At 76.9% G+C, this 57,101-nt stretch carries 45 protein-coding genes, 1 tRNA gene and 1 other RNA gene (2 of these 47 running past the window's edge); 20 read left to right on the forward strand and 27 right to left on the reverse strand.

The window, feature by feature from the left end; genetic code table 11:
• A protein-coding gene (locus D7294_RS05225; RefSeq protein WP_120675954.1) for an alpha/beta fold hydrolase crosses the window boundary here: on the reverse strand, window positions 1-504 show its 5' portion. 285 nt of this gene lie to the left of the window's left edge; only the first 504 of its 789 coding nucleotides appear in the window; the start codon lies at window positions 502-504; the stop codon falls past the left edge of the window.
• Between the two features lie 143 nt (window positions 505-647).
• Here D7294_RS05225 and D7294_RS05230 point away from each other — a divergent pair, with 143 nt between their 5' ends.
• A complete protein-coding gene (locus D7294_RS05230) occupies window positions 648-1,163 on the forward strand; it encodes a GNAT family N-acetyltransferase (RefSeq protein WP_206619463.1) in 516 nt (171 codons plus the stop codon).
• Window positions 1,164-1,225: 62 nt separating this feature from the next.
• On the opposite strand, the gene D7294_RS05235 is transcribed toward D7294_RS05230, so the two are convergent.
• Both D7294_RS05235 and D7294_RS05240 read right to left on the reverse strand, forming a co-directional pair.
• Window positions 1,226-1,885 carry an HAD-IA family hydrolase gene (locus D7294_RS05235; protein WP_120675955.1) on the reverse strand — a complete coding sequence of 220 codons (660 nt, stop codon included), beginning with the start codon at window positions 1,883-1,885 and terminating at the stop codon, window positions 1,226-1,228.
• A gap of 235 nt (window positions 1,886-2,120) precedes the next feature.
• Complete coding sequence (locus D7294_RS05240; RefSeq protein WP_422070656.1) at window positions 2,121-4,250, reverse strand: MDR family MFS transporter; 2,130 nt, start codon at window positions 4,248-4,250, stop codon at window positions 2,121-2,123.
• 128 nt (window positions 4,251-4,378) lie between these two features.
• Between D7294_RS05240 and D7294_RS05245 the strand changes: the two genes are divergently transcribed.
• Window positions 4,379-5,257, forward strand: a complete 879-nt coding sequence (locus tag D7294_RS05245) for a peptidoglycan-binding domain-containing protein (protein ID WP_147450775.1) — start codon at window positions 4,379-4,381, stop codon at window positions 5,255-5,257.
• Window positions 5,258-5,324: 67 nt separating this feature from the next.
• Here D7294_RS05245 and D7294_RS05250 read toward each other — a convergent pair whose 3' ends face one another.
• The 6 genes from D7294_RS05250 to D7294_RS05275 form a co-directional block, all read right to left on the reverse strand.
• Complete coding sequence (locus D7294_RS05250; RefSeq protein ID WP_120676256.1) at window positions 5,325-6,143, reverse strand: ECF transporter S component; 819 nt, start codon at window positions 6,141-6,143, stop codon at window positions 5,325-5,327.
• 137 nt (window positions 6,144-6,280) lie between these two features.
• Window positions 6,281-7,912, reverse strand: coding sequence for an ABC transporter ATP-binding protein (locus D7294_RS05255; protein ID WP_120675962.1), 1,632 nt, complete (start codon window positions 7,910-7,912; stop codon window positions 6,281-6,283).
• The gene (locus D7294_RS05260; RefSeq protein WP_120675964.1) at window positions 7,909-9,171 is read right to left on the reverse strand and encodes an energy-coupling factor transporter transmembrane component T; all 1,263 of its coding nucleotides are present in this window, start codon (window positions 9,169-9,171) and stop codon (window positions 7,909-7,911) included. Before D7294_RS05260 ends, D7294_RS05255 begins: the two co-directional genes overlap by 4 nt.
• A 17-nt stretch (window positions 9,172-9,188) precedes the next feature.
• Window positions 9,189-9,953: an SCO2322 family protein gene (locus D7294_RS05265; protein ID WP_120675966.1), complete on the reverse strand. Its 765-nt coding sequence runs from the start codon at window positions 9,951-9,953 to the stop codon at window positions 9,189-9,191.
• Window positions 9,954-11,534 (reverse strand): prenyltransferase/squalene oxidase repeat-containing protein, encoded by a 1,581-nt coding sequence (locus tag D7294_RS05270; RefSeq protein WP_120675968.1) that lies wholly within the window; start codon window positions 11,532-11,534, stop codon window positions 9,954-9,956.
• Between the two features lie 256 nt (window positions 11,535-11,790).
• Window positions 11,791-12,426: a TetR family transcriptional regulator gene (locus D7294_RS05275; RefSeq protein WP_120675970.1), complete on the reverse strand. Its 636-nt coding sequence runs from the start codon at window positions 12,424-12,426 to the stop codon at window positions 11,791-11,793.
• Window positions 12,427-12,918: 492 nt separating this feature from the next.
• Between D7294_RS05275 and D7294_RS05280 the strand changes: the two genes are divergently transcribed.
• The 3 genes from D7294_RS05280 to D7294_RS05290 all read left to right on the forward strand — a co-directional run bounded on the left by D7294_RS05280 (window position 12,919) and on the right by D7294_RS05290 (window position 16,130).
• Window positions 12,919-14,208, forward strand: a complete 1,290-nt coding sequence (locus D7294_RS05280) for a glycosyltransferase family 4 protein (protein ID WP_120675973.1) — start codon at window positions 12,919-12,921, stop codon at window positions 14,206-14,208.
• Between the two features lie 132 nt (window positions 14,209-14,340).
• Window positions 14,341-15,063: a class I SAM-dependent methyltransferase gene (locus D7294_RS05285; RefSeq protein ID WP_120675975.1), complete on the forward strand. Its 723-nt coding sequence runs from the start codon at window positions 14,341-14,343 to the stop codon at window positions 15,061-15,063.
• Window positions 15,060-16,130 (forward strand): prenyltransferase/squalene oxidase repeat-containing protein, encoded by a 1,071-nt coding sequence (locus D7294_RS05290; RefSeq protein WP_174248269.1) that lies wholly within the window; start codon window positions 15,060-15,062, stop codon window positions 16,128-16,130. The genes D7294_RS05285 and D7294_RS05290 overlap by 4 nt, the downstream gene beginning before the upstream one ends.
• Window positions 16,131-16,293: 163 nt before the next feature.
• Here D7294_RS05290 and D7294_RS05295 read toward each other — a convergent pair whose 3' ends face one another.
• The 3 genes from D7294_RS05295 to D7294_RS32430 form a co-directional block, all read right to left on the reverse strand.
• A complete protein-coding gene (locus D7294_RS05295) occupies window positions 16,294-17,073 on the reverse strand; it encodes a DUF5336 domain-containing protein (protein WP_120675977.1) in 780 nt (259 codons plus the stop codon).
• A 165-nt stretch (window positions 17,074-17,238) separates the two neighbouring features.
• The gene (locus tag D7294_RS05300) at window positions 17,239-17,904 is read right to left on the reverse strand and encodes a class I SAM-dependent methyltransferase (protein ID WP_241562144.1); all 666 of its coding nucleotides are present in this window, start codon (window positions 17,902-17,904) and stop codon (window positions 17,239-17,241) included.
• A gap of 294 nt (window positions 17,905-18,198) precedes the next feature.
• Complete coding sequence (locus D7294_RS32430) at window positions 18,199-20,253, reverse strand: hypothetical protein (protein ID WP_194117729.1); 2,055 nt, start codon at window positions 20,251-20,253, stop codon at window positions 18,199-18,201.
• A gap of 189 nt (window positions 20,254-20,442) precedes the next feature.
• On the opposite strand from D7294_RS32430, the gene D7294_RS05310 reads away from it, so the two are divergent.
• Genes D7294_RS05310 through D7294_RS05315 form a run of 3 tightly spaced genes read left to right on the forward strand, consistent with a single transcriptional unit; the run spans window position 20,443 to window position 23,397 of the window.
• Entirely contained in the window at window positions 20,443-21,342 is a 900-nt protein-coding gene (locus D7294_RS05310) for a Nif3-like dinuclear metal center hexameric protein (RefSeq protein ID WP_174248270.1), read from the forward strand.
• A 46-nt stretch (window positions 21,343-21,388) separates the two neighbouring features.
• The gene (locus tag D7294_RS32435; protein ID WP_194117732.1) at window positions 21,389-22,132 is read left to right on the forward strand and encodes a zinc ribbon domain-containing protein; all 744 of its coding nucleotides are present in this window, start codon (window positions 21,389-21,391) and stop codon (window positions 22,130-22,132) included.
• Window positions 22,129-23,397: a bifunctional RNase H/acid phosphatase gene (locus D7294_RS05315; RefSeq protein WP_194117730.1), complete on the forward strand. Its 1,269-nt coding sequence runs from the start codon at window positions 22,129-22,131 to the stop codon at window positions 23,395-23,397. Before D7294_RS32435 ends, D7294_RS05315 begins: the two co-directional genes overlap by 4 nt.
• Here the strand turns inward: D7294_RS05315 and yaaA are convergent.
• Complete coding sequence (gene yaaA / locus D7294_RS05320) at window positions 23,384-24,163, reverse strand: peroxide stress protein YaaA (protein ID WP_120675982.1); 780 nt, start codon at window positions 24,161-24,163, stop codon at window positions 23,384-23,386. The two genes, D7294_RS05315 and yaaA, sit on opposite strands and share 14 nt — an antisense overlap.
• 25 nt (window positions 24,164-24,188) lie before the next feature.
• Here yaaA and D7294_RS05325 point away from each other — a divergent pair, with 25 nt between their 5' ends.
• Complete coding sequence (locus D7294_RS05325) at window positions 24,189-25,097, forward strand: helix-turn-helix transcriptional regulator (protein WP_120675984.1); 909 nt, start codon at window positions 24,189-24,191, stop codon at window positions 25,095-25,097.
• Window positions 25,098-25,101: 4 nt separating this feature from the next.
• Window positions 25,102-26,145, forward strand: a complete 1,044-nt coding sequence (locus tag D7294_RS05330) for a DMT family transporter (RefSeq protein ID WP_120675986.1) — start codon at window positions 25,102-25,104, stop codon at window positions 26,143-26,145.
• Window positions 26,146-26,281: 136 nt separating this feature from the next.
• Here the strand turns inward: D7294_RS05330 and D7294_RS05335 are convergent, their stop codons facing one another.
• A complete protein-coding gene (locus tag D7294_RS05335; protein ID WP_120675988.1) occupies window positions 26,282-27,628 on the reverse strand; it encodes an MFS transporter in 1,347 nt (448 codons plus the stop codon).
• Window positions 27,629-27,728: 100 nt separating this feature from the next.
• Between D7294_RS05335 and D7294_RS05340 the strand changes: the two genes are divergently transcribed.
• On the forward strand, window positions 27,729-28,814 hold the full coding sequence (locus tag D7294_RS05340; protein WP_120675990.1) for a DUF5937 family protein: 1,086 nt from the start codon (window positions 27,729-27,731) through the stop codon (window positions 28,812-28,814).
• A 97-nt stretch (window positions 28,815-28,911) separates the two neighbouring features.
• Here D7294_RS05340 and D7294_RS05345 read toward each other — a convergent pair whose 3' ends face one another.
• From D7294_RS05345 to D7294_RS05355, 3 genes are all read right to left on the reverse strand, one after another.
• Complete coding sequence (locus D7294_RS05345) at window positions 28,912-29,538, reverse strand: hypothetical protein (protein WP_206619464.1); 627 nt, start codon at window positions 29,536-29,538, stop codon at window positions 28,912-28,914.
• 392 nt (window positions 29,539-29,930) lie between these two features.
• Window positions 29,931-31,112 carry a helix-turn-helix domain-containing protein gene (locus D7294_RS05350; protein ID WP_120675994.1) on the reverse strand — a complete coding sequence of 394 codons (1,182 nt, stop codon included), beginning with the start codon at window positions 31,110-31,112 and terminating at the stop codon, window positions 29,931-29,933.
• Between the two features lie 44 nt (window positions 31,113-31,156).
• A complete protein-coding gene (locus D7294_RS05355) occupies window positions 31,157-31,828 on the reverse strand; it encodes an HAD family hydrolase (RefSeq protein ID WP_120675996.1) in 672 nt (223 codons plus the stop codon).
• An 84-nt stretch (window positions 31,829-31,912) separates the two neighbouring features.
• Here D7294_RS05355 and D7294_RS05360 point away from each other — a divergent pair, with 84 nt between their 5' ends.
• The 3 genes from D7294_RS05360 to D7294_RS05370 are packed head-to-tail and all read left to right on the forward strand — an operon-like array spanning window position 31,913 to window position 33,803.
• Window positions 31,913-33,112 (forward strand): helix-turn-helix domain-containing protein, encoded by a 1,200-nt coding sequence (locus D7294_RS05360; protein ID WP_158674567.1) that lies wholly within the window; start codon window positions 31,913-31,915, stop codon window positions 33,110-33,112.
• Window positions 33,113-33,165: 53 nt separating this feature from the next.
• Window positions 33,166-33,429 (forward strand): ribbon-helix-helix protein, encoded by a 264-nt coding sequence (locus D7294_RS05365; protein ID WP_120675999.1) that lies wholly within the window; start codon window positions 33,166-33,168, stop codon window positions 33,427-33,429.
• Window positions 33,426-33,803 (forward strand): PIN domain-containing protein, encoded by a 378-nt coding sequence (locus D7294_RS05370; protein ID WP_120676001.1) that lies wholly within the window; start codon window positions 33,426-33,428, stop codon window positions 33,801-33,803. The genes D7294_RS05365 and D7294_RS05370 overlap by 4 nt, the downstream gene beginning before the upstream one ends.
• 183 nt (window positions 33,804-33,986) lie before the next feature.
• Here the strand turns inward: D7294_RS05370 and D7294_RS05375 are convergent, their stop codons facing one another.
• Window positions 33,987-34,847, reverse strand: coding sequence for a helix-turn-helix transcriptional regulator (locus tag D7294_RS05375; RefSeq protein WP_120676262.1), 861 nt, complete (start codon window positions 34,845-34,847; stop codon window positions 33,987-33,989).
• A gap of 138 nt (window positions 34,848-34,985) precedes the next feature.
• Between D7294_RS05375 and D7294_RS05380 the strand changes: the two genes are divergently transcribed.
• The gene (locus D7294_RS05380; RefSeq protein ID WP_120676003.1) at window positions 34,986-35,981 is read left to right on the forward strand and encodes an aldo/keto reductase; all 996 of its coding nucleotides are present in this window, start codon (window positions 34,986-34,988) and stop codon (window positions 35,979-35,981) included.
• 122 nt (window positions 35,982-36,103) lie between these two features.
• On the opposite strand, the gene D7294_RS05385 is transcribed toward D7294_RS05380, so the two are convergent.
• The 4 genes from D7294_RS05385 to rnpB all read right to left on the reverse strand — a co-directional run bounded on the left by D7294_RS05385 (window position 36,104) and on the right by rnpB (window position 39,017).
• A complete protein-coding gene (locus D7294_RS05385; protein WP_120676264.1) occupies window positions 36,104-37,453 on the reverse strand; it encodes an MFS transporter in 1,350 nt (449 codons plus the stop codon).
• A gap of 64 nt (window positions 37,454-37,517) precedes the next feature.
• Window positions 37,518-37,964 carry a MarR family winged helix-turn-helix transcriptional regulator gene (locus D7294_RS05390; protein WP_120676005.1) on the reverse strand — a complete coding sequence of 149 codons (447 nt, stop codon included), beginning with the start codon at window positions 37,962-37,964 and terminating at the stop codon, window positions 37,518-37,520.
• 442 nt (window positions 37,965-38,406) lie between these two features.
• A tRNA-Glu gene (locus D7294_RS31810) sits at window positions 38,407-38,479 on the reverse strand.
• Between the two features lie 136 nt (window positions 38,480-38,615).
• Window positions 38,616-39,017, reverse strand: an RNA gene (gene rnpB / locus D7294_RS05395) — RNase P RNA component class A.
• 502 nt (window positions 39,018-39,519) lie between these two features.
• On the opposite strand from rnpB, the gene D7294_RS05400 reads away from it, so the two are divergent.
• Entirely contained in the window at window positions 39,520-40,503 is a 984-nt protein-coding gene (locus D7294_RS05400; RefSeq protein ID WP_241562111.1) for a beta-ketoacyl-ACP synthase 3, read from the forward strand.
• A gap of 77 nt (window positions 40,504-40,580) precedes the next feature.
• Here the strand turns inward: D7294_RS05400 and D7294_RS32590 are convergent, their stop codons facing one another.
• The 5 genes from D7294_RS32590 to D7294_RS05425 form a co-directional block, all read right to left on the reverse strand.
• The gene (locus D7294_RS32590) at window positions 40,581-41,285 is read right to left on the reverse strand and encodes an HNH endonuclease family protein (RefSeq protein WP_241562112.1); all 705 of its coding nucleotides are present in this window, start codon (window positions 41,283-41,285) and stop codon (window positions 40,581-40,583) included.
• A 370-nt stretch (window positions 41,286-41,655) separates the two neighbouring features.
• Complete coding sequence (locus D7294_RS05410; RefSeq protein ID WP_241562113.1) at window positions 41,656-42,819, reverse strand: ABC transporter substrate-binding protein; 1,164 nt, start codon at window positions 42,817-42,819, stop codon at window positions 41,656-41,658.
• A gap of 119 nt (window positions 42,820-42,938) precedes the next feature.
• Complete coding sequence (locus D7294_RS05415; RefSeq protein WP_120676011.1) at window positions 42,939-43,319, reverse strand: hypothetical protein; 381 nt, start codon at window positions 43,317-43,319, stop codon at window positions 42,939-42,941.
• A gap of 232 nt (window positions 43,320-43,551) precedes the next feature.
• Window positions 43,552-45,684, reverse strand: coding sequence for an MmgE/PrpD family protein (locus D7294_RS33620; protein WP_120676013.1), 2,133 nt, complete (start codon window positions 45,682-45,684; stop codon window positions 43,552-43,554).
• 96 nt (window positions 45,685-45,780) lie between these two features.
• The gene (locus tag D7294_RS05425) at window positions 45,781-47,364 is read right to left on the reverse strand and encodes an SLC13 family permease (protein ID WP_120676015.1); all 1,584 of its coding nucleotides are present in this window, start codon (window positions 47,362-47,364) and stop codon (window positions 45,781-45,783) included.
• A 283-nt stretch (window positions 47,365-47,647) separates the two neighbouring features.
• Here D7294_RS05425 and D7294_RS05430 point away from each other — a divergent pair, with 283 nt between their 5' ends.
• The 4 genes from D7294_RS05430 to D7294_RS33625 all read left to right on the forward strand — a co-directional run.
• Window positions 47,648-48,472 (forward strand): IclR family transcriptional regulator, encoded by an 825-nt coding sequence (locus D7294_RS05430; protein ID WP_158674568.1) that lies wholly within the window; start codon window positions 47,648-47,650, stop codon window positions 48,470-48,472.
• 333 nt (window positions 48,473-48,805) lie between these two features.
• Window positions 48,806-50,290, forward strand: coding sequence for a flavin monoamine oxidase family protein (locus D7294_RS05435; protein WP_120676019.1), 1,485 nt, complete (start codon window positions 48,806-48,808; stop codon window positions 50,288-50,290).
• Complete coding sequence (locus tag D7294_RS05440; RefSeq protein ID WP_120676021.1) at window positions 50,287-53,706, forward strand: ferritin-like domain-containing protein; 3,420 nt, start codon at window positions 50,287-50,289, stop codon at window positions 53,704-53,706. The genes D7294_RS05435 and D7294_RS05440 overlap by 4 nt, the downstream gene beginning before the upstream one ends.
• A gap of 360 nt (window positions 53,707-54,066) precedes the next feature.
• A protein-coding gene (locus D7294_RS33625; RefSeq protein ID WP_158674569.1) for a helix-turn-helix transcriptional regulator crosses the window boundary here: on the forward strand, window positions 54,067-57,101 show its 5' portion. 37 nt of this gene lie beyond the right edge of the window; 3,035 of the gene's 3,072 nt are visible here — the first part of the coding sequence; it begins with the start codon at window positions 54,067-54,069; the stop codon falls past the right edge of the window.

Consider the following 57,101-nt stretch of genomic DNA (forward strand, 5'->3'; position numbering starts at 1 on the left):
CGTCGCGTAGGGCCCCGGGTGCCGCGCCAGCCAGCCGGGCGTGTACATGAGGTCGAGCAGCAGGGCCCGGAAGGTCTCCTCGTCGGCGCGGGCGAGCGCGGCCCGCAGCTCCCGGTCCCGCGGCACGCTGTGCGGGCCGCCCGGGGTGGTGCAGCCGAGCACGAGGCGGCGGACGCGGCCGGGGCGCAGGGCCGCGAGCCACTGGGCGATGCGGCCGCCCATCGAGGTGCCGTAGACGTCGGCCTCGGCGATGCCGAGGTGGTCGAGCACGGCGATCACGTCCTCGGCGAAGCCGCGGGTGGTGTAGGGCAGGTCGGGCTTGCCGCTGTCGCCGGTGCCGCGGTAGTCGAGCGATATCGTGCGGCGGGCCGCGTCGAAGTCCGCGCGGACCGGGTCCCACCAGTGGTGGTTGTTGGCCTGCCCGGCCAGCAGCACGAGCGGGAAGCCCGCGCCCTGGACCTGGTAGGCGATGCGGGTTCCGTCGGGCGCGGTGGCGTACGGCATGCCGCGAGCCTAGACGAGCCCGCCGCGCGCCCGGAACGCCGCCGCGGGCGCGGTCCGGGCGCCGGGGGCGTGCCGGGCGCACCGTGCCGGGAGGGGCGGGGCCCCGGGGGGGGCCGGGGGCGCCGATCGGCGAGAATGCCCCGGTGAACGACTTCGCCGCACCGCCCGCCGTCCGCCGCGCCGGTCCCGGGGACGCGCGGGCGCTGGTGCGCCTGCGCGTCCTGATGCTGGAGGCCATGGGCACGCCCGTCGGCCCCGAGGACGCCCCGTGGCGGGCCGCCGCGCTCGACTGGTTCACGCGGCGGCTCGGCGACACGGAGGAGTTCGCCGCGTTCGTCGTGGCGGAACCTGCGCTCGGCCTGGTCAGCGCCGCGGTGGGCTCCCTGGACCACCACGCCCCGGGCCCGGCCAACCCCAGCGGTCTCTACGGCTACATATCGAACGTGAGCACCGACCCGCGCTGCCGGCGGCGGGGGTACGCGCGGGCCTGCCTCAAGGCGCTGCTCGGCTGGTTCGAGGCGGAGACGCCGGCGCCGGTGCTCAACCTCAACGCCACCGCGCACGGCCGCTCCCTCTACACCGGGCTCGGCTTCGCCCCGCCCCACTTCCCGGCCCTGCAGGCGCACCTCCCGCTGAGCCCGCCGCCCGTGGCGGGCTGAGCCGGGGCGGCGCCGCGGCCGGTCAGGAGGCGGCGCCGACGGTCAGGGGGCGTTGCGGCCGGTCAGGAGGCGGCGCGGAGGCGGAGGGTGCCGTCGGGCCCGGCGGTGACCTCCAGGGATTCGAGGGTGGCCACGTGGAGGGCGGGGGAGGAGGCGGCGGCGCGGGCGCCGATGCCGACCACCCGCATGCCCGCCGCGTGGCCCGCGGCGATGCCGGCGGCCGAGTCCTCGAAGACGACGCAGTCCGCCGGGTCGACGCCCAGTTCGGCCGCGCCCTTGAGGAAGCCCTCGGGGTCGGGCTTGCTCGCGCTGACCGACTCCGCCGTGATCCGCACCCGCGGCATCGGCAGGCCGGCCGCCGCCATCCTGGCCTCGGCCAGGGCCAGGTCGGCCGAGGTGACCAGGGCGTGCGGGAACCGCTCGATCGCGGCGAGGAACGCCGGGGCGCCGGGGATGGGCACGATGCCCGCCATGTCCGCGGTCTCCTCGGCGAGCAGGCGGCGGCCGTCGGCCCGGTTGAGCTCCATGGGCCGGCCGGGCAGCAGCTCGGCCATCGTCGCGTACGCCTGCCGGCCGTGCATGATCGCGTAGACCCGGTTCACGTCCACGCCCAGGCGGTCGGCCCAGCGGCGCCACACCCGCCTGACCACCGCCTCGGAGTCGACCAGCGTGCCGTCCATGTCGAGCAGCAGGGCGCGGGCGGTCAGTTCGGTGCGAGGCATGGCGGGGGCGCTCCTGGGGCGGGGAACCGGCGGCGGAGGAGGGGACAGTGGCCCCGCCCGTTCTGGTCGGGGAAGCGGGCGGAACCACTTTGTTTGGACACGGTACAAAATGAGCTCCGGGTTGCGCCAGCCCCCTTCGCCCTCTTCTCCCTGACTTCTCCTCGCCGTCCACCCGCCGTCCCCTGCCGTCCACCCGCCGGTCCGCGGCGCCCGACGTCCCCGCGGGCGCGCCCGCTCAGCCGCGTTCGGCGTGGCCGCGGGGGCCCTCCCCGGGCGCGCCCCCCGGCCAGTCGGCGTTCGAGCCGCCGAGTTCCGCGCTCAGTTCCGCCACCACCTCGGAGAGCTCCCGCGGCCGCTGCGGCCCCCACCAGTCGCCCAGCAGCGCCGCCAGCTCCCGCTCCCTCGCGTGGGCCAGCCGCGCCGCCACCTCCCGGCCCCGCGCGGTGGCCACCAGGCGCGGCCCGTCCCGCAACGCGAGGCGGCGGCCCTCCAGTTGGCCGGCGGCCTGGCGCACCTTCTCCTGCGGCACCGAAAGCCGCCGCGCCAGGTCCAGGGGCTCGGCCTGGCCCGTCTGCCGCATCCGCAACAGCAGCCAGCAGGAGGCCGGCAGCAGCTCGACCCCGGCCGAGGCCGCGATCCTGCGGTACATGTCGCGCCGCCCGGCCCTGGTGCCCAGCAGCGACAGGGCCCGGACGCACTCGTCCCGCGAGGTCCGCTGCACGGGGTTGGGCGGCACGGTCTGTCCCGCGTCGGGGGCCCGCACGCTGCCGCGCAGCCGGTCCTCGTGCAGCATCCAGGTCAGTCCGTGCGCCACCAGCATCAGCGGGGCCGCCCACAGGAAGACCTCGGTGATGGAGTCGGAGTACGCGCCGAGCACCCGGCCGCGCAGCGCCGCGGGCAGCGCGCCGACGCCCCGCGGGTCGTGCAGCAGCGTGTCGACGCTGACGCCACCGGGCAGCGGCACGCCGCGCAGCGCGTCGGTCAGCCGGCTCTCCAGGCGGTTGCTGAAGATCGTGCCGAAGACGGCCACGCCGAAGGAGGCGCCGATGGAGCGGGCGAAGGTCACGCCCGAGGTGGCCACGCCGAGGTTCTCGTAGCGGACGGCGTTCTGGACCGCGAGCACCATCACCTGGAGCACGAGCCCGATGCCCAGCCCGAAGACCAGGAAGTAGCAGCTCATCAGCAGGTTGCCGCTGTTCGCGTCGAGCAGGCTCAGCAGCACCAGGCCGCCGGTGGCGACGGCGGTGCCGAGCACGGGGAACGCCTTCCACCTGCCCGTTCTGCTGATCAGCTGGCCGGAGAGGGTGGAGCTGAGCAGCAGCCCGAGCACCATCGGCAGCAGGTGCACGCCCGAGAGGGTGGGCGAGACGCCGTGCACGACCTGGAGGAAGGTCGGCAGGTAGGTGAAGACGCCGAACATGGTGAAGCCGGTGACGAAGGCGATCGCCGAGCACAGCGTGAAGGTCCGCACCCGGAACAGCGCGGGCGGCAGCACCGGCTCCGCGGCGCGCCGCTCGACGGCGAGGAACGCGGCCAGGCACAGCAGCCCGAGCCCGGCGAGCGCGGGCACCCGCCACGAGCCCCAGGGCCAGGTGGTGCCGCCGAGCGAGGTGACGACGACCAGGCAGGAGGCCACCGAGGCGATGAGGAAGGTGCCCAGGTAGTCGATGGTGTGGCGCTGCCCGCGCACCGGGATGTGCAGCACGGTGGCGATCACGATCAGCGCGACGGCGCCGATCGGGAGGTTGATGTAGAAGACCCAGCGCCAGTTGAGCGTGTCCACGAAGAAGCCGCCGAGCAGCGGCCCCAGCACGCTGGTCGCGCCGAAGACGGCGCCGAACAGGCCCTGGTACCTGCCGCGTTCGCGCGGCGGCACCAGGTCGCCGACGATCGCCATCGACAGCACGATCAGCCCGCCGCCGCCGAGGCCCTGGGCGAACCTGAAGCCGATCAGCTCCCCGATGTTCTGCGCCTGCCCGCACAGCGCCGAGCCGGCGAGGAAGATCACGATGGCGATCTGGAAGAGCTTCTTCCTGCCGAACTGGTCGCCGAGCTTGCCCCACAGCGGGGTGCCGGCCGTGGAGGCGAGCAGGTAGGCGGTGACGACCCAGGAGAGGTGGTTGACCCCGCCGAGTTCGCTGACGATGGTCGGCAGCGCGGTGGCCACGATGGTCTGGTCGAGGGCGGCGAGGAACAGGCCGAGCAGCAGGGCGCCGAGCGAGAGCCACAGGGCGCCGGGCGGGTAGGAGCCCGGCTGGGGCGCGGGCTCCGCGGGCCGGGAGGGCCGCTCCGGCATGAGCGCCTCCTCCCTGGGGGTGGCCGGGCCGTTCGCTCGTGCCTGCGCGATCGGATCACTTCTCGACATTTTGACCGTTTTCTGGGTATTTCTCGACCGAGCTGGGCGGCCCCGGCCTTTGTCAGTGACGGGGCCACGTCACTCAGCGGAGTGGGGCATAATCGCTGCCAGTCGAGGGGAGGGGGAGGGGAGGCGCAGTGACCGACCAGCCCGCCGACTGCCTGATATGCGGCCGTCCCGCTCTGCCGTCGGGAGAGCCCGGCTGCGACTGCCTGACCCATTCGCTGTCCAGACCGGTGCACCCGGCGCACTGGGAGCCCGACCCGGCCGACGTGGCGCTCTTCCCGCTGCCCGAGGAGGGCGATCTGGCGGCCGAGCCGATCGAGCCCGGCGGCTGCACCACGTTCCGCCGCCACCCCTCGCACCGCAAGCCCCGCCAGCGCACCCGCATCGCCGCCGCGGCGGGCGGCGCCGTGGCCGCCGTGGTCAGCTGCACGGCGCTGGCCGCCTCACTGCTCGGGCAGGGGGGCCGTTCGGGCGACGCGGTGGACGACGGCAGCGGCGGTCCCAGCCTCGCCGCCCCGGACGGCGGCGCCACCACCGACCCGGCCCAGCCGCCCCCGGACGGCACGCGGCGCACCCACGAGGAGCGGCCCACGCACACCCCCTCGGGCTCCGCCGCCACCTCGCCGGCCGCCACCGGCTCGCGGGAGCCGGAGACCGGGGCGACCACGCGGCCCCCCGCGCAGGACACGCCCACGGCGGGCACGAGCAGCAGTTCCCCGCCGCCGGCTGAGGAGTCACCCAGCTCCTCGCCGCCGGAACAGACGCCCACCACCCCGCAGGGACCGCCGCAGCTCAGTGCGGGCGACGAGGGGCCCGAGGTGCGGGAGCTCCAGGAACGGCTGCTGCAACTCGGCTGGGTCTACGCCGGGGAGGCCACCGGCGTCTACGACGAGGAGACCACGGCGGCCGTCGAGCGCTTCCAGATCGCCTACGGCGTGGAGGGCGACCCGCCGGGCGTGTACGGGGAGCACACCCGCGAGGCCCTGGAGGAGCACACCACCACGCCGTGAGCGCGGGCGGACGCGCCCGCGCGTCCGGGCGGGCGGACGCCCCTTCCGCGCCCGCGCGCCCGGGAGTTCACGCCTGCCAGGGGCCGCCCTCGCCCGGCTCGAAGCGGGCCTCGGCCTCGAAGGCGGCCCGCCGGGTGGCCCGCCGCAGCGCCCGCAGCACCGCCCCGCCGCACAGCAGGATCAGCCCGCCGTTCAGCAGCGCCCGCGGCAGGTCGAAGCCGAGCGAGGTGGTCAGCACGTAGGCGAGGAAACGCCCCAGGTTCTCCGGCAGCGGATCGCCGGGCACGAAGGACACGTCGCTGCTCAGGCCCGCGAGGTAGGGCCAGCCCTGGAGGTCGAGCACCAGGCCGTAGCCGACCGCGGACACCGCCCCGTAGCCCGCGAGCAGCGCGAGTTCGCCCCGGCCGCGCAGCCGGCGCGCCCCCGGCAGCAGCCCGGCGCCCATCGACACCCAGCCCAGGCCCAGCATCTGGAACGGCAGCCACGGGCCGACGCCGCCGGTCAGCAGGGCCGAGGCGAACATCGAGACCGAGCCGAGCACGAAGCCGAAGCCCGGGCCGAGCACCCGGCCGGCGAGCACCATCAGGAAGAACATCGGCTCCAGGCCGGCCGTGCCCGCGCCCAGCGGCCGCAGCGCCGCCCCCGCCGCGGCCAGCACCCCCAGCATCGCCACCGCCTTCGCGTCGAGGCCCGCGTCCGCGATCGTGGCCGCCACCACCGCGAGCAGCAGCGGCAGCAGCAGCGCGAACAGCCAGGGCGCGTCGGCCGAATGCGCAAGGCCCGAGCGGGAGTCGGCGAGCAGCGGCCAGCCGAAACCCGCCACGCCCACGGCCGAGACGAGCAGCAGCGCGAGCGCCGACCGCGGGCCGAGCCGCACCGCGGACACCCGGCCGCCGTCCCCGCGGGCCGCCCCCGCGCCGTATCCGCCGTCGGCGCGGTACCCGCCGTCGGTGCCCTCGGCCCCGCCGGGGCTCCGGCTCTCCCCGGCCTCCCCGGCGGGCCCCTGGGCGGCCCCGCGCCCGCTCACGCCTCCTCCAGGGCGGCCGCCACCTGCGGCACCGTCAGCCAGGGACCCGCGCCGAGCACCTTGGCCACCTGCGGCGCGAACGCGGGGGAGGCGACCACCACCTCGGCCGTCGGCCCGTCGGCGACCACCTCGCCCTCGGCGAGCACCACCACCCGTCCTGCCGCCTCGGCCGCGAGCTCCACGTCGTGGGTGGCGAGCAGCACGCCGTGCCCGCGCCCCGCCAGCTCCCGCAGCACCCCGACCAGCCGCGCCTTGGCCGCGTAGTCCAGGCCGCGGGTCGGCTCGTCGAGCAGCAGCAGCGGCGGGGCCGAGGTCAGCACCACGGCCAGCGCGAGCGCCAGCCGCTGCCCCTCGGACAGGTCCCGCGGGTGCGCCCCCGGCGGCACCTCGGGCAGCAGCCGGGCCACCAGCGCCAGGCAGCCGCCGGGGGCCACCGGGACGCCGGCCGCCGCCGCGTCCGCGTCGGCCGCCGCGCACTCGGCCGCCACCGTCTCGGCGAACAGCAGGTCCCTGGGGTCCTGCGGCACCAGGCCCACGTGCCGCACCAGGCGCGCGGGGGGCGTGCGGTGTGGCACCACGCCCCCGGCGAGCTCCACGCTCCCGGCCGTGGGCCGATGCGCCCCGGCCAGGGCCCGCAGCAGCGTCGACTTGCCCGCGCCGTTGCGGCCCATCAGCGCCACCGTCTCGCCCGGGCCCACCCGCAGCTCCACGCCGCGCAGCACCTCGCTCCCGCCCCGGCGCACCGTCAGCCGCCTGGCCAGGGCGAGCGGCGCCGCCCCTGGCGCCGGGCCCGGCGGGGGAGCCGGCCGCCGCCCGGCGAGGCGCTCGCGCAGCGCGCCCGCCCGCCGCCTGGCCTCCCGGACGGACAGCGGCAACGGCCGCCAGCCGGCGAGTGCGCCCAGCTCCGCCACCGGGGGCCGGACCGGGGAGCGGGAGAGCACCTCGGCCGGGTCGCCCACCACGGGCGGCGCGCCCGGCGCGGGCAGCAGCAGCACCCGGTCCGCGTACTGCACCACGCGCTCCAGCCGGTGCTCGGCCAGCAGCACCGTCGTGCCCAGGTCGTGCACCAGCCGCTGGAGCACCGCGAGCACCTCCTCCGCGGCCCCCGGGTCCAGCGCCGAGGTCGGCTCGTCGAGCACCAGCACCCTGGGGTGCAGGGTGAGCACCGAGCCGAGCGCCACCCGCTGCTGCTGCCCGCCGGAGAGGGTGGCGAGCGGCCGGTCGCGCAGCTCGTGCAGCCCCAGCAGGTCAAGCGTCTCCTCCACCCGCCGCCGCATGGTGTCCCGGGGCAGGCCGAGGGACTCCATCCCGTAGGCGAGTTCGTCCTCGACGGTGTCGGTGACGAAGTGGCCCAACGGGTCCTGGCCCACGGTCCCCACCACGTCCGCCATCTCGCGCGGCCGGTGGGTGCGGGTGTCGCGGCCCGCGACGGTGACCCGGCCGCGCAGCGTGCCGCCGCTGAAGTGGGGCACGAGCCCGCAGACGGCGCCGAGCAGCGTGGACTTGCCCACCCCCGAAGGCCCGACCACCAGCCACAGTTCGCCCTCGGGCACCTCGAAGTCCGCCCCGGCGAGCGCGGGCAGGGCCGCCTCGGGATAGGTGACGGACACCCCGGAGAAACGGATCACGGGCGGGCCTCCTTGCAGTCCTGGGCCGCGGCTTCGGGGGCGGGCGCGCTTTCGGGGGCGGGCGCGGCCGTGCGGGCGGCGCGTCCGCCGGGGGTGCGCGCCCCGGGCGCGTCCGCCGGAACGGGCGCCACCACCGCGGGCAGCAGCCCGAGCAGCACCGCCGCGGCCGGCCACAGCGGGAAGGCGGGGGCGGACAGCGGGACGGCGGGCGGGTGCAGGGCCTCGGGCGCCGCGCCGTTCGCCCAGCCGACCGCGACGGCCACCGCCGCGCCCGCGCCCGAGACCAGCCAGGCCCGCGGCCCCCAGGGATCGGGCCGGTACCGGGTGCGCGGGCTGCGGCGCCCGCCGAGCCACAGCCCGGCGAGGGCGGCCGCCAGCCCCGCCGCGAGCAGCGGCAGGCCGAAGCCCGCGCCCGCGGCTGCGAGCAGCCCGTACGCCCCCACGCAGACCCCGAGCAGGCCGCCGAGCGTCAGCGCGGCCGTCAGCCGCCGCACGGCGGGCGGCACCGCCGCCGTCCGCCCGTACCCGCGGGCGTCCATCGCGGCGGCCAGCGCCACCGAACGCTCCAGCGCGCCCTCCAGCACCGGGCGCGCCACCTGCAGCAGCGCGCGCGCCCCGCGCACCGAGCGGCCGCGCAGGCGGCGCGCGGCGCGCATCCGCACCAGGTCCGCGACCAGCTGGGGCGCGAAGGACATGGCCACCACGACCGCCACGCCCACCTCGTACAGCGCGCCCGGCAGCGACTTCAGCAGCCGGGCCGGGTTGGCCAGGGCGTTGGCCGCGCCCAGGCAGATCAGCAGGGTGGCGAGCCGCAGCCCGTCGTACCCGGCGAAGACCAGGGACTCGGCGGTGACCCGGCCGCCGAGCCTGACGCCCGCGGCCCAGTCGGGCAGCGGCACCTCGGGCAGGGTCACCAGCACCCGGGTGCCGCCGATCGGCGAGCCGAGCGCCAGCGCGAACACCACCCGGAGCGCCACCACGAACGCGCCGAGCGCCAGGTAGTAGCCGAACGCCCGCGCCCAGGGCGCGTTCGTGCGGCGCGCCGCCACCACATAGCCCGCCACCGCGATCACCAGGCCGAGCAGCAGCGGGTTGGAGGTGCGGGAGGCGGCGGTGGCAAGGCCCAGGGCCCACAGCCACCAGGCCCCGGCGTGCAGGGCGTTGCTCCGCGTCGCCACCGGGGCGCGCAGCCGCGCCGCCGCGCCGGGGCGGGGCGGGCGGTCGCGCGGCACGCGCGGGCGGGGAAGGCGTATCGGCATGGCGCACGTTCCCCGCGTCAGCGGCGCCGCCGCCGGGCCCGCACCAGGGCCGCGGCGGCGAGCAGCAGCACCGCGGCGAGCCCGCCGGCGATCCCGGCCAGGCTCCCGCCGCCCCCGCCGTCTTCCTCGGCTTCGTCGGCTTCGTGGGCTTCGTCGGCTTCCGGGTTCCTGCCGCCCGCCTCCGGGGCGGCCTCCCCGGACTCCCCGGCCTCTCCCGCCCCTCCCGCTGCGTCCGTGGCGCCCTCCCCGGCGGAGACCGGGTCGCCGCAGCCCTCGGCCGGGTAGCCGGCGATCGCGCACAGCAGCGCGCCCGCGTCGTACCGCAGCGGCGCGGCGACCTCGGCCAGCGCCTCCGCCGCGCTCGCGCCCCCGTCGAGCGGGGCGCAGGCGGTGCGCTCCCGCGGCGGCGTCTCGCCCGCGGGCGCGTCCGCGGCGGTGCCGAAGTCGAGGACGAAGGCGACCCGTTCGCCGCCGTCGGAGGCCCCGCAGATCTCCCCGAAGGAGGCGGAGCCGCGCGGCGGCTCGGTGCCCGCCGACTCGGCGCTGATGCCGAACCTGAAGCCGAGCAGGTCGCCGTCCCCGGGCCGCAGCGAGCCGGGGCCCAGGCTCGCGTACTCCCAGCTTCCCGCCGCCTCGTCCCAGGTCCAGAACGACCAGTAGCGGTACGCCGTCTCCGCGGCGCCCGCCGGGGCCGCGCCGAGGGCGGCCGGCGCGCCGGCCAGCAGGGCCGCCAGGCACAGCGGCGCCACGGCCCGGCCCCGGCGCGCCGTCCGCCGCCGCACTCAGCTCGCCTTCCGCTTGCGGCGGGTGCTCAGCAGGCCGCCGATGCCGATGCCGACCACCAGGCCGACGCCCACCACCCACAGCAGGATCGCGAGTCCCTCGCCGTCCCCCTCGCCGTCCCCGCCGGCCGCGTCCCCGTTCGCGGCGCCGCCGTCGGGGGCCGGGCCGAGCGCGTTCAGCTGCGCGAGGAGGTCGGTGCCGCCGAAGTCGCCCGGGGAGACGCCGGTGGCGTGCGCGGCCAGGACCAGCACGCCGACGGCGGACGGGTTGGCGGCGTAGTCGGCCCAGGAGGCGTGGTTCTCGATCAGCCACTGCAACGGGCCCTGCCAGGCTTCCTCGTTGCCGCCCGCGGCCAGCGCGATGACCGCCTTGGCGGTGCTGTTGAAGTCGGGCTGCTCCGCCGGCTCGCCGCCCGCCGTGCCCTCCCCGGCGCCCGGGAGCGCGCTGACCAGGTGCCCGCCGCCCTCCGCAAGCCGGTCCGCCAGCTGCGCCGCCCCGGCGGCCGCCGAGGTGACGTGGGCCGGCACCTGCTCCTCGCCGCCGGCCTGGTCCTCGGCCCCCGAGGCGCCGGCGACCCCTGCGTCCCCGGAGCCCCCGGCGTCCTCCGTCTCCTCGCCGGTGCCCGCGCCGGAGTCGCCCGGCGCGTCCGAGGAGGCGTCCCCGGTGCCGTTCGTGGCCTGGCCGTCCCCTCCCGTCCCGCAGTCGAGGCCGGTCGGCGGCACCGCGGAGGGGGCGGCGTCCGGGTCGACGAGCAGGCCGCTGCCGTAGGAGGCGAGGATCGCGTCCACCGTCGCCGCGTCGTTCGCGAACAGCGCGCCCGACTCCTCGTCCGGCTGCCAGGCGAACGCCCCGCGGTCCCCGTCGGCCGCGTCGCAGCCGAGCTGGAAGGAGGCCAGCGCGTCGTAGGGCGAGTGCTCCTCGCGCAGCACCTCGGCCGGGTCGCGGCCGGCCGAGACGAAGGCGCCGACGACGACCGCGGTCGAGTTGGCGTCCGAGGCGCCGCCCGGGTTGTAGCTCCAGCCGCCGTCCTCGTTCTGCACCCCGGCCAGCCAGGTGAGCGCCTCCCCGGCCGCGTCCTCGTGCCCGCCGAGCGCCACGAGCGCCTGCACCGCCATCGCCGTGGCGTTCGAGTCGGCGGCCGTGACGTCGGCGCAGGGCTGGGCGGTGTCGGCGCGGTAGGAGAGGAAGGAGCCGTCCGCGCACTGCTGGGCGAGCAGCCAGTCCACCGCCTCGGGTGCGGGCGTGAACCCGGCCGCGTGCTGGGCCAGCAGGGCGATCGACTGCCGGAAGACCCCGTCGAACTGCGGGTCGCCCCGGCCGAACAGCCCCTCGGGCAGCTCCGAGGCGGCCGGGCCTGGGGACGCCTCAGCGGCCCGGGCACCGGCCGGCGACTGGGCGGGGGCGGCGGCCTGGGCCGCGGGGGCCGCGAAGGACCCGGTGAGCAGGGCCAGGCCGCCCGCCAGCGCGCCCAGCGCGGCGCGACTGCCGGGGGCCGTCCTGCCGGAACGGGTCCGGCCGGGCCTCGGGCGCCCTGGGAGCGGGGGAAGCGGCCGGCCGGACCGGCGCGGGAGAGGGGACATCGAAAGCCTTTCGCTGTGCTGGTCCGCCGGCACGGCTGACCACCACGGCGCGGCAACACGCTGCGGGGCACCGGGCTCAGCGCCGTATTCCTCGACGGTGCCGGCCACCGGGGCGCCGGTGGCCGAAAGCCAGTGCGTTCCGCGGGCGGGCATTCCGGCTCTCGGGGTGCGGCCGCGGCCGCGGCACCCGATCACGGTTGCGGGTCAGCGCCGGATTCGCACCGGCTTTCCCCACACGCGGAGGTGACTGCGCGGGTCACTCTATCGGCTCTTCCTGCGGCCGGGCGGGCGGGCGGCGGCCCCCGGCCAGCAGCCGGCAGGCCGTCTCCACGTCGGCGTGCGCGTTCTCCAGGGACACCGTTCCCGCCAGCCAGAAGACCAGCGTCGACTGCCAGGTGTGCTGGATGACCCGCACCGCGCTCAACTCCTCCTCGCTCCAGGGAGGTTCGAGCCCGGCGGCGTCCAGCAGCAGGGCCGAGGTCAGCCGGGAGACCGCGGTCACCTCCTCCCGCGCCGAGCCGTCGGCGAACAGCAGGGCCCGCATCATCGCCGCGGTCAGGCGCGGCTCGCGCTGGTGTGCGCGAAAGGCGCGCCTGAGGGTGTGCGCGACCCGAGCCGCCGGGTCGCGCTCCGGCAGCGGGCGCTCGCGCAGCGTGGCGTGCAGAAGTTCCAGCTGGTCGTGCAGCACGGCGACGAGCAGGTGGATCTTGGAGGGGAAGTAGCGGTAGAGGGTGCCGAGCGCGACCTGCGCGGACTCGGCCACCTCCCGCATCTGCACCGCGTCGAAGCCGCCGGCCGCGGCCAGCCGCGTGGTGCTGTCCAGGATGCGGCGGCGCCTGGCCCGCTGCCGCTCGGTGCGGGCCCGGGCCGCCGGCTGGCGCTGTGTGCTCATGGGGTCCTCACCGGGCGCTGCGCGGGGCGGTACCGACGGGGTCCTGGGACGTCTCCCGGGCCCCTCCCGGCCGCTCCCCACGCGTGCGCGGGCCGGGGCGTGGGCAGTACCTGACCGTACCCGGCGAGGCTTCGGCGGCGCGCAACAGCCTTCGGCGGCGCGCGGCAGGGGAGGGGCGGGAGACATCCGCAGCGCGGCCGGGCGAACGCGGCAGGAGCAGCCGAAGCGGCAGCAGGAGGCGGGGGAGGAGGCGCGGGGAGGAGGCGCGGAACGAGGTGGGGCAGGCGCGGGAGGGAACGGCCCGCGGCGGGCGGGGGACCGGCGGCCGGGACCGGGGCATCCTTGCCCACGTACAGTGGGGGCGGCGCTCGGCGTGCGTGGCGCGAATCACCAGTACCGGCTGGATCGGGGCGAGTTCGGGGAGGCTATCTTGATACCCGCGAGTAGCGTCGCGAACGGGAACTTGGCCGAGACCTCCAGGAGTGCCGGGGCGTGACCACGCAGTCAGGCGAGGACCGCCCCCTCCGCATCGCACTGCTCACCTACAAGGGGAACCCCTTCTGCGGCGGCCAGGGCGTCTACGTGCGCCACCTCTCGCGGGAGCTGGCCGCGCTCGGCCACCGCGTCGAGGTGATCGGCGCCCAGCCGTACCCGGTCCTGGACGAGGGCGTCACCCTCACCCGGCTGCCCAGCCTCGACCTCTACCGCCAGCCCGACCCCTTCCGCACCCCGCGCCGCGAGGAGTTCAGGGACTGGATCGACGCCCTGGAAGTGGCCACGATGTGGACCGGCGGCTTCCCCGAGCCGCTGACCTTCTCGCTCCGCGCCCGCCGCCTGCTGGCCGCAAGGCGCCGCGAGTTCGACGTGGTGCACGACAACCAGACGCTCGGCTACGGCCTGCTGGGCGCCGGGCGGCTCGGGCTGCCGCTCGTCACCACGATCCACCACCCCATCACCGTCGACCGCCGCCTCGACCTGGCCGCCGCGCCGAGCCGGGGCCGCCGCCTCGCCCTGCGCCGCTGGTACGGCTTCACGCGGATGCAGGGCCGCGTCGCCCGCCGCCTGCCGCGGGTGCTGACCGTCTCCGGCTCCTCGCGCCGCGAGATCGTCGAGGACTTCCGGGTCCCGCCAGGCCGGGTGCACGTGGTGCCGATCGGCGCCGACACCCGCGTCTTCCACCCCGACCCCGCGGTGCCCGAGGTCCCCGGGCGGATCATCACCACCTCCAGCGCCGACGCCCCGCTCAAGGGCCTGGTCCACCTCGTCGAGGCGCTCGCCAAGCTGCGCACCGAGCACCCCGCCGCCCACCTGGTGGTGGTCGGCAACCGGCCGAAGCGCGGCCCGGTGGCCGAGGCGCTCGACCGCTTCGGCCTCGGCGGCGCGGTCGAGTTCGTCAAGGGCATCAGCGACGGCGAACTCGCCGACCTGGTGCGCGGCGCCCAGATCGCCTGCGTGCCCTCCCTGTACGAGGGCTTCTGCCTGCCGGCCGCCGAGGCCATGGCGGCCGGGACGGCCCTGGTGGCCACCACGGGCGGCGCCATCCCGGAGGTGGCCGGGCCCGACGGCGTCTCCTGCCTGGCCGTGCCGCCGGGGGACGCGGGCGCGCTGGCCGCCGCCCTCGGCAGGCTGCTCGGCGACGAGGCGCTGCGCGGCCGGATCGCCGCGGCCGGACGGGACCGGGTGCTGCGCCGCTTCACCTGGCGCGAGGCCGCGCGGGCCACCGTGAGGCACTACCGCGCCGCGCTCGCCGAGGCCGCGGCGGGCGCCGGGGGAGTCCCCTGACCGACGGCCCAGCCCCTCCTGATTTCCGCCGTGTTCGTGCCCCGCGTTTCCCTGCGTTCGAAGGAGTGATCGTGTGCTAGCGCGCCCGACAGCGCGGCCCCGCCCCCGACCGGGGGCCGTTGGGGGGCCGGCTTGCTGACCGTCGACTTCTCCCGGTTTCCGCTCGCCGCGGGCGACCGCGTGCTCGATCTCGGCTGCGGCGCCGGGCGGCACGCCTTCGAGTGCTACCGGCGCGGCGCCCAGGTCGTCGCCCTCGACCGCGACGGCGCCGAGGTGCGCCAGGTCGCCGGCTGGCTGGCCGCGATGCGGGAGGCGGGCGAGGCCCCGCGCGGCGCCGCCGCCCTCGCCCTCCAGGGCGACGCCCTGGCCCTGCCCTTCCCCGACGCCAGCTTCGACGCCCTCATCGTCTCCGAGATCATGGAGCACGTCCCCGACGACAAGGGCCTGCTCGCCGAGGCCGTCCGCGTGCTGCGCCCCGGCGGCCGGATCGCCGTCACCGTCCCCCGCTACGGCCCGGAACGCGTCTGCTGGGCGCTGTCCGACGCCTACCACGAGGTCGAGGGCGGGCACATCCGCATCTACCGCGCCACGCAGCTCCTCGCCCGGCTCCGCGAGGCGGGCCTGCGGCCCTACGGCACCCACCACGCCCACGCCCTCCACTCGCCCTACTGGTGGCTGAAGTGCGCCCTCGGCGTGGACAACGAGCGCGCCCTGCCCGTGCGCGCCTACCACCGGATGCTGGTCTGGGACATCGAGAAGCGCCCGCTGGCCACCCGCGCCGCGGAACGCGCCCTCAACCCGCTGCTCGGCAAGAGCTTCGTGGCCTACGCCACCAAGCCCAGGGGGCCGGCGTGACCAGTCAGGAGCGCACCGAGAAGCTCGCCCTCCCCGGCGTGCTCACCGCCGCCGAGGCCGCCGCCACCACCGCGGGCATCCTGGCGCTGCAGCGCGAGGACGGGGCCATCCCCTGGTTCCGCGGCCACCACCTCGACCCCTGGGACCACGTCGAGGCCGCGATGGCCCTCGACAGCGCGGGCGAGCACGAGCGGGCCGCCGCGGCCTACGAGTGGCTCGCCCGCCACCAGAACCCCGACGGCTCCTGGTACGCCGCCTACGCCGACGGGGACGCCGAACGCCCCACCGACCCGGGCAAGGAGACCAACTTCTGCGCCTACGTGGCCGTCGGCGTGCTCCACCACTACCTGGCCACCGGGGACGAGACCTTCCGGCAGCGGATGTGGCCCGCCGTCTTCGCCGCCGTGGAGTTCGTCCTCGGCCTCCAGCAGGAGGGCGGCGAGATCGGCTGGCGCCGCGAGGCCGACGGAACCCCGGTGCCCGACGCGCTGCTCACCGGCTGCTCCTCGATCTACCAGGCGCTGCGCTGCGCGCTCGCCCTCGCCGAACTGGCCAGGAACCCGCAGCCCGACTGGGAGCTGGCCGCCGGGCGCCTCGGCCACGCGATACGCCACCACCCCGAGCGCTTTCTCGACAAGTCGGCGTACTCGATGGACTGGTACTACCCGGTGCTGGGGGGCGCGCTGCGCGGCCAGGAGGCGCGGGAGCGGCTCGCCGCCCGCTGGGACGAGTTCGTGGTGCCCGGCCTCGGGGTGCGCTGCGTGCTGCCCAGGCCCTGGGTCACCGGCGGCGAGAGCGCCGAACTCGCCCTCGCCCTCTGGGCGGTGGGCCAGGCCCCGCGGGCGGTGGAGGTGCTGCGCTGGATCGGCCACCTGCGCGCGGACAACGGGCTGTACTGGACCGGCTATGTGACGGCCGACGAGGCGTTCTGGCCCGTGGAGCTGACGAGTTGGACGGCGGGCTCGGTGCTGCTCGCGGTGGCCGCCCTCACCGGCGACGGGCCGACCCGGGCCGTCTTCGGCGGGGACTCGCTGCCCAGGGGCCTGGAGACCGACTGCTGCGGCTGAGCCGCCGCCGCGCCCGGCGGGGCGGCGGGCCGCGGGCCCGCGCCCGCGGGCGGCGGGCCAGGTGCGAGCGGGCCGCGGGTGCCTCGAAAACGGGAACGGCGGTGGCCGATGGCCACCGCCGCTCCGTGCGGGGGGCGGGCGCCTGCCGCGCCCGGGCGCGGGCTCAGCCGCGCTGGATGCCCGAGGTGTCCTGGAGCACGCCGCGCCGCCCGTCCTGGGTCTGCGCCACCAGGGCCTGGCCGCGCTGCTCGACCGCCAGGTACCAGGTGCCCGGAGCCAGCTCCGCCACCGGGGTCGGCGAGCCGTCCTCGCCGTACAGCGGCCTGGCCGCGGGCACCGCGAACCAGAAGGGCTGGAAGTTCGGGTCGGCGCCCGCGGTCGCCGCGGGGGCCGCCTGCGTCGGGGCGTAGCCCTGCTGCCCGCCCGCGGTCGGCGCGCTCGGGTAGCCGTAGCCGGGCTGCGCGCCGTAGGCGGCCTGGTTGAAGGCCGGGGGCTTGTTGCCGCCGCCCGCGGACAGCGGGGTCTTCAGCGCCGGAACCAGCGGCGTGGCCACGGCCGCGCCGGCCAGCACCAGGGTGGCCAGGAAGCCGAGGATCAGGCCGATGCCGACGTCGGCGCCACCGCCGCCGCCGAGCGACCACAGCGCCGCCCACGCGGAGGTGACGGAGAGGCCGATGCCCCACTGGTCCAGCCGGAGGCCGCCGAACTCCCGTCCCTGCGCGGTGAAACGCGAGAGGGCGATCGCCGCCGCGCCCAGCACGCCGGCCAGGAAGACGGAGGGCAGCACCGGGAAGATGTCCGACTTCCAGGCGTTGATCCCTTCCTTGCCGCCTCCCATCGAGCTGTAGTCGACGGTGTAGGCATCCAGGAACGAGGCGATGAAGAGCAGGACCGCTGCTCCGATCACTACTGCGTCGCCTCGCGAGAGCGAGCGGTTGTTCACGTCAGATCCTTCGTCGGTCTTGTCGGTTCTGGTCTGTCGGACGGGGCGGGCCCCATCGTACGTATGAAGGTCGGCCCGGTTCTCCGGGGTGGGAAGGACTGTTTCTCAGGCGACACTCTTGTGATGCCGCCGTGACCTTCGCCACGTCCCCCGGGCCGGGGCAGGTCAGAGCCCCCGGCCGGTCCGTCTCAGCACGCGCAGCGACCGGCAGCCGCCGCCCTCGGCGAAGGCGCCGCTGTCGAGCGCCCGTCGCCAGATCCGGTACGGAGCCTGGCCGCCCTCGGCCGGGTCCTCGAACACGTCGTGGATCACCAGCAGCCCGCCCAGGGCGAGTTGCGGCACCCAGCTCTCGTAGTCGGCCGTGGCGTGGGCGTCGGTGTGGCCCCCGTCGACGAAGACGAGTCCGAACCGTCCGCCGCCGCCCCCGCCGAGCGCCGCCGCGGCCTGCGGGGATCTCCCCACCACGGCGATCACATGTTCTTCGAGCCCGGCTGTGAACACCGTACGACGAAAGAAGGGGAGGGTGTCCAGGCGCCCGCCCGCCCCGGGGGCCGCCGGGCCCGCCGCGGCGTCCGGGCCGGTCACCGGGACCACGCCGTCAAGGGCGTGGTCCACCAGCTCGCGGTCGTGGTACTCCTGCCCCGGCTGCTGCTCCTCGCTCCCGCGGTGGTGGTCCACGGTCACCACGACCGTGCCGGCCCGGCGGGCGGCCTCGGCCAGCAGGAGCGTGGACCTGCCGCAGTAGCTGCCGATCTCCAGCAGCGGCAGTCGCAGCCGCGCCGCCGCCTCGACGGCCGCCTCGTGCAGCGCGCGGCCCTCGTCGGGCGGCATGAAGCCCTTTGCCGCCTCGAAGGCGGCGAAGACCCGGGTGAAAACGTCCCGGGCGTCGGGTCCGGTCACTCGTCCCCCTGTGGTACCGGTGTCTGCGCACATGCTGCCCTACCGTCCCCGGCGCCCCACAGCCGGGGCCCCGCGTCCCCCCGGCCGGGCCGCCGGGGCCCGGGCGATCTCGGGGGGAGATCCGGGGAGATCCAGGGAGATCCAGGGAGATGGGGAGATGGGGTGGCGTTTTCGTGTGCGCGCCGCCCGCGGGCCCGGCGGCGGCCCGCGGGCGGCGCGGGCGGCTCAGGCGGTGCGGGCCAGCGGCGCCTGCTGGAGCGGCACCGGCTTGGCCACCGCCCGCTCCTCCGGCCGCGGCGGTGCCCCGCCCGCGGCGCCCGCGGAACGTTCCTGCCCGCCGGAGGCCGCGGAACGTTCCTGCCCGCCGGTGCCCGCCTCGGGGCCCGGCGGCGGCTCCGGGTGCTGCCGGGCCACCGCGGGCTCGGGAGCGGGGGAGCCGGCGGGCCCGGCGGGCACGGCGGGCCCGGCCTGGCCCGGGCCGGGGGGCACCCCGGGCTCCGGCAGGCCCGGCTCCGGCATCCCCGGCTCCGGCGGGGCGGGCGCGGGCGGCGCCGCGGCGGGGTCCTGGTCGGCGTACGGCTCGGGGGAGGGAACCGGCTCCCGAGAGGCGCCGGGCTCCGCGGCGGGAACGGGTCCCGTGGTGGCGCCGGGCTCCGCGGCGGGAACGGGTCCCGTGGCGGCGAAGGACTCCGCGGCGGGCACGGCGTCCGGCGCGGGATCCGGGCCCTGGGCGGGGTACGCCCCGGGGATGGCCGAGTCCGTGGGGATGGCCGAGTCCGCGGGCACGGGCGGGTCCGCGGGGACGGCCGGGTCCGCGGGGCTGGCCGGGTCCGTGGAGGCCGGCGCGTCCTGAGGGGGCAGCTGGCCCGGGGAGGGAAGCGGTTCCCCGGCGGGCGCCGCTTCCGCCACGGGGAACGCCCCTTGGGGGGCCACCGGACCGCCGGGGGCGAGCGACTCGGGGGAAGGCGGCGGCTCGGGGGAGGGCGGCGCGGAAGAGGGCTCCCCGGCGTCGGCCGGCACGAACCCGGGCGTCGCCCGCCTTGGCCCGGCCGGCGAGGAGAGGGGCGGCGGTGCCACCTCGCCGAGCGGTGCCACCTCGCCGAGCGGTGCCGCCTCGCTGGGCGAAGACGGTGCCACCTCGCCGGGCGGCGGGAGGACGGCGTGGCCCGGGGCCTGCCCCGGCGCCGAGCCGGGGGCGCCCGGCGCCGACTCCGCCCGGCCGGTCTGGGGCCGCGGCGCCCGCGGCTCCGGCAGCCGTCCCGGGTCCGCCGCCGGCACCGGGTTCCGGGAGATCCCGCAGGGCACCTGCGGGGTGGCGAAGGGCAGCAGCAGATCGCCGTCCGCGGTCCACCGGCCGGTGCCGGGCAGCCAGCCCGGGGGCGCGGCCAGGTGCCGCAACTCCCGTTCCTGCGGCCGCCACACCGCGACCCAGTCGGCCTCGGCCGTGGTCATCCGCAGCGCCACCGCGCACGCCTCGGGCAGCAGCGCCTGCCCCGGCTGCACCGCGAACGGCGTCACCAGCACCCCCTCGGGACGCAGCGCCTCGGGGAAGCGCACCGGCCGGTGACTGCCGAGCACCCCCCAGCCGATCCGGTCGGACCCGGGCGCGTCCGAGCACACCAGCAGCAACCCGCTGTCCGGATCGGCCAGCAGCAGCCGGTCGTTGCTCTCCTCCGCGATCCGCAGCAGCTCCGCGGGCTCCCCGCCGTGCTCCACGTCGACGGTGACGGTGCGGGTGCGGCCCGCCGCGTCCGTGCGGTCCAGGGCGAGCAGCCTGCCGGGCCGGTCCAGCCAGGCGCCGCCCGCGCACTGCCCGGCCAGCACCGTCACCAGCTCGGGACCGAACGCGCCCCCGCACACCAGCCACAGCGCCGTGGCGTCCTCCCGCGCGGCAAGCGCGTAGACCCGGGCCCCGTCGGGCGCCGGGGGCAGCAGCGTCACCCGGTCCGACTCCACGGCGCCGAGGGGGAGTTCACCCGTCTCCGGCCCCGAGGGGTACAGCAGCGAGAAATGATGGCCGCCGTCCGCGCGGCGGCCGATCAGCACCCGCCCGTCGGCCAGCGGCACCACCTGGCTGTCCGGCTCCTCCGGCTGGCCGCCCGGCAGCCGGACCGCGTACGGCTCGGGGCCGTCCAGCGTCCAGCGCTCGGGGCACCAGCCCTCGGCGCCGTCCGCCGCGACCAGCCTGGCCGCGTACGACCCGTCTGCCGCGATCGTCAGCGGCCGCGGCGGCGCCAAGGCCCCGCCTGGCACCTGGCCTTCGGGCGTTGGGCTCGTCATGTCTCACGCACCTCCGACGAGGACGCTAGGTTTCGCGCCTCCTGCCGACCAACGGCGGCTTGAGCGGTTTCACACATAAGGGTGATCGGTGTCCGGTTCCGCCCTCCGGCGTCGCCTCGCTGTGCGTGCGCGCCCGGCCGTTCGCCGGCGGCGCGGCCGAGGACTGCCCGGACGGGTAGCCTGGGGCCCGTGCCCACTCTCTCCGACGTGATCACCACGCTCGACACCCTATGGCCTCGCGAACGGGCCGAGGACTGGGACGCGGTGGGGCCGGTCTGCGGCGATCCCGCCGCGGAGGTCGACCGCGTGCTGTTCGCCGTCGACCCGGTCCAGGAGATCGCGGACGAGGCGGTCGCGCTCGGCGCGCAGCTGCTGGTCACCCACCACCCGCTCTACCTGCGCGGCACCACCTCGGTGGCGGCCGACACCTTCAAGGGCCGCGTGGTGCACACCCTGATCCGCGGCGGCGTCGCCCTCTACGTCGCCCACACCAACGCCGACCGGGCCGACCCCGGCGTCTCCGACGCCCTGGCCGGTGCCCTCGGCCTGCGGGTGACGGGCCCCCTGGTGCCCGACGCCGGCGACCCCGCCGGGCGGCGGGGCCTGGGCCGGATCTGCGCGCTTGACGCGCCCCTCACCCTGGCCGAGTTCGCCGAACTCGCCGCGGCCAGGCTGCCCGCCGCCGCCCAGGGCGTGCGGGCCGCGGGCGACCCGGAGCAGCCCGTGCGCACCGTCGCCGTCTGCGGCGGCGCGGGCGACAGCCTCTTCGAGCGGGTCAGGGCGGCGGGCGTGGACGCCTACCTGACCGCCGACCTGCGCCACCACCCCGCCTCCGAGGCCCGCGAGCACGCCCGGCACACCCCGGGCCCCCGCGCGGCGAGCCCCGTGGCCGGGCTCGCGCTGCTCGACGCCGCGCACTGGGCCACCGAGTGGCCCTGGTGCCAGCAGGCCGCCGCGCAGCTCGACGAGCTCGCCGAACGCCACGGCTGGGCCCTGCGCACCCACGTCTCCCGCCGGGTCACCGACCCCTGGACCCTCCAGCGCCCGCCCACCGGCGTGGCCGCACGGCCCGGCCAGGCCGCACAATGAGCACATCCGCGGAATCCCACGTCCCGCCCAGTCGAGGAGCCCCCAACTGAACGCCGCGCCCGCCGACCAGATCCGTCTGCTGGACCTCCAGGCCCTGGACGTCCGGCTGACCCAGCTCAGCCACCGGCGCGAGAACCTGCCGGAGCACGCCGAGATCCGCACGCTTGAGGGCGAACTCGCCCAGCAGCGCGACCTGCTGGTGGCCGCCCAGACCGAGGAGAGCGACACCGCCAGGGAACAGGCCAAGGCCGAGCAGGACGTCGACCAGGTGCGCCAGCGCGCCGCCCGCGACCGGCAGCGCCTCGACTCCGGCCTGGTCACCAGCCCCAAGGACCTGGAGAGCCTGCAGAGCGAACTCGCCTCCCTGGCCAAGCGGCAGGACGACCTGGAGACCGTCGTCCTCGACATCATGGAGCGGCAGGAGGCAGCCCAGGCCCGCGCCAAGGAACTGGCCGCGCGCGTCGCCGAGTTGCAGGAGCAGACCGCCGAGGCCGCCCGCCGCCGCGACGCCGCCACCCAGGAGATCGACGCCGAGGCCACCGCCGTCCGCGCGGAGCGCGCCGAAGTCGCGGCCAGCGTCCCCGCCGACCTGCTGAAGCTGTACGACAAGCTCCGCGAGCAGCAGGGCGGCATCGGCGCGGCCCGGCTCTCCCAGCGCCGTTGCGAGGGCTGCCGCCTGGAGCTCAACATCACCGAGCTGAACGAGGTGCGGGCCGCGGCGCCCGACGCGGTGGTCCGCTGCGAGAACTGCCGCCGCATCCTCGTCCGCACGCCCGAGTCCGGGTTGTGAGCGGCGGGCGGCGGCTGCTGGTCGAGGCCGACGGCGGCTCGCGAGGCAACCCGGGACCCGCCGGGTACGGGGCGGTGGTCCGCGACGCGGCCGACGGGCAGGTCCTGGCCGAGACCGCCGAGTACCTCGGCACGGCGACCAACAACGTGGCCGAGTACCGCGGGCTGATCGCCGGCCTGCGCGCGGCCCACGCCCTCGACCCCGAGGCGACGGTGCGGGTCAGGATGGACTCCAAGCTGGTCGTCGAGCAGATGTCGGGGCGCTGGAAGATCAAGCACCCGGCGATGCGCCCGCTCGCCGAGGAGGCCGCCGCCGTCTTCCCGCCGGGGGCCGTGACCTACGAATGGGTGCCGCGCGAGCGCAACAAGCACGCCGACCGGCTCGCCAACGAGGCGATGGACGCCGGGCGGCGCGGGGAGAGCTGGTCGCCTGGCGACGGCCCGGCGCGGCTGCTGTCCCGCGCCGGACAGGCCAAGACCCAGGCCGCGGAACCCGCCCCGCCCGCCCGCGGGGCCGCGGCCGCCGCGCGCCCCGAGGCCGCCGGCGGGCCGCGGCCCGAGTCGGGGCACGACGAGCCCCCGGCCACCGGCTGGTCCAGGCCCGCCGGGCCGGCCACCACCTTCCTGCTGCTGCGGCACGGGGAGACCGGCCTCACCCCGGCCAAGCGGTTCTCCGGCAGCGGCGGCGCCGACCCGGAGCTTTCCGCGGCGGGCAGGCGGCAGGCCGAGGCCGCCGCCCGCGCCCTCGCGGCGGCCCCCGGGCGCATCGAGGCGGTCGTCAGCTCCCCGCTGCTGCGCTGCCGCCAGACCGCGCAGGCCGTGGCCTCCGCCCTGGGACTCGACGTCCGCCACGAGGAGGACCTGCGCGAGACCGACTTCGGTGCCTGGGAGGGCCTGACCTTCGCCGAGATCCAGCGGCGCCACCCCGCGGACCTCGCCGCCTGGCTCGCCTCGGCGGAGGCCAGGCCCACCGGGGGCGGCGAGAGCTTCGCCGAGGTCGCCCGCCGGGTCGCCGTGGCCCGCGACAAGACGATCGCCCGCTTCGCCGGCCGCACCGTCCTCCTCGTCACCCACGTCACGCCCGTGAAGTCGCTGCTGACGCTGGCCCTCGGCGCCCCCTTCTCCGCGATGTTCCGGATGGAGCTGTCCGCCGCCGCCCTGAGCGAGGTCGCCTACTACCCCGACGGCAACGCCACGGTCCGCCGCTTCAACGACACCGCCCACCTGCGGGACGCGGCAGGACCCGGCACGTTCACAACTCCCTGACGACCACGTCGAGCCGGGTGGGCGCCGGGGTCTCCACGGTGTAGCCGAGCGCGCGCAGGGCGCCGGGGAGCGCGGCCGCCGTGCGCGGCAACGGGCCTGCCGTCAGCAGGTCCCGCAGCAGGCGGCCCTTCGTCGCCTTGTTGAAGTGGCTGACCACCGAGCGGCGTTCCACCCCGTCCACCACCGTCGCGTGCAGCACCCGCACGGCCACCGTCCGCCGCGCCGCCTCGCCCGCCGGCTTCCCCATCGCCGCGTACGCCGCCGACCGCAGGTCGAGCACGGGCCCCGTGCCCGCCGCCTCGGCCAGCGCCCCGGACAGCGGCCCGCGCCAGAACGCCGCCAGCGGCCCCAGGCCAGGCAGCTTCACGCCGCCCGACAGGCGGTAGGCGGGAATCCGGTCGGTGATCCGCACCGCCCCCCACAGCCCCGAGAAGATCAGCAGGGACCGTGCGGCCCGCCGCCTGGCGGCCGGGTCGAGCGAGCCGAGGCCGAGCGCGTCGTACAGCACGCCGGTGTACAACTCGCCCGCCGGCCTGGCGGGCGCCGACTCAAGCGCCGCGTTCCGCGCCACCTCCCCGGCCTGGCCCGCGCTGAGCCCGAGCACGCCGCGCGCCTTCTCGGCGTCGGCGGCGCACAGCTCGACGAGTTCGGCGAGGACGGCCTCGCGGGCCGGGCGCAGCGCGGGCAGCGACAGCCTGCCCAGGTCCACCGGGGCACCCCTGGTCCCCGCGGTCTTCCCCTCGGAAGGCGGCAGCAGAACGAGCATCGCCCCAGGGTACGAGACTGGCCCCATGACCACAGACCGGCCTCACCCCCAGGGCGCGGTGCCCGGGCCCGCCCCCGCCCGCCGGGCCCGCGGCACCGAGCGCGCCGAGTGGACGCGAATCGCGCTCGACCCCGCCGCCTGCCCGCTCGACCTGATGACCGCCCGCTTCGACCGGCTGCGCTACGCCCCGCACACGCACGAGGAGTTCGCCGTCGGGGTGACCACCCACGGCCTGGAGTCCATCCGCTACCGCGGGGCCTCCCACGTGTCGGGCCCCGGCGACATCGTCGTCCTGGAGCCGGGCGAGCCGCACACCGGGGAGCCCGCGGCCGAGGAGGGCTTCGGCTACCGCGTCTTCTACCCGTGGCCGGAACTGCTGGCAGAACAGGTCTGCGGGCGCCCCTACTTCCGCGACCCGGTCATCCACGACCCGGAGCTGGCCGCGGCCCTGCTGCGCGCCCACCGCGCCGCCGCGGCCCCGGGCGCCGACCCGCTGCGCGCCGAGTCGGAACTCCCCACGCTGCTCGGCGCCCTCGCCCTTCGGCACGCCGGCCCCGGCAGCGCCAGGCCCCGCACCGGGCTGCCGTGCGGCACCGGCACGGCCCGCGCGGTCATGGACCGGCTCGCCGCCGCGCCGGCCACGCCCCCCACCCTCGCCGAGATCGCCACCGGCCTGGGCCTGTCCCGCTACCAGGTGGTGCGGGCCTTCCGCGAGGCCGTCGGCATGCCGCCCTACGCCTGGCTCGCCCAGCACCGCGTCGCCAGGGCCCGCGCGCTGCTCGACGCGGGCCACCGGCCGGCGGAGGCCGCCGCCCGCGTCGGCTTCGCCGACCAGGCGCACCTCACCCGCTGGTTCCGGCGGGTGCTCGGCGTCACACCGGGCGCGTACCGCAACAGCGTTCAAGACCCCAGGACGCGCCCCGGCCGAGACTGACCGCATGTCTCCACGCGGCTGGCTGCTCTTCGCCTCGATGTGCCTCATCTGGGGCGTGCCCTACCTCATGATCAAGGTGGCGCTCGACGGGGTCTCGGTGCCCATGGTCGTCTTCGGCCGCACCGCGATCGGCGCCCTCCTGCTCCTCCCGCTCGCGGCCAGGGAACTGCCCGCGCTGCGCCGGCACGCGGTGCCGATCGTGCTGTTCGCGGCCTGCGAGATCATCGGCCCCTGGCTGCTGCTCTCGGACGCGGAACGCCACCTGTCGAGTTCGATGAGCGGCCTGCTGCTCGCTGCCGTTCCCGTCATCGCCCTCGTCGTCTCCCGGCTGACCGGGGGCGAGGAGCGGATAGGGCCCCGCCGCCTGGCCGGGCTCGGCGTCGGCCTGGCCGGCGTCGCCGTCCTCGCCGGGCCCCAACTCGGCGGCAGCGCCTGGGCGGTGACCGAGGTGCTGCTGGTCGCCCTCGGCTACGCCACCGCCCCGCTGATCGCCGCCCGCCGCCTGCGCGAGGTGCCGACGCTGCCGCTGACCGCGGCCTGCCTGAGCCTGGCGGCGCTCCTGTACGCGACCCCCGCGGCGCTGACCTGGCCCGCCGAGGTGCCCGAGGGCAAGGTCCTGGCCTCGCTCGCGGGACTCGGCGTCCTGTGCACCGCCCTCGGCTTCCTCTGCTTCTTCGAACTCATCCGGGAGGTGGGCAGTTCCCGCGCGGTGGTCATCACCTACGTGAACCCGGCCGTCGCCGTCGCCGCCGGCGTCCTCTTCCTCGACGAGCCGCTGGGCGTGGGCATGATCTGCGCCTTCGCCCTGATCCTCACCGGCAGCGTCCTGGCCACCGGCGGCCCCCGCCCCGCCGCGGCCCGGGCCGCCGCTCACTCCGCGGCCCCGGCCGCCGGGAACGCCTCCCAGGAGGCCCGGAACGCCTCCCAGGACGCGGCGGCCGTCGCCTCCGGCGGCCCGGCCGCGCCCGCCGCGCCCTCCGCCGGCCCCGCGTCCCCCGCCCCGCAGGCGGCCCCCCGCCACGGCACCCCGGAGGAGTGCGGCACCTGAACCGTCCCGGGCCCCGCGCGCCCCGGCCTGTACCCGGCCCCGCGCGCCCGGCCGTGCGCCCCGGCCGCGTTCCCTAGTCCGTGCGCCCCGAGCGCGTTCCCCGGCCCGTGCGCTCCCGCCCGCGCTCCCCGGCTGCTCAGCGGGCGACGGCGGCGGCGGACAGGAGCGTCGCGGCGGCGAGGCCGCCCCAGAGGGCGGCCGGGCCGTGCGGGGCGAGCGCGGTGATGAGCGCCGGGGAGACGGCGAGGCCGAAGCCCGTGGAGAGCTGGAAGCGGGCGAGGGCGCGTCCCAGGGCCTGCGCCGGTGCGAGGGCGGTGACGAGCGCGGTGGCGCTGCCCGCATAGAGGATCTCGCCGAGGGTGCACACCACGGACACCGCGGCGACGGCCGGGACGCCCCGGCCGTGCCCCAGGGAGGCGGCCGCGAGGAAGGCGAGGTAGGAGGCGGTGAGCACCAGGCCGGCGAACGCCAGCACGGACCGGCGGGGAAAACGGGACATCAGGACGGTGACCGGAACCTGCAGGGTGACCACCAGCACCGTGTTGGCCATGAAGACGGCCGCCGGCCACACCGGGGAGGCGTGCAGCTGCGTCACCAGGACCAGGGGGAGCGCGACCTCGGGGACGTTGAGGCAGAAGACGTAGATCACGTTGGCGGCCAGGAGCGCCCGCATCCGGCGCGCGGGCCCGCCGCCCCCGCCCCCGTCCTCGGCCAAGTCCCCGCGCCCGCCCCCGTCCTCGGCCAAGTCCCCGCGCCCGCCCCCGTCCTCGGCCAAGTCCCCGCGCCCGCGCCCGTTCCCGGCCCCTTGCCCGCCCCCGCCCCCGCCTCCGCCCCCGCCTCCGCCTCCGCCCCCGGCGTCCGTCTTCCCGGCAGTGACCGGTTGGGCGCGCACGTGGACCGACCAGGCCAGGGCCGCCGCGGCGAGGTAGGCGAGCCCGGTGACGGCCGCCGGCGCCCGCAACGCGGTGGTGCCGCCCGCCAGGCACGCGCCGGCCAGGAGGGCACCGGCGCCCAGGCCGGCGTTGCGCAGGGCGCGGCCCCCCGCGAGGGCGGCGTCACGTTCCCGGCCGTGGGCGACCGTGGCCACGAGGGCGGCGTGCGCGGCCGGCCACGCCTGGTTGCCGATGCCGAGGAAGAGCGCCGCCGCCGCGAACAGCCAGACCTGCCCCGCCGGGGCGGCCAGCAGCAGCGCCACGCCCAGCACCCGCACCAGCATCGACGCCGCCACGACCGTGCTGCGCGCGCCCCGGTCCAGCCATCGGCCCACCGCGGGCACGCACCCGAGCCCCGTCACGACGCCGGCCGTCATGGCGGTGCCGGCGACCGGCGCGGACAGCCCGAGCACCGTCACCCCGTAGAGCAGCAGAAAGGGCCGCAGCAGGCCGGTGCCGAGCGCGTCCACGGCCAGGGCGACGGCGTAACGCGGGCCCCCGGAGGCGCGGACGAGGGCGCGGGGCCGGATTCCTGCGGTGGTTGCTGCCATGGCGCCCACGGTCCCGCCGGGCCGCGCGGGGCGGCACGTCGATTGACCGACCTCGTCAACCGGCGCCGTCGCCGGCCGCCCCACCGGCGATGATGGGCGGATGACGCTGCGCATCGACATCGCCGGACTGCCGGCCGGGCGGCTGCGGTTCGCCGCCTCTCCGCTGGCCGAGCTGACCGCGATGCTGCACGTCCTGGCCGAACCCGGGCACCACCCGCGGCTGGCCGCCTGGGCCTCGGACGTCTGGGCCGGGCTGCCGCCGGAACTGGCCGAGCGGCTGCGGGAGGCGGAGTTCCTCTGGCGTTCCTCAAGAGCCGATTTCCTGGTCCCCGCCCGGCCCCGGCAGACCCTCGCCGAGGAACTGGACGAGGTCGACCGGATCGACGACGAGACCTATGCGACCGCCGCGCTCACCACCACCTGCGGCAGCAGCCGGGTCCACTTCGGCGCGCCCTCGCCGCTCGCCGACCCGACCGCGCGCGAGCGGGCCCTGGGCCTGGCCCAGGCCCGCGGCGCACTCCAGGAGGCATTCGCGGAGCGGCTGCTCGCGGACCCGGCCGCGGTGCGGGCACGGGTGCGCCACACCCTCGAACAGTGCGCCGAGGCGTTCTTCGCCGCGGCCTGGGCGGGCGTCACCGCCCAACTGGCCGCCGACCTGCGCCTGAAGAACGAGCTGCTGAGGCGCCAGGGCATCGGGGCGGCACTCGCCTCGGTCTCCGGCGCGGTCGCCCTGACCCCGGAAGGCGACTGCATCCTCGTGGACAAGCTGCAGGACAGCGCGACCGCCGCGCACGGCACCGGGGTCACCTTCATCCCCACCGTCTTCGGCCGCCCGCACCTGGTGGTGGTCCACGCGCCCGGGTGGCGTCCCGTGGTGCAGTACCCGGTGGCCGAGCCGGGCCCCTCGGAGCCGGTGTCCCTGGAAACGGTCACCCGCCGGCTGGAGGCACTCGCACATCCGGTACGACTGCGGCTGCTGCGCACCCTGGCCCGCGGCCCGCACACCACCGGCGAACTCGCCCATGCCTGGGGACTCTCACCCCCGGAGGTCTCCCGCCACCTCGCCGTCCTGCGCCGCGCCGGCCTGCTCACCGCCCGGCGGCAGGGGCGCTACGTGCACTACACCCTCAACCTGCCCGAGACGACGACCCTGGGCACGGACCTGCTGGCGGCCGTCCTGCGCTGAGCGCCCCCGCCCACCCCGCACCGCGGGCAGGCCCCTGCACCCCCCACCCTCCGGCACCCCAGTCCCCCCACCGCCCCCGGCCCATGGCCTCCGGTGGCTACGGCGCCGCCACCGGCGTGCAGCGGGTGAGTTCGAGGGCCACCTGGTTGGCGAGGAAGAAGGGCGCGGCCGGGTGCCCGTAGGGGAGGTAGCCGTCGGGGCCCGGAACGAGGCGGGCGTCGAACGCGCCCCCGAACACCCCCCACACCCGCGGCTTCCGCACCCGCACGTACACCGGGAGGTCCAGGTGCGGGCAGTGCCGGGCGGCGAGGCGGGCGCAGGGCACGCACACCGGCGGCTTGGTGCACAACAGCCCCTCGGGCCAGCCGGGAACGGCCTCCGCCGCCTCCGGTCGCCGCAGAGCGAAGAGCCACCCCTTCGTGTTCCGGTCGGCGGGCAGGCCGCACACCTGGCAAAGCCGCTCCCACATGGCGCGCCGCTGGCGGGCCGGGTGCATGGTGCGGAAGTCCGGCCGCCCGCTGCCCGGTTGCTCGCGGACCCGGGCCCACAGCACCCCGTGCCGATCCCGGTCCTCGGCGTTCTCGCCGCGGTAGCCGATGCCCCTCCCGTCCGGCCGCAGGCCCAGCGCCCCGTCCGTGGCGACGGCCTCACCGGTCCACCGCGTGACATACGGCACCGGCAGCCTCCCCTGGCCCCAGAACCGCAGCCGTCCAGCGGTGGGCACCCCGCTCGTTCCCCCGGTCACCGAACGGCCTTTGGAAACGGCCACATGCTGTGGCACGGATGGGTGCACGGATCGAATGCGATCCCGTTGTGCGGCTCGGGCGGACGTGCCTCGTACTGGTGGCAGTCCTCGCACCGGCGTCCGGCGCACTCGGGAGAGACGTAACGTCCCGCGGCAGAGGGGGGCACCGCCTGCGGTCGTTCAGGGGAAGAGTGCCCAGCGCTGCGGTTCCGCACCGTCTCTCCGAGGAGAGAAGCAGTGTGGTCGCCTGCTGCCTGGGCGGCGGTATACAGGAGTTCACTCATGGCCCGTTCCGTCTGCCGATTGATCAGGTAGGCAGATCCTGGCCTCCGCACACTGCCGTAAGTGACCCGCTGTGGGTCAGAGCGGCCTCAGACGGCTCCGCACCACTCGGCAAAGCTCGTCAAAGTTTCGGCAGGCGATCGGCGTAGGCGGCGCAGCGTACCGATGTCCTCCTTCACCCAGCGGTGTTCACGCACGTGTTGTGGCGCCATCTGGCGGGCGAGGCTGAGGCACTCGAAGGCATCCTGCGGCCGTCCGGCCCACAGTTGTGCGCGGGCCAATTCAATGTAGAAGCCGCTGCGGCGCTCCGAAGGCAGGCCACGGGGCGGCGCCCACGTTCTCGCAATGTCCAGCGCACGCTGAAGGTGCCCTTCGCCCAGTGAGACCGCCAGCGAGACTTCGTGCACCCGCACGGAGTCCGGACCGAATGCGGTCCCGTCATAGACTCCTTCCCGCACCTGGCTCGCCAGGTCGGCGGCCAGGGTCATGTGCTCAGCAGCAACATCGGCTTGTTGCGCCCTGCCAGCGATGACAGCGGCTCGCATGTGCAGGGAGCCGCGAGCGGCACTCGCCGCAATCCCGTTCGGTGGCGGAACGGTGTCGATCGCCCGCTCCAGTGCCCGGAGCCCGGCTTCGTGCGTGCGGCTGACGAAGTGAACCTCGGCCCGCACGTAGGCCACCGTGCTCGCCGTCATGGGGTCGTCGGCCTGCTGTCCGGCCCACCGCATGAGGCCGACCAGTCGTGCGGAGAGGTCCACCGCGCCGCTCTTGTATGCTGCGGCGTCCACTGCCCGGCATGCGGCCACAACCAGCCTTGCCACCTCCGCCCGGGCGTCGGCTGGGGCGATGGCGAGTGCCCGCAGCAGTTCCGTCAGCAGGTCGGGCCCCACACGCATGGTCCCCACGTACTGGGACTGGAGTCGCTGCGTCACCACGGCCGCGACGGCTTCTCGCAGTTCGGCGAGGGACCGGACCGGCCCGTCGTCCGGATCGTCGTAGCTGGCAAGCACCTTGTGGAGACCGGGCATTGCTGCGTGCACGTAATCGGCGATGCCCTTTCGGTCACGGAGAAGGCGCTCGACTTCCACCCCCAAAGCGTCGGCGATGCTCTCCAGCACGGAGTCACCGGCACCGCGGGCGCCCCGCTCGATCTTCTGCAGCGTGCCCGCACCCAACCCCGCCGCATTGGCCAGCTCGCACTGGGTCATGCGGGCAAGCCGCCGGTAGAAGGCGACGCGACGTCCTACTTCCAGCGCGGTGTGTGCCGCCATTTCGCCTCCGTTCGGTACCTGCACGCCGCACGGTACCCGGGCGATCACCGACGGGTACGGGTTTCCCGGGAGTTGGCCCGCGTCACGATGCCGGTCAGTTCGGCGAGTCCGGCGATGCTCCAGTCCGCCGCGGCGCGCACCCGTGGATCGTCGGCCCAGAAGTGGCCCCACGGCCCCCGGCGCAGGTGGGCGATCGACAGACCCGCCCGGCGCGCGGGGAACACGTCATTGGCCGGGTGGTCGCCGACGTACAGGATCTCTCCGGGCCGGGCTTCGCCGAGAGCCGCGACCCGCAGGAAGAACTCTGGGGAAGGCTTCGCCACGTCCCATTCGGCGGACACCGCGAGGGCGTCCACCGGCAGGTCGAGCGCCCGCAGCAACTCCCCGGCGCGGCGGGTCTGGTTGCCCGCCACGACGACGCGCACGCCCAGGGCGCGGAGGGCGGCCAGCGCGGGCCGCACATCCTCGTACAGGTCGCTCTCTTCGAGGAGTTCGCCGCGGCCCGCCGCCTCGCGTGCGGCGTACTCGGCCGCCACGTCGATGCCGGGCCGCAGCAGGCGGAGGGCGTCCGCGTTGTCGCGGCCCTGGGCGACGACGGCCCCGACCAGCGCGGACAGCGTGTGCCGGGGCACGTCAAGCCAGTCGGCCCACGCGGCCCAGTACCGGTCGTCCCTGGTCAGCGTCTCGCCGATGTCGAGGGCCACGCACCTGATCACGGGGACCAGCGTAGGGCGTGGTGCGGCCCGGGCGGTGTGGCGCGAACCGGACACGTAGCGCCCGCGATGGGGAACACTCTGTACATGAACCCCGCCACCGCACCGCCCGCGCCCGGCGCCGTGGGCGAGAACATCGCCCTCCAGCGCAAGGCCAAGGGCTGGTCGCAGCAGGCGCTGGCCCACCGGGCAAGCATCTCGAAGAGCCTTCTGTCGAAGATCGAGGTGGGAGACCGGGCCTGCCGTCCGGCGGTCGCCGCCGCGCTGGCCGGCGCCCTGGGCATTCCGCTGCCCGTCCTCTACGGCCAGCCGTACGCCGAGTCCCCGGCCCCCGACCTCATCGACGCCCTGCGCGCCGCCGTGCGCCGCCACCGGCATCCGCGGGTGAGCGAGGTGCGGCCCGACGCGTTGCCCGCCGACGTCGCCGCGGCCTCGAAGCTGCGCGCCGGCACCAACTACCGGCGGCTGCTGCCCGTGCTTCCCGACCTCATTGCCCGCGCCGTCGCCCATGCGCACGACTCCGGCGAGCCCGAGGCGTGGCAGATGCTCGTGGACGCCTACTCCTGCGCCTACACCCTCGCGCACCGGCTCGGGTACCCCGACCTCGCCGATGTGGTGGCGGCCCGGCAGGAGTGGGCCGCGCACCAGACCTGGACGCCGGTGGCCCAACTGGCCGCCGCCTGGACCGAGTCCGGCACCCACCAGTCCGCGGGCGACTACCTCGAAGGGCTCGCCGTCGTCGATCGCGCCCTCGCGGCGGCCGGTGCGGCGGGAGCGGGCAGCGTCGATGCCGTCGTGGCGACCGGATCGCTCCACCTGAGGGGGGTCACCCTGGCCGCCCGGGCGCGCGACGATGCCACCACGCAGCATCACCTGCGGCACGCCAGGCGACTTGCGGAGACGCTGCCGCCCGGCGACCACTATCGCCACAACCTCACCTTCGGGCCCGGGAACGTGGCGCTGCACGAGTTGGCCACGCACGTCGAACTCGAACGGCCGCGGCGGGCGGTCGCGATGGCACAGGGGCTCGCGGGCGCGGCACTGCCCGGGCTCGCGCCCACCCGCATCGGGCACCTCCACATCGACGCGGCACGCGCACACCTGGCGGCGGGGGACCGGGACGCGGCCCTGTACTCGCTGCTCCAGGCGCGGGAAGTGGCGCCCCAGATGGCACGCATCCACCCGATGGCGCGCGAGGTGCTGCGCGTTCTCGTCTCCCTGCACCGCCGTTCCAAGCCGGAGCTGTCGATACTGGCGAAGTGGGCCGGGCTGCACCAGGCGCCGTAGCGGGCCGCCCACCCGGCGGGCGCTCCGGGTTCTACCGGCGGTAGAATCCCCGCATGGGGAAGCCGACGAGCATCAAGACCACCGAAGAGGTGCGCGATCGTCTGCGGATTCTCGCGGCGGAGCGCGGCACCACCATCACCGAGCTGCTGGAGGAGCTGTCCTCGCGCGAGCTCACCGAGCCCGAGCGGGAGCAGCGGGCGTACGAGGCCGCGCGTGAGCTCGGGGTCGACTACAGCGAGCAGGCCCGGCGGGCCGGTGCGGAAGCCTGGGCGAAGGTCCGCGCGCACCAGGAGCGGCCGGGCGGCGCCGCCGCATGAGCCTGACCGCGGTTCTCGACCACACCGCCCTCGCCGCACTCTACGAGGCGGACCCGTTTTTCACCGGCCTGTACATCGAGGCGTCGCGCGGCACCGGCCGCGTGCTGGTTCCTGCGGTGTCCGTCCTGGCGGCCGAGCGGCAGGCGCCGGGCTCCGGCCGGCACGCGGCATCGCTGCGGTTCGCCGAGCAGGTTCCCCTCACCGCCGGGCACGCCGTGGAGGCCGCGAGCTGGCCGGGCGTCGCCTGGTCCTTCGGCCACCCGGCCGCGATCGCCTGGCAGGCACTCAAGGCGGGCGAGCCCGTCACGGTCCTGTCGCTGGAGCCGGAGTCCTACGCCGGAACCGGCATCACGCCGCTGAATCCCGGCGGCTGAGCCTGGGGTGGCGTCGCCTCGCCTGAGCGCCGGCGTTGCCCCGCGGGAGCCGGCCCACCCGGAGTGTCAGTCCTCTCACGTAGGGTCACAGGCGGTGAGGTGACCTGCTGTCCGGCTGAGGAGGAGGGGACATGCGCAGGGTTGCGGTGACCGGGGGCGGCGTCGGTCCTGGTGGGGAGGGGGTCAGCGGACGGGGGTGTCAGGGGCCTGGGCGGGGAACTCCTCGATGCCCAGGACGCGCAGGAGTTCCAGCCGTTCGCGGGCCTCGTCGTCGGCCGGGGTGAGCACGAGCAGTTGCTGACGCTGGTCGGGGGTGACGAGCGTTTCGCAGTCAAGGCGGATGCGGCCGACCCGCCGGTGCAGCAGGGTCTTGTGGTCGGCGCGCCGGACCGCGACCTCGTGTTCCGCCCAGAGCCGGCGGAACTCGGCGCTCGCGGCGTGCAGTTTCTCGACGAGCGCGGCGACCAGCGGGTCTCCCGAGCGGCGGCCGGCGGCCGCTCGGAGGTCGGCCACCAGCTGGCGGGACTGGTGCGCGCGGTCCGCGGGCGGGCAGACGGCGCGGGCGGCGGGCTCGGTGAACCAGCGGTAGGCCATGAAACGCCGGTCGCCGGTGAAGCGGGTGTGGTCGCCGGTCAGCAGGACGGACATCCGGTTCTGGGCGAGGACCTCGCCGAGGTCGGACATCACCAGCGCCGGGGTGTCGCCGAGCAGGTCGAGCATGCGGATCAGCCCCGCGCGGGCCAGCCTGGCCACCCCGTCGGCCGGCGGGGGCCGGTGGCCGGCCAGGTGGAACAGGTGGTCCCGCTCGTCCTCGGAGAGGCGCAGCGCCCGGGCCAGCGCGCCGAGCAGCTGGGGCGAGGGCTGACTGCTGCGGCCCTGTTCGAGGCGCACGACGTAGTCCACGGACATGCCGGCGAGCATGGCGACCTCCTCCCGGCGCAGGCCGGCGGTGCGGCGGCGGGGGCCGTCGGCGATGCCGACCTCCGCGGGGCGGATCGCCTCGCGGCGGCGGCGCAGGAAGTCGGCAAGCTCGTCACGCTGCATGTCCCCCATGGTCCCTCCCGCCGGCGGGCCGCAGCCAGGGAGCGGCGCTCCCACGATGAACGCTCCGCTCCCGCTCGCCGCCGCGCGGGCCCAGGGTGGGGGGCGAGATCGACGACGGAAGACCGCGAAGGAGAAGCGATGCGGACACGAACCCTGGGCAGCACGGGACCGGCCACCTCCGTGCTCGGCCTCGGCGCGATGGGCATGTCGGGGGCGTACGGCGAGGCCGACCGCGCCGAGAGCATCGCCACCGTGCACGCGGCGCTCGACGCCGGGGTCACGCTGATCGACACCGGCGACTTCTACGGCATGGGGCACAACGAGCTGCTGCTGGCCGAGGCGCTGCGCGGCCGGGACCGGGAGAGCTACCGGCTGAGCGTCAAGTTCGGCATGCTGCGCGGTCCCGGGCCCGGCTTCGGCGGGCACGACTGCCGCCCCGAGGCGGTGAAGAACTTCCTGGCCTACTCGCTGACCCGGCTGGGCACCGACCACGTGGACGTGTACCGGCCCGCCAGGCTGGACCCTGCGGTGCCGATCGAGGAGACGGTGGGCGCCGTCAAGGAGCTGATCGAGGCCGGGTACGTGCGGCACCTGGGCCTCTCGGAGGTCGGCGCGGACACGATCCGCCGGGCGCACGCCGTGCACCCGGTCGCCGACCTGCAGATCGAGTACTCGCTGCTGTCCCGCGCGGTGGAGGCGGAGGTCCTGCCCACGCTGCGGGAGCTCGGCATCGGCCTGACCGCGTACGGGGTCCTCGGCCGCGGCCTCATCTCCGGGCACTGGCGGCCGGGATACACGGCGGGGCCGGGCGACAGCCGCGGGTTCGGCCCGCGGTTCGCCGAAGGCAACGTGGAGCACAACCTCGCCCTGGTGGAGGCCCTGCGCCGGGTCGCCGAGGCGAAGGGCTGCACGGTCGCCCAGCTGGCGATCGCCTGGGTGGCCGCGCAGGGCGAGGACATCGTGCCGCTGGTCGGCGCGCGGACCCGGGAGCGGCTGGCCGAGGCGCTGCCCGCGGCCGATCTCGGCCTCACCGCGGCGGATCTCGCGGAGATCGAGAAGGCGGTGCCGGCGGGCGCGGCCCGCGGCGACCGGTACCCGCCCGCGTTCATGTCCGGCCTCGGCGTGGGCAACTGAGCCCCGCCCCGCCCACCGGCCGGAACCCGGCGGCGACCCCGCCACCCGCGGGCACCCGGCCGGCGGGCGGCCGTGGGCAGCGGGGGCCGCCGCCCGGGCGGCCGGGTCAACGGCCCCGCGGGTCACCCCTGGCGTGCCGCCGGGGCGTCCGGCGCCGGCGCGCGGCCGAGGGTGCGGTCGACGAGGGTGAGCAGGAGGTAGAGCACGCCGGCGACGAGCATGACCCAGGCGAGCTGGTGCATGCCGCCGGTGTCCGCGCGTTGCCCGAAGGAGGCGGCGGTCGCGGAGGAGGCGACCATCGAGCCGAGGTAGGCGAACGTGCGCAGCAGCCCGGCCGAGGAGGCGATGCGTTCCGGGTCGGCCTGGAAGTAGACGGAGTTCTGCAGGGCCAGGTTGTTCAGGCCCTGCGGGATGCCGAAGATCAGGGCGACGAGCAGCAGCATCCACAGCGGGCTCTGCCCGGCGAGGGTCAGCATCAGCAGGCAGGCCACGATCTGCCCGGCCGCGCCCACCAGCAGTTTCCCGCGCACGCCCCTGCGCCGCCCGGACACCAGCGAGACGCCGATCGCCGTCAGGAACATGGGGATCTGCGCCAGCCCGGCGTGGAAGGGGGTCAGCCCGTAGGCCTCCTCGGTCCACTGGCTGAAGCCGTAGAGGAAGGAGTAGGCCACGACGTAGGCGACGAGCGCGCGTCCGTAGGTGGCCAGCAGGGGCACGTTGCCGCCGAGCACCCGCAGGTCGATGAAGGGGGTGGCGGCCCGCACCTCCCGCACCGCGAACGCCCCGCCCGCGGCGGCGGCGAGCGCGGCCAGGTACCAGGTGCCCGGGCGCGGGTTCATCAGGAAGAGCAGCAGCGAGGTGAGCAGCACCGCGAACAGGCCCATGCCGGGCAGGTCGAGCCGGGCGAACGGCCGCCGCCGCGGGGAGGGGCCGGTGCGCTCCGGCTTCGGCAGGCGCAGCGCGCCCAGCAGCACGGCCGCGGCGGACAGCGGCACGTTCAGCGCGAAGGTGGCCCGCCAGCCGCCCGCCGCGATCAGCAGGCCGCCCAGCAGCGGGCCGACGACGGCGACGGTCTGGTTGGCGACCGCGAGGGCGGTCAGCACCCCGCCGGGGCTGTCCCTTCCGGTGCGCCTGGCCTCGCTGCGCAGCAGCGCCATCGCGGCCGGGTAGCCGGCGCAGGTGCCGAAGCCGAGCAGGACGCGCGCGGCGATCAGCACCCCCAGGTTCGGCGCCAGGGTGCCGGCCACGCCGGCGAGGCCGACGAGGCCGGTGCTGAGGAGGAACAGCCTGCGCGGCCCGAACAGGTCGATGAGCCGGCCCACGACCGGCTGCCCGAGCGAGGTGGCCAGGTAGAGGGCGGAGACCAGCCACGCGGTCTGCGAGGAGGGCGCACCCAGCGCCCTGCCTATGGGGACGAGCGCGACGGAGATGATCGTCGAGTTGATCGGGTTCAGGACCGAGCCCAGCAGCATCGGCGGCAGCAGCCGCCGGTCGAAGCCGGGCGCCGCCGCCCGCGCCGTGGAGTCCGCCCTCGCCTCAGTCACCGGTCAGCCGCTCCAGCACGGCCATGGCGGCGATCACGGTCCGGCGCTCCTCCTCCGTGCACCGCTCCTGGAGGCGGCCGGCGAGCCACTCGTTCCTGGCGTGCCGCCCCTCCTCCACCCGGCGCTGGCCCTCCGCGGTCAGCGCGATCAGCAGGCGCCGCCCGTCGTGCGGGTCGGGGGTCCGCGCCACGAGACCCCGCGCGGCCAGCGAGGCGACCGTCGCCGTCATCGACTGGTGCCGCACCCCTTCGGCCGCGGCCAGCTCGCTCGCCGTGACGCCCCCCCGGCCGGACAGGCGGGCCAGGACGGAGGCCTGGCTGAGGGTGATGTCCTCCGACTCGGAGGCGCTCAGGATGCGGCGCCGCAGGCGGCTGATGACCGCGCGGACCTCGCGCGACGCCTCGATCGCCGAGGGCGACAGGCTCCGGTTCTCGCTCATGCCCTCCACGCTAGCGTTCACAGGTTGCCCTGTACAGGGTTGCCTGTACAGGGCAACCTGTTCCCGGCGGGGGCCGGTCAGCCCTCCCAGGGCCAGGCCGCGTTCCGCCCGGCCTCAGGCGGCGGCACCATCCGGAACGCCGCGTCGCTCAGGCATCGCGTCCTCGCGGCCCCTGCCGGTTGAGCCACCGGCCGGGCGTGCGCCCGGCCGGGCGGGATGCGCACCCGCATCTCTCGGTTCCGGTATCCGTTGCCTTCGCGCCGGGCGCCCCCGATGCCTGTGCCTCCCGGGATCGGAATCGGCGGCCGCCGCATTCGCTCCGGAATACCCGGAAGAAGGAGCGGCGGCCCGCGCACCGGGAGGTGCACGTCGGAAGTTGTGGCGTCCGGAGAGCGAGGTCGGCGCGGGTGACAAGGTGCTCCGCCGTTGCGCTGCGGAGGCGTGCCCCCGGCGGGACTCGAACCCGCAACCACCCCATGAAAAGGGGAAGTAACCCGTGCCTGCACACCTGGAGCGATCATCAGATGAAAAGTCAATTGGCGTGCGGCTCAAGGCAATTAACGCCGCGGGCCGCCGGGGCCTGCGCGGGCATGCGGCGGCCGGCGTGGGCCAAAGAGCAGACGAGGGGCAGACGAAGGGCGGGCGAAGGGGCAGACGAGTCGAGCTGTACGCCGGATTCTGTCGCCGGCCGGCCTCGCGGCCGACCGGGAGACGGCCATCCATCTGGGACCGATGTCACCACCGGCCTCGTGCGGTCCACCCGCGGACTCGGGCGGGCAGCCCTCGAACGTCCGCGCAGGGCCGCCTGGCGGCGGCCCCTCTTGACCTTGCTCCGGGTGGGGTTTACCGAGCTGCCCAGGTCACCCTGGGCACTGGTGGTCTCTTACACCACCGTTTCACCCTTACCGGCGGCCTCGCGGCCCCCGGCGGTCTGCTTTCTGTGGCACTTTCCCGCGGGTCACCCCGGGTGGGCGTTACCCACCACCCTGCCCTGTGGAGTCCGGACGTTCCTCGGCGGGACCTGGGTCCCGTCGCGGCCGTCCACTCGGCTCGTCTGCCGCGCCCATGGTAGACGACCGGCCGCCGGCGGCGCCGGGGCACCCGCCCGCCGGCGGCCGGGGCGCCCGGCGACGCCCGCCGCGGGGGCGCGCGGGCTCCGGGTCGCAACCGGACATTGTTTCTCTTGCCGGGATTTCGCATGCCGATTCCCGGACCCGGGCCGGCGGAAAGGGGAAACCACGGCGAATCCTGGGCCGGGTGGGAATGCTTTCGCCTCGTGGCGCGATACTTCCCGGCGAGTCGCAAGAGCCCCGGGCACGCCGGGCAGTTCCCGAAGATCACACGTTCGAGGGGCTCGAATTCGTGGTGTAGTTGGCGGTGACGCCCGGTTGGTAGCGTGGTTCGGGCAGGACTTTCCGGCGCGGCGGCGTATCGGGCGTTCCGTCGCCGGAATCGGTGGACACCTGCACAGCAATTCGATTGTCCGGTGCGCTCGCGGCGTTGTGGTTGCCGAATCGGCGCGCACGGAGAACCTCGGCTCAGCATGCCGCACGGCATGACCGGACGTTTTGTGGAGGACACCGCCATGGGGTCGACTATCCGGGCCGCCGCTCACCACCTTCCGGCTCGCGTGCTCGCCAACGAGGAGCTCGCCGCCCGCCTTTCCACCTCCGACGCATGGATTCGCAGCCGCGTGGGCCCGGCCACCCGGCACCTCGCGGACCCCGACGAGACCGTCGCCGGCATGGCCTCCGCCGCCGCGGGAAAGGCCCTGGCCCATTCCGGACTCGCCCCCGAGGAGATCGACCTGGTCGTCGTCGCCACCAGCACCACCGCCGAGCGGATGCCGAGCACGGCGGCCAGGGTGGCGCAGGAGCTGCGGGTGCCGACGGCGGCGGCCTTCGACGTCAACGCCGCCTGCTCCGGCTTCTCGCACGCCCTCGCCATCGCGGACCACGCCCTGTCCGCGGGGGCCGCCAGGCACGCCCTGGTGGTGGGCGCCGACAAGATGAGCGACTTCCTCGACTGGGAGGACCGCACCAGCTGCGTCATCTTCGGGGACGGCGCGGGAGCCGTCGTGGTCTCCGCCGCCGCGGCCCCGGCGCCCGGGATCGGGCCCGTGGCCTGGGGATCGCGCCCGGACCTCGGCGACGCGGTCACCATCGGCCCGGCCCCGGGCCGCGCCCGGCCGCTGTTCACGCAGCAGGGCCAGAGCGTCTACCGCTGGGCCACCACCGCGCTCGCCTCCGTGGCCAGGCGGGCCTGCCACAACGCCGGGGTCGCGCCGGGCGAGCTGGCCGCCTTCGTGCCGCACCAGGCCAACCTGCGCATCATCGAGTCCCTGGCCCGCCAACTCGACGCGCCGGGCGCCTACATCGCGCGCGACATCGTCGACTGCGGCAACACCAACGCCGCGAGCATCCCGATCGCCCTCTCCCGGCTGGTGGAGCGGCGGGCGGTCCCCGGCGACTCGGCCGTGCTCCTGCTCGGCTTCGGCGCGGGCCTGTCCTTCAGCGCCCAGGTCGTGCGCTGCCCCTGACCCCGGCCCTGGCCCCCGGTCCTGACCCCGGGCGCGGCGCGGCCCGGCCCTGACCTTGGGCGCGGCGCGGCCCCGGCTCAGGGGCAGGTGTCCAGCAGCGTGGCCAGCGCCTCGCGCTCCGCGGCGGTGACGCTGAGGCCGTAGGCGTCCTTGACCGCGGTCCAGGCCAGGGCGTACGTGCAGCCGAACTCCGCCCGGGGCGGCAGCCATTCGTCGGGGGACTGGTCGCCCTTCTCGCGGTTCGACCGGGCGCTGACCGCGAGCAGCTGCGGGTGGTCGAGGTCGTTGGCGAACGCCTCGCGTTGCTCGTCGGTCCATTCGTCCGCGCCGGAGCGCCAGGCGTTGGCGAGGGGCACGACGTGGTCGATGTCCAGGTCGCCCGGGTCGGTGAAGTCCGCCCCGTCGTAGGGGCTGTGCCACCTGCCCGACACCGGCGCGCAGTCCTCGCCGGCCGTCACGTCCCGGCCGTCGCGCAGCAGCACGCGCTCGCGCACCGTGCAGCCCTCCTCGCTGGTCCAGTGCGGGAAACGGTCGCGGGAGTAGCCCGTCATCGGGCGCGGCTGCGCCACGTCGAGGCCGGCGAGCATGTCCCCGGCCGCCTCGGGCGTGGGCAGCCCGGGCAGTTCCGTGGCCCCCGGCCCGCCCGTGGCCCGGGGCGAGTCCGTGGACGTGCCGGGCGAGCCGGGGTCCGTGGCGCTCGCCCGGCCGGCGCCGTCCGCGGGCTCCTCCGTCGCGTCGCAGCCGCCGAGGGCGAGGAGCGTTGCCGCCGCCGTGAGCGCCACCAGCCCCCGCGCGCGGCGTCTCGCGCCCCGCGCGGCGTTTCGTGCCGGGTGCCGTGCCTGGTGCCGTGCCTGGTTCCCGGCCGGGTGCCGCGCCGGTTCCGGTGCCGCGCGCCGGGCGCCGCGGCGTATCCCGTGCCGGGCGCCGCGTCCCGTTCCGCGTCCTGTCATGGGTGCCTCCCGCCCCGCTCGCCCCCGGGCCCGGCATCCGCGCCGCCCGCGGGCCGCCGTCCTGTCCCGCCCGGGGGAAGGTACCTCCCTCCTACCCGGCGGCGGGCGGCCGGCGCACCCCGGGCCCGGCCGCAGGAACCCCGGCGGGGCGGCGGGGCGGCGGGGCCGCGGGGCGCGCGAGGGCGCGGGTGCGCCCGGTGCCTCAGCGGGCCGGCGTGAGGTCCCCGGTGAGGGGAACGGCCGGGTGGTCGGCGTTGCTCACCAGGGAGAGGCGCGGGCCGCCAGGGCCCGGGTGCCACTGGCCGCCGGCCAGCGGGAGCAGGGCGACGTTGGGGGTGGGGCCCCGGGTCCAGTCCAGGGGACCCGCGATGGTGTCGAGGCGGGTCTCGGCCAGGGCCAGGGCGACGGACGCGCGGTCCTCGGGGTCGGCCGCGACGGCGAGGGCGTGCCGGGCGGTCTCCAGGAGGGCGTGGGCCAGGCCCAGGGGCTGGAGCCAGCCGCGGCCGGTGGCCCGCTGGTAGGAGTGGGCGAGTTCCGCGCAGGTGGTGCCGTCCAGGCTGGAGCGGTAGGGGTGGTCCGGGCTCCAGTAGACGAGGGTGGCCACGCGCGCCTCGGCCAATTCGGCCTGGGCCTCGGGGGCGGCGTGGGTGTGCGGGTAGGTCAGCCAGCGCGAGCAGGTGATCAGCCGGGGCGGCCGTCCCGCCTCCCGGGCCCGGCGGTGGAAGAGGGCCAGGTCGGCGGCGGTGGCCGCGCTCGTGATCAACTCGGCGCCGCACTCCCGCATCCGCTCCACCTGCGCCGCGAAGCCGGCGGCCCCTTCCCGGTAGGCGCCGAGGTCCACGAGGGTGTGCCCGCGCGCGGCGGTCACCGGCCCGAAGCCGTGGCGCGGGTCGCGCAGCAGGCTGCCCTGCAGGTCGTCGTTCCACAGGCACCCGACGGGGCCGGGGCCGCCGGCCTGCTCCCACAGCCCGGCGAAGACGCGGGCGATGTCGTCCAGTCCCCAGGCGAAGTGGTACGTCCACCGGAAGCGGTGCGCCGGGCCGGCGCCGCGCGCGTGCATGTACGCCTGCCAGGGGAAGGTGGTCGACAGGCAGGGCACCCCCGCCTCCTCGCAGGCCGCGGCGACGGCCGGCAGGACCCGGGTCCCGGCCATGGTGAGGACGAGCCGCGCCCCGCCTGGCCCGGCCAGTTCGCGCACCGCCTGCCGTGCCGCCCCGGGATCGGAGCGGCTGTCGCGCACGGTGAGGACCACGTCGTGGGTGCGGCCGCCGTTGCGCAGCCGCGACAGGCGGGGGGCCAGCGCGCGCACCACGTGGGTCAGGGGCTCCCCGAGGGGGGCCAGCCGCCCGGTCAGCGGGGCAACCACCCCGATACGCAAGGAAGAAGAAGTCGACACCATGTCAGCCCTGCCGCTCGCCTCTGCTGCTGATTTTCTGCTGCGCCCCTGGGGCGCTCCTGTGGCCACGCCCGGCGCCGCGGCGGCGGTCAGTGGCCGGAGCGGTCCACGGTGACGCAGGTGGTGCGGGTCAGCACCGCCACCGTCTCGTTGCCGCAGTTGTTGCTGTGTCCCGAGGCGTTGCGGGCGAACAGGAGGTTGGACAGCAGGCCGCCGCTCGGCCCCGACACGTCCCCGGCGCCCTCGCCGGTGTCCTCGCTCACGCAGGTGCGCTCCTTCAGGAGCGCGAGCTTGCCCGTGCCGCAGAGGTTGGAGTGGCCGGCGGAGTTCCGGCCGGAAAGGTTGGACAGCACCCCGCCCGCCCCGGCGTCGGCATCCGCGGCCGCGGCCGTCGTCATCCCGGCGGGAAGTGCCAGCAGGAGCCCCACCGTCGAGGCCACCACCGCGAGGGGTCGCGCACCGTACGTCATCCTTGGTCCCTTCCGAGCGATCGGCCCCGGCCGGCCGGCCGGGGCCGCCTGGAACAACGACGCCTCGCGCGGCCGGTATGGGCGCGGACCAGGTGAATCATCTGCTGGGTCGTTGATCGAATACTCCGACGGGATGCCGGAGTGCCCGGGCGTTGACGGGAGTTGACGCCCGCCCCGGCCGGGCGGCGCCCGCGGGGGCGGGCGCCGCCCGGCCGGGGCGCCGCGCGCCGGGTCAGCCGGCGGGGGCCGGGTCCAGGAGGGCGTCCAGGGCGGGTTCGCCGAGCGGGTCCCCGGCCGCGGGGTCGGGCTCCGGCCGGTGGGCCAGCAGGCTCAGCAGGCCGCGGCGGCCGGTGAGCGGCCGGGCCGGGGCGGTGAAGCCGTGGCGGGCCAGGGCGGTGGACTCCACGGCCTCCGCCGCCGCCACCTGGGCGCGCCTGGCGTCGAGCGCGGGGGAGGCCGTGGTGCCGGTGACGCCGGTGGTCCTGGTTCCGGCCAGGCCGCAGGCCGCCAGGGCCGCCCGGGGCGGCAGGCGGTGGGCGGCGGCCGAGGCGAGGGTCGCGGCGAGGCCGGGCAGCCGGTCCACCGGCACGTCGAGCCGCTCGGCGAGGCGTGAGGTCACGGCCAGCGCGAGCGCCACCGCCCGCGCCCCGTCCGCGCGCGGCAGGCCGGGCGCGGCGCAGGCCGCCACGGCGGCGGCCACCACCGGCCGCCGCCCGGCGGCGACAAGGGCGGCGGCGAGGGCCCCGGCCCGTGCCCGCTCGTCCGCCGCGGGGGCGGCCGACGGCAGCCCGGCGGCCTCGTCGAGCAGGGCGGCGGCGGCCTTGACGTGCCGGTGGTCCCCGGGCACGTCCGCGGCGGTCGCCAGGAGTTCGGCGAGCGCCACGTCCGGGGAGGGCCCGGCGGCCGCGGGCCGCTCCCCGGCGCCGGCCGCGGCCTTTCGCGCGGCCCGGGCGGGGGAGTCGCCGGAGTCCGCGGGGACGGCCGCCCGCAGCAGCCGGCCGAGGTAGCCGGGGCCCCGGTCGCGGGCGGCGGCCTCCAGGGCGCCGGTGCCGCCGGGCAGCACCCGCTCCACCAGGCCGCGGGCCTTGACGCCGAGCTCCTCCTCGGTGAGCGGGCGGGCCAGGCTGCCGCGGGCGTGCGCCACCTCGTGGACGAGCAGGGCGCCGTCGGCCATGGCGACCTCCACCCGCGCCGAGTCCCGGCCGCGTTCCGGCTCGGGCAGGAAGGCGACGAGGGAACGCAGCCGCCCGGCGGCGGCGGAGACGACGACCTCGGTGGCGTAGCCGCCGAGGTCCACCCGGGGCAGCAGCAGCCCGGCGGCCATGCCGTGCGCGGTGGAGAACCTGGCCTGGAGCCCGTCGGCCGGCTGGATGGTGCCGGTGAGTTCCGGCACCAGCGGGTGGCAGTGCAGCCGGATCGCGGTGACCGCCCCTGGCCCGCCGTGCTCGGCCACCGGCCGGTGCAGCGCCTCGGCGGCCTCGATCGCCGGGTGGGTGACGATGCCGCAGGGGTAGGGCTTGAAGGTGTTGTCGAGCAACTCCCAGCGTTCGCCCATCTCGTCGAGCAGCGCGGCCGGTTCGAAGGCGCCGCCGGCCAGCCGGTGGGCGAGGCCCTGCGGGCCGGTGAGGGTGTCGCCCGGGCCGCCGAGCCCGGCCGCGGCGTCCCGCGCCGCGCGCAGCCCGGCCACCGCGGCCTTGCCCGGGTGGTAGGGCTTGGTCATCGAGCCGAAGCCCTCGCGGTTGCCGAGGCCGTCCTCGACGGCCCACTCCAGGGCGGTGCGCAGGGCCGTCTCGTCCAGGCCGAGCAGCAGCCCGGCGGTGACCGCGGCGCCGAGCGCGCCGCAGGTCCCGGTGATGTGCCAGCCGGCGTCGTAGTGCGCGGGGGAGACGGAGACCCCGAGCCTGAGCTGGGCCTCCACGCCCCAGGCGAACGCGCCCAGGATCTCCTCGGCGTCGCGTTCCGCGATCTCCTCCTGGAGGCCGGTCAGCGCCCCGAGGCAGGCCGCGCCCGGGTGGATGACCGTGCGCAGGTGGGTGTCGTCGTAGTCGTCGAGGTGCGCGGCGATCCCGGTGGCGAGGGCGGCGTCGAGGGGCGCGAGACGCTCGGCGCGCCCCGGTACCAGCGCCCGGCCGCCGCCCGGTGCGCCGGGGGTGCCCAGCTCCCCGAGCGCGGCCACGACGAGGTCGGTCGCGGGCTCGCGGGCGGCGCCGACGGCCGTGGCGAGGACGTTGTACAGCGTTCGGCGGGCGGCCTCGCGCACGTCGGCGGGCAGGGGCGACCTGCTGTGGGAGGCGAGCAGCCGGGCGAGCCGGCCGAGCGGGGCGGACGGCGTCGACGGGGCTGCGGGGGCTGACGGGGCTGACATCAGGATTTTTCCTTGGTGCGTGGGTCGGCCCGGAGGACTCCGGGGTGGTTCTGCGGAGGAGTCCGCGGCCCGCGCGGTGGCGCGGGCCGCGGGTGGTCAGACGCCGACGAGGGGCGCCATCACCAGGACGCCGGCGACGAGGATGGCGACGCCGATCAGGTCGAAGACGAAGCCGCTGCGCAGCATCTTGGTCATCGGCACCATGCCGGAGCCGTAGACGATGGCGTTCGGCGGCGTGGAGACCGGCAGCATGAAGCCGTAGCCCGCGGCGGCGGTGGCGACCAGGCCGGGGATGAGCGGGTTGACGTCGACGGCGGCCGCGATCGGCACCACGATCGGCACGACGATGCCCGCGCTCGCGGTGTTGCTCGTGGTCTCGGAGATCACCAGTCCCGCCACGGCCGCGAGCACGGTGAGGGAGACCAGCGAGGAGACGCCGAGGTGGTCGGCGAGTGAGGTGCCGAGGGTGTCGGCCAGGCCGGTCTCGGAGGAGAGCGAGCCGATGACGGTGCCCGCGCCGAACAGCAGGATGACGCCCCAGTCGATCTTGACGGCCTCGGCCCAGGTCAGCGTGGGCGCGCGGCGGGCGGCGCGCCGGCCGCCGGCCCCCCGGCCGCCGGCGAGCGGCAGCAGGAAGAGCACGCTCGCCGCGAGGATGGCCGCGACGCCCTCGGTCAGGTGGTCGTGCATCCAGGTGACCGGGCCCGCGTCGTCGCCGAGGACCAGGCTGCCGATGCCGGGCGCCGTCCACAGCACGACGGCCAGCGCGAAGGCCACGCAGGTGTTCGCCTCGCCGCGGCCGAACGGGCCCAACTCGGCGCGCTGCCCCGCCACATACGCCTCCGCGCCGCTGAGCTCGCGCACCTCGGGGCGGTTGAGGCGCAGCAGGATCAGGCACAGGGCCGCGAACATGACCAGCACGATCGGGGCGAAGAGGAGCACCCACTCGACGAAGTTGATCGTCTTCCCGGTCTGCTCCTCGACGAGGTCGCGGCCGATGAGCTGGTGCGGGGCGCCGATCGGGGTGATCAGGCCGCCGATGGAGGCGCCGTAGGCGATCATCAGCATCAGCGCCGTGGACCAGCGCGAGCCGTGCAGGTCGGGGCCGCCCTTCTCGGTGCTGATCGCGCTGACCGCGCGGACGATGCCGATGCCGATCGGGAACAGCATCGCGACGGTCGCGGTGTTGGAGATGAACGCCGAGATCAGGACCGACATCGCGCCGAAGGCGACCACGGTGCGGGTGGGCGAGCGGACCACCCCGCCCAGCGAGAGCACCCGCAGCGCGATGCGCCGGTCGAGGCCGTGCACCGTCATGGAGCGGGCGATCACGAAGCCGCCGAGGAACGTGAAGATCGTGTCGTTTCCGAAGGCGCTGAAGACGGTGTCCTCGTCGGCGACCCCGACGAGCACGCACAGGACGATGCCCAGGATGGCCGTCACGGCCAGCGGTATCGCCTCGCTGACCCACCAGATCACCACCAGCGAGAGCACGGCCGCCAGCGCCCGCTGCTCCCACACCAGGCCCTGGGCGCACACCAGCACCAGGGCGAAGGCGAGGGGGCCGAGGGCGAGGCCGAGGCGCCCCCGGATCAGGTCGAAACGTTCCTGCCTGTCGACGGTGTGCGAGGCGGCCGCGCTCGTCGAGGCTGCCGCGCCGGTGCGGTCCTCGGTCTTCATGGGTCCTCCGTGCTGCCCGGATCGTGACACGCTGTTCCGTATCGTGGGCACCCTAGGGGGTCGATCCCGGGGCGGCAAGGGGGGCGCCGCGGGAAAATCCGGGTGGCCCGCGGGTGGCCTTCGGGTGGACGGGGGGCGAACTCCCCTGGTCCGCCGCCCGTGCCGCCCCCCGGCAGGGCCCGCGCCGCCATGGGGAGGAGCAGGGGGGAAGCGAACGGGGATGCGAAGGGGGATGTGGGGAGCGGAACGTGGGGCGCCGGCGGGCGGGGTTAAGCTGAGCGGCGTGACGGCATCGGCAGACGAGGCTGTGCCCACGTCCGACCGCCCGTCCGGGGTGCAGTCGATCGACCGGGCGGTGGCGATACTCACGGCCTTTTCCCGGGCGCGCCCCGTCCTGGGGATCAGCGAGCTCGCGCGGCACACGGACCTGACCCGCGGGACGACGCACCGGCTGGTCAGCGCCCTGGCCGCGCACGGCATGCTGGCCCAGGTCCCCGGCTCGACCGCGTACTCCCTGGGGCCCAGGCTGCTCGGCCTCGCCGAGGCGGCCCGCGACCAGCTCTCCCTCGACGTCCAGGCGCCGCCCGTGATGACCTGGCTGCGGGATCGGACCGGGGAGACGGTGGGCCTGCACATCCTCGACGCGCTGCCGAGCCGCCGCACCATCGCGCAGGTCGAGTCCCTCCAGCCGCTGCGCCGCACGTACACCGACCTCGGCGCCTCCCGCCCGCCCCACCAGGGCGCCCCCGGCAAGCTGCTGCTCGCCCACGCGCCCGGCCGGGTCGCCGCCGAGGTGGTCGCCGCGCTCGGCCGCGCCGAGCCCGCCGCCGCCGAGGAACTCGCGGCGGAGCTCGACCGGGTGCGGGCGGAGGGCTACGCCATCTCGCTGGAGGAGCGGGTGCGGGGCGTGGTCGCCCTCGCCGTCCCGGTCCGCGACCACAAGGGCGAGGTCGCCGCGGCGCTCAGCGTCTCCGTGCCCGCGGTGCGTGCCGGAAGGCCGGAGCTGGTGGCCATGGCCCCGCTCGCCCAGGAGGCCGCCGCCAGGCTCTCCTCCCGCCTCGGCCACGAGCCCGGGGACGCAGGGGGCGTCGCGGACGGCGCGGACTGAGGGGCCCTGCGGCCCTTCCGCGACGGCGCCCCCCAGCAGGGGCACCCCGCCGCGCTCCCGTGGGGGCCCGCCCGCCTCCCGCGCCTGACCCCTCGTCGGCCGCGCCCGACCCCCGCCTCCGGCGCCCGACCCCCCGACCCCCCTACCACGCCCCCGCGCGCGGCCCGGCTCCCCGCGCCGCGTGCCCCGGGCAACGGCCCCGCGGCTACGCGGTCGCGCGGGGTCGGTCCCGGCCGCGCGGGCGGGGGGCCGCCGCCGCGGCGCATTCCGCGGCCGCATGCTGGCCGGGCGGGGGATGTGGCGGGCGGCCCCCGAACCGCACAGTCGAATGCCATGTGGGCATCAACGCAGGTGGGACCCGAGGCGGCCGCCCGGGGCGCCGCAGGGGAGGCAGGAGAGCACACCATCGCCGTCCTCGGCGCGGGCATCGCGGGCCTGGTCGCGGCGTACGAACTCGAATCGCGCGGGCACCGGGTGACGGTGTACGAGGGCAGCGAGCGGATAGGCGGCCGGATCTACACCCACCGCTTCGGCAGCGCGCCCGACGCCCCCTACGCCGAACTGGGCGCGATGCGCATCCCGCCGGGACACGCGCTGACGCTGGCCTACGTGGACCGGCTCGGCCTCGGCCCCGCGCTGCGCCCCTTCCACACGATCCTCAGCGACGAGAACAACTACCTGTCCACCTCGGGCGGCTTCGTCCGGGTCAGGGACGCGGCCGGCCCCCTGGCCGCCGACCTGCGGCGCACCCTCCCGCTCGACGGGTACCGGCGCGCCACCGTGCTCTTCGGGGCCTGGCTGACGGCCGCCGTCCGCGCCATCGGACCGGCCGGGCTGCGCGACGGCTTCGCCGCCGCCGAGCTGCCCGTGCTGCTCCGGCTCGCCGACCGGGCCGACCTCGCCCCGTACGTGCGGGGCCCGCGCGCCGACCGGATCGACCTGGGCGCCGTCTTCCGCGACCACCCCGAGCTGCGCGCGGAGTGCAGCCCCCGCCTCCAGGGCTTCCTGGACGACCTCCTCCTGGAGACCGGCACCGGGCTCACGTGCCTGGCCGGGGGCATGGGCCGGCTCACCGACCGCCTCGCCGGGCGGCTGCGCGGCCCGATCCTGCTGGGCCGCGAGCTGACCGCCCTGGACGCCGGGCACGACCGGGTCCGCCTCACGCTGCGGCACGGCAGGCACGGGATGGTCCGCAGGCACCCGGCCGCGGTGTGCACCCTGCCGTTCTCGGTGCTGCGCGGCCTGGGCCTCACCGGCCTGGACGCGGACAAGCGCGCGGTGATCGAGAGCGTCGAGTACGCCGCGGCCACCAAGATCGCCCTGCACTGCCGGGAGGCGTTCTGGACGCGCGAGGGCATCCGCGGCGGCGCCTCGGCCACCGGCGGCAGGACCCGCCAGACCTACTATCCGCCGCCCTCCGGCGATCCCGCCAAAGGCGCGGCGCTGCTGGGGAGTTACGCCATCGCGGAGGACGCCGACCTGCTCGGGCAGTTCCCCGAGCAGGCCCGCCACGCCGCCCTCGTGGACGAACTCGCCCCGCTGCACCCGGAGCTGAAGGAGCCGGGCGCGGTGCTCGGCGCGGCGAGCATCGCCTGGGGGAGCCACCGCTGGAGCAACGGCTGCACCTCGCTGCGCTGGGCCCTGGGCGGGGACACGGCCCGCCGCGCCGAGGAGCGGCGGCGCGCGGCCCGCCCGCAGGGGCGGCTGTTCTTCGCCGGGGAGCACTGCTCCACCACCCCGGCCTGGATCAACGGGGCCATCGAGTCCGCGCTGGGCGCGGTGGCGGCCGTGGACGCGACCCTGCGGGTGGCGCGGTGAGCGTCTTCGACCTGCCCCGGCTGCACTTCGCCGGCACCGCCTGCACCCGGCTGCCCACCGGGCCGCGCAGCGGCCGCTACGACCTCGCCCGCAACCGCGCCCTGACGGCCGACGGCCTGCCGTTCCCACCGGAGCGGCCGGCCCGGGAGTACCACGAGCACCTCGACGGGCTCGGCGCCCGCTTCGAGCCGGACGGCCGCCTCACCCCCGAGGGCCGCTTCGGCACGGTCAAGGGCTGGAACTTCGGCGGCAACGGCCACTTCTGGGTGGACGCCACCGTCACCGGCTGGGAGGCCGAGCCGGGCCGCCCCGAGACCCACGACCCGGTCGTCGGGCGGCACGTGGACCTGTGGGGCCACTACAACGACCACCTGGCCACCACCGTCAACCGGGCCCGGGTCTTCGACGTGGACCCGGCCTCCGAGTGGACCACCACGGTGATGGTCGGCCGGTTCGGCTTCGGCAGGCTCGGCAGGTCGCACGAGGTCGGCTACCTGGCCGCGGGCGGGGTCACCGGGTACCAGCCGCCCCGCTGGCAGAACGCGCGCCACGTCCTGGAGGTGGGCGCGCACCCGCTGGCCGGCCGCTTCCGGCGTTCCGTGGTCCACCAGTTCGCCGTGGGCGAGGGCCTGGAGTGGTTCCCGGAGGCCGACTCCTCCAGGGCGGCGCGGCGGCTGCGGGCCCGGCTGGCCGAGGGCGGGGCCCGGGGCCTGGTCGTGCGGTTCGCCCTGTTCAACATGGCCACGCCCCAGGTCCCCGACGCCCCCGACGTGTGGCAGGTCCGCGGCACCATCGCCCCCTGGCTGCCCGGCGAGGAGCGCACCTGCCCGGCCGGGCGGCTGCTGACCGGCCGGGCCACGCGCCGGGCGGGACTGCCCGCCCCGCTGCACAACGCCGCGGTGCACCTCACCCAGGGGCACACCACCCTCGACCTGGTCACCGCCGTGCCCCACACCCGCCGCGCCGCCGAGCCGGGGCCCGGGCCCGTGCACGCGCTCGGCCCGCGCCTCGACCTCGGCGAACTCCGGCTGTGCACCCGCGACTCCGGGCGGCTGGTGGCCCGCGTGCCGCGCGAGGCGTACCTGGGCGACACCGACGCCACGGGCGGCCTGGTCACCGTGCCCACCGAGCCGGAGGTGGCCGCCGCGCTGGCGGCCGGGGCCGTGCCGGACGAGCCGCTGCTCCTCACGGGCGCGCCGCCGGGGGAGCGGCGCCGGGTGCTGCTCGAAGAGGAGGAGACGGTGGTGCGGGCCGACGACTCCGCCCTCTTCCTCGAACCGCCCCGCCCCGTCACCGGCGGGGACGGCGCCGTCGAGGTCGCGTTCCGCACCTACCGGCTGGGCCGCCCGGCCCCGGTCCCGGGGCTGCGGGCGCTGCAGTTCTTCAACCCCAGGGCGCTGCCCGCCGATCCGCGGACGGCCGGGGGCCTGGCCGCCTGCGGGGACGTGCGGATCGTGGACGTGCGCCCGGCCGGGCCTCCCGGGGAACCGGCCGGCCCCCGGGACGGGGCCGGCGAGGAGCGGGCGGCCAACGGGCCGGGCGGGGCGGGGGCCGGGAGCGGGCCCGGCCGGGCGGGGGCCGGCGAGTGGGCCGCGTCCTGCCTGCTGGACACCGACGAGGAGGGGCGGGGACGGCTGGCGCTCAGGTGCGCGGAGCCGGGCGCCACCCGGCTGCTGCTCCTGCCGCCGGGCGAGGAGCCGCCCTGCGACCCGGCGCAGCCCGGCTCCGCGGCCCGCGCCTACGACAACGAGGACCGGCTCGGCTACTGGCCCGCGGTCTGCGCGGTGGACGTGCGGGTGCTGCCCGACACCTGGCACCTGGCGGACATCCCGCCCGACGAGGTCACCTTCGAGCTGCTCTACCGGGAGGTGTTCGCGCCGTGGGAGCTGCTGTACTCCTTCATGGCGGACGAGGTCTTCGCGCTGGCCGACGAGTGCAAGGTGGCCACGTACGCACGGCTGGTCTGGCTGATGTGCGACCCGCGCAACCGGGGGCGCACCTACTTCATGCCGCCCACCAGGGACATGACGCGGCCCCAGGCCGCACTGCTCCTCGCCTACCTGCGCCGCGAGGAGGCCAAGCGGCGCCGGCCGCCCCTGCTGGTGCCGCGGCGCCCGCGCCCCGGCGCCCTCACCACCCGCGGCGCGGTGCACGAGGCGCTGCGGGAGGCCGCGGCGGTGGAACTCGCCGTCATGCTCCAGTACCTGTACGCCGCCTGGTCGATCCCGCCGCACGAGGCCGGGGCCGAGCTGGTGCGGCGCGGGCAGTGGACGGCCGGGCAGCTGGACCTGGCCTGCGGCGACGGCGGCGAGACGCGCCACGGCGGCATCCGTGGCCTGCTGCTGAACGTCGCCAGGGAGGAGATGGTGCACTTCCTGGTGATCAACAACATCATCACCGCCATGGGCCTGCCCTTCCACCTGCCGGCGATCGACTTCGGGACGGTCAACTCCCGGCTGCGGGTGCCCCTCGACCTGTGCCTTGAGGGCTTCGGCCTGGGCAGCGTGCAGCGCTTCATCGCGATCGAGCAGCCGCACGGCGCGGGACCCGGCCTCGCCGGGGAGGAGCCGGGGCGCCACGAGGACGGGCGGCCCTATCCGTATCAGTCGCTCAGCGACCTGTACGCCGCGATCCGCGAGGGCATCGCCACCGTGCCCGGCCTCTTCCTGGTGGACCGCGGGCGCGGGGGCGGCGAACACCACCTGTTCATGCGGGAGTCGGTCAACGCGGCGCACCCCGACTACCAGCTGGAGGTGGACGACGTGCCGAGCGCCCTGTTCGCCATCGACTTCGTCACCGAGCACGGCGAGGGCAACGTCCTGCCGGGGGCGGGGGAGCGGCACCACGAGGAGGAGTCGCACTACGAGACCTTCCTGCGGATCTCCGACCTGCTGACGGCCGAGCACCACGGGGCGGCGGCGCGGCGGGAGCGGGGCGTGCGCCGCCCGCCCTGGTCGCCCGCCTACCCGGTGCTGCGCAACCCGACGCTGCACCCGGGCAACCCGGCGCAGGAGCCGGTGGAGGAACCGGAAGCCCGGGCCGCGCTGCGGGTGTTCAACGACGCCTACTTCCTGATGTGCCGGCTCTTCCTCCAGCACTTCGGCTCCACGCCGGACGCGAGCCTGCGGCGTTCCGAGTTGATGAACGCGGCGATCGACGTGATGACCGGGATGCTGCGGCCCCTGGCCGAGCACCTGGTGACGCTGCCCTCGGGGCGGCCGGGGCGCACCGCGGGCCCCTCCTTCGAACTCGCGGAGCAGCCGGGGGCGATCCCCCGCCCCGACGTGGCACGGCGGGCGCTCGGCCTCGGGTTCGCCAGGCTCGCCGAGCGGGCGGACGCCCTGCCGGGGCTTCCGGGTCGGGTGGCGGAGCTGATGCGCTTCTACGCGGACCGGTTCGGGAAGGCCGCGGGGTGAGGACAGCGTTGAGGGCGGGGGCGGGGGCGGGGGCGGGGGCGGGCCGGGCGCGCGCGGTCCGGGAGGGGGCGCGGCCCGGAGTCCGCGAGCCGATGACTGATCCTGCGTCAACGCGCTCGAAGTGGTCATCCGTCGCCCGTTTGTCCGCATTCGTTGATCATTGACTGCTATCTGCGTATGGCATGACGATGAGGTAAACCGACATGATCACCATTCGGGGGACTCCGCTTGTCACCGCCACCCTCGCCGTCGCCGTTCCCGCATCCGCCGGCCACCCGGCCCGCGCCGCCGCCGCCCTCGCTCCCGCGCCCCGCCGCCCAGGGCGCCCCGAACGCCAGGCCCCGGGTCCTGGCCCCGGCCGTGCCCCGGCTCCCCGGCCGCGAGCGGGAGTGGGCACTGCTCTCGCACCTGCTGGAGGCGGCGCGCACCGGGCCGGGGCGCGGCGGCGCCCTGCTGGTCGAGGGCGCCGCGGGCACCGGGCGCAGCAGGCTGCTGCACGAGGCGGCGACCGCGGCCCTCGGCACCGGTTTCTCGGTCGCCTTCGGCGCCGCGGACGCGTACCACCTGGCCCTGCCCCTGCACCCGCTGACCGCCGCCCTCGGCCGCGGCGGTCAGCCCCCGGCCGGGGACCGGGGCCGGGACGAGGGCGGCGAGGAGGCCCTGCTCGAAGGCCGCGTCGAGGAGCGGCTGCGGCGCGGCCCCCTCCTGGTCGCCCTCGACGACCTTCAGTGGGCCCACCCGCAGGCCGCTGCCGCGCTCCACTCCCTCGTCACCCGCTTCGCCGCCAGGCCCGTGGTGTGGGTGCTCGCCAGGCGCACGGAGGAACCCCGCCGGCCGTGCCCGGCGGAACGGCTCTTCGCCGCGCTGCGGGACGCCGGGGCCGCCGAGCCCGCGCCGCTCGGCCCGCTGCCCTCCCGGGCCGTCGCCGAACTCGCCGCCCACCGGCTCGGCGCCGAGCCGGAACCCGAACTGCTCGCCTACGCCGAGGGCGCGGACGGCAATCCGGCCGCGCTGCTCGCGCTGTTCGACGGCCTGCGGGAGGAGCGCAGGACCCGGGTCGCCGACGGCAGGGCCCGCCTGACCCCCCAGGCCACGGAGGGCCGCCCGCCCCGGCGCTTCGCCGCGCTCGTCCGCCGCCGGGTCGCGGACCTGCCCCCCGGGACCCGGCTGCTGCTCGACGTGGCGAGCGTCCTCGGCAGGGCCTGCGTGCCCGAGGACGCGGCCCGGATGCTCGGCAAGCCGACGGCCGCCGTGCTGCCCGCCCTCCAGGAGGCCCTCGCCTCCGGGCTGATGCGGTGCGAGGGCGACGTGCTCGCCTTCCGCCACGAACTCGTCAGGCAGGCGCTGCTCGCCACCCTGCCCGCCCCGCTGCGCGGCGCCCTGCACCGGCAGGCGGCCCGGATGCTCCTCGCGCGGCAGGGCGGGGTGCTCCCCGCCGCGGCACACCTGGTGCACGGCGCCCGCCGCGGCGACGCCCGCGCGGTGTCCGTGCTGTGCTCCGCGGCCACCACCGCCGCCGCGACCAGGCCCAGTGCCGCGCTCGAACTCGCCCAGCGCGGCCTGGAGATAGCAGAACCGGGCCACCCGGTGCGCGCCGAGCTGGCGCGGGTGGCCGTCGAGGCGCTGACCCGCTCCGGCCCCCTCCCCCGGGCCGCCGCCCTCGCCGAGGAGGCGCTCGGCTGGGTGCCGCCAGGGCGGCAGGCCGCGGCCCTGCGGCACGGGCTGGGCGTCGCCCTGCTGCTCGGCGGGCGGCCCGCGCGGGCCCTCGCGGTGGCGGAGGCGGCCCTGCGGCAGCCGGGGGAGGGCAGGACCCGGGAGCTGGCGGAACGCCTCCTCCTGGTCCGGCTGCACGCCCTGGCCGCCCTGGACGCGGAGGCCGCCGCCCGCGAGATCCGCCGGGAGATCCAGCGCCGCGGCGCCGCGTCCCCCGGGCTGCTGTGCGCGCTGGCCAGGGCCCAGTGGGGCGCGGGCCGCGTCGGCGAGGCCCTGCGGCTGGCCCGCGCCGCCGCGGAACCGGCCCCGGCCGCCGCCCACCCCGCCTCGGCCGGCGCGGCTGCCTCCGCCTCCCCGGCCGGCGCGGCCGGCGGCGAGGACCGCTCGCCCTTCCCGCCTCGGCTGGCCCTGGCCGCCATGCTCACCTGGCTCCGGGAGACGACCGAGGCCACGACGCTGCTCGGGGCGCTCGCCGAGGAGGCGAAGCACGCCGAGGACGCCGCGGGAGACGCCGCCTGGGGCACCGCCTGGGGTACCGAACACGCCGGGCAGGCGGGGCACTTCGCCTCCCCCGGGCCCGCCGGGCACGCGGCGCCCCCCGCAGCCGCCGGCTCCGCCGCGGGGCCCGGGCGGGACGCGCGTCCCAAGGCCGCCGATTCCGCCGGGACCGCCGATTCCGCCGGGGCGGAAGGGGCGGCGGCGGCCGGGGGCCGGCCGGTGTTCCTGGGCCTGCGCACCCTCCTCGGCGCCTCGCTCGCCCTCGCGGGCGGCGACCTCGACGAGGCGCGCGGCCTGGCCACCGCGGGGCTGGCCGCGGCGGCCGAGGCCGGACTGCCGCAGCTGAGGCCGCTGGGCCTGCGGGTGCTTGCCGAAGTGGCGCTGCGGCGCGGGGACCTCCCGGCCGCAGAGGAGCAGGCGGCCCGGCTGTCCGAGGCCCTGGCGGGGGAGTGCGGGGAGGCGGCGGCGGGGCGTGCCGCGCCGGCCTGCGCCGCGTGGCTGACGGCCAGGATCGCCGCGGCGCGCCGCGACGCGGAAGGACTGGGCGCCGCGCTCGGCCGCCTGCACGCCGACCCGCAGGGCCTGCGTGCCCTCCTGGTGGCGGAACCCGCCGCCGCGGCCTGGCTGGTGCGGGCGGAGACGGAACGCGGCGAGACCGAACGGGCCGCCGAGACGGCGCGCGCCGCGCAACTCCTGGCCGCGGCCAGCCCCGAGGTGCCGGCCCTGCTCGCCGCCGCCGCGCACGCCCGCGGGGTGCGGGAACGCGACCAGGCCGCCCTGCGGCGCGCGGCCGAACTCCACCGCGACCCCTGGGCCAGGGCCTCCGCCGAGGAGGACCTGGGCGCGCTGACCCGCGGCGACCGGGCGGGCGCGGTGGCCGGTCTCGACCGGGCGCTGGCGGGGTACGCGCGGTGCGGCGCCGAGCGGGACGAGGCCAGGGTGCGGCGCAGGCTGCGCCGGCTCGGCATCCGGCGCAGGCACTGGACGCAGGCCGAGCGGCCCGCCTCCGGCTGGGCCAGCCTGACCGGGACCGAACGCCGGGTCGCGGCGCTGGTCGCGCAGGGCCTGACCAACCGCCAGGTCGCCGGCCAGCTGTTCCTCTCCCCGCACACCGTCGGCTTCCATCTGCGGCAGATCTACCGCAAGTTGGAGGTGCAGTCGCGCATCGATCTGGTGCGCAGGTA

The sequence above is a fragment of the Streptomyces hoynatensis genome (genome assembly GCF_003626535.1).
GTDB classification, from domain to species: Bacteria; Actinomycetota; Actinomycetes; order Streptomycetales; family Streptomycetaceae; genus Streptomyces; species Streptomyces hoynatensis.

Bases quoted from the DNA above. Each gene is read 5' to 3' on its own strand.
- D7294_RS05235 (WP_120675955.1), bottom strand. From the start codon at position 1,885: ATGCCTCGCACCGAACTGACCGCCCGCGCCCTGCTGCTCGACATGGAC.
- D7294_RS05240 (WP_422070656.1), bottom strand. From the start codon at position 4,250: ATGTCGAGAAGTGATCCGATCGCGCAGGCACGAGCGAACGGCCCGGCC.
- D7294_RS05260 (WP_120675964.1), bottom strand. From the start codon at position 9,171: ATGCCGATACGCCTTCCCCGCCCGCGCGTGCCGCGCGACCGCCCGCCC.
- D7294_RS05270 (WP_120675968.1), bottom strand. From the start codon at position 11,534: ATGTCCCCTCTCCCGCGCCGGTCCGGCCGGCCGCTTCCCCCGCTCCCA.
- D7294_RS05275 (WP_120675970.1), bottom strand. From the start codon at position 12,426: ATGAGCACACAGCGCCAGCCGGCGGCCCGGGCCCGCACCGAGCGGCAG.
- D7294_RS05300 (WP_241562144.1), bottom strand. From the start codon at position 17,904: ATGCCGCCCGACGAGGGCCGCGCGCTGCACGAGGCGGCCGTCGAGGCG.
- D7294_RS32430 (WP_194117729.1), bottom strand. From the start codon at position 20,253: ATGACGAGCCCAACGCCCGAAGGCCAGGTGCCAGGCGGGGCCTTGGCG.
- yaaA (WP_120675982.1), bottom strand. From the start codon at position 24,163: ATGCTCGTTCTGCTGCCGCCTTCCGAGGGGAAGACCGCGGGGACCAGG.
- D7294_RS05325 (WP_120675984.1), top strand. From the start codon at position 24,189: ATGACCACAGACCGGCCTCACCCCCAGGGCGCGGTGCCCGGGCCCGCC.
- D7294_RS05330 (WP_120675986.1), top strand. From the start codon at position 25,102: ATGTCTCCACGCGGCTGGCTGCTCTTCGCCTCGATGTGCCTCATCTGG.
- D7294_RS05335 (WP_120675988.1), bottom strand. From the start codon at position 27,628: ATGGCAGCAACCACCGCAGGAATCCGGCCCCGCGCCCTCGTCCGCGCC.
- D7294_RS05340 (WP_120675990.1), top strand. From the start codon at position 27,729: ATGACGCTGCGCATCGACATCGCCGGACTGCCGGCCGGGCGGCTGCGG.
- D7294_RS05350 (WP_120675994.1), bottom strand. From the start codon at position 31,112: ATGGCGGCACACACCGCGCTGGAAGTAGGACGTCGCGTCGCCTTCTAC.
- D7294_RS05360 (WP_158674567.1), top strand. From the start codon at position 31,913: ATGAACCCCGCCACCGCACCGCCCGCGCCCGGCGCCGTGGGCGAGAAC.
- D7294_RS05365 (WP_120675999.1), top strand. From the start codon at position 33,166: ATGGGGAAGCCGACGAGCATCAAGACCACCGAAGAGGTGCGCGATCGT.
- D7294_RS05370 (WP_120676001.1), top strand. From the start codon at position 33,426: ATGAGCCTGACCGCGGTTCTCGACCACACCGCCCTCGCCGCACTCTAC.
- D7294_RS05375 (WP_120676262.1), bottom strand. From the start codon at position 34,847: ATGCAGCGTGACGAGCTTGCCGACTTCCTGCGCCGCCGCCGCGAGGCG.
- D7294_RS05380 (WP_120676003.1), top strand. From the start codon at position 34,986: ATGCGGACACGAACCCTGGGCAGCACGGGACCGGCCACCTCCGTGCTC.
- D7294_RS05385 (WP_120676264.1), bottom strand. From the start codon at position 37,453: ATGCTGCTGGGCTCGGTCCTGAACCCGATCAACTCGACGATCATCTCC.
- D7294_RS05390 (WP_120676005.1), bottom strand. From the start codon at position 37,964: ATGAGCGAGAACCGGAGCCTGTCGCCCTCGGCGATCGAGGCGTCGCGC.
- D7294_RS05400 (WP_241562111.1), top strand. From the start codon at position 39,520: ATGACCGGACGTTTTGTGGAGGACACCGCCATGGGGTCGACTATCCGG.
- D7294_RS05415 (WP_120676011.1), bottom strand. From the start codon at position 43,319: ATGACGTACGGTGCGCGACCCCTCGCGGTGGTGGCCTCGACGGTGGGG.
- D7294_RS33620 (WP_120676013.1), bottom strand. From the start codon at position 45,684: ATGTCAGCCCCGTCAGCCCCCGCAGCCCCGTCGACGCCGTCCGCCCCG.
- D7294_RS05425 (WP_120676015.1), bottom strand. From the start codon at position 47,364: ATGAAGACCGAGGACCGCACCGGCGCGGCAGCCTCGACGAGCGCGGCC.
- D7294_RS05435 (WP_120676019.1), top strand. From the start codon at position 48,806: ATGTGGGCATCAACGCAGGTGGGACCCGAGGCGGCCGCCCGGGGCGCC.